This window comes from Nocardia sp. NPDC055050, assembly GCF_053608345.1.
Window position 1 is genome coordinate 1 of the sequence record NZ_JBSGVG010000032.1, and the last position, 57,671, is coordinate 57,671.

At 66.5% G+C, this 57,671-nt stretch carries 28 protein-coding genes and 1 pseudogene (1 of these 29 running past the window's edge); 10 read left to right on the forward strand and 19 right to left on the reverse strand.

Annotation, left to right across the window (positions count from 1 at the left end):
* The first annotated feature begins 830 nt into the window (after window positions 1-830).
* Complete coding sequence (locus ACWGCN_RS26755) at window positions 831-25,202, forward strand: non-ribosomal peptide synthase/polyketide synthase (protein WP_452458848.1); 24,372 nt, start codon at window positions 831-833, stop codon at window positions 25,200-25,202.
* The gene (locus ACWGCN_RS26760) at window positions 25,202-25,975 is read left to right on the forward strand and encodes an FkbM family methyltransferase (protein ID WP_378991914.1); all 774 of its coding nucleotides are present in this window, start codon (window positions 25,202-25,204) and stop codon (window positions 25,973-25,975) included. Before ACWGCN_RS26755 ends, ACWGCN_RS26760 begins: the two co-directional genes overlap by 1 nt.
* Before the next feature lie 31 nt (window positions 25,976-26,006).
* Here ACWGCN_RS26760 and ACWGCN_RS26765 read toward each other — a convergent pair whose 3' ends face one another.
* On the reverse strand, window positions 26,007-26,597 hold the full coding sequence (locus tag ACWGCN_RS26765; RefSeq protein ID WP_378991915.1) for a TetR/AcrR family transcriptional regulator: 591 nt from the start codon (window positions 26,595-26,597) through the stop codon (window positions 26,007-26,009).
* 61 nt (window positions 26,598-26,658) lie between these two features.
* Here ACWGCN_RS26765 and ACWGCN_RS26770 point away from each other — a divergent pair, with 61 nt between their 5' ends.
* Together ACWGCN_RS26770 and ACWGCN_RS26775 are read left to right on the forward strand one after the other, a co-directional pair.
* Window positions 26,659-28,146: an ABC-F family ATP-binding cassette domain-containing protein gene (locus tag ACWGCN_RS26770; RefSeq protein WP_452451373.1), complete on the forward strand. Its 1,488-nt coding sequence runs from the start codon at window positions 26,659-26,661 to the stop codon at window positions 28,144-28,146.
* A complete protein-coding gene (locus ACWGCN_RS26775) occupies window positions 28,130-28,984 on the forward strand; it encodes a Vgb family protein (RefSeq protein WP_452458849.1) in 855 nt (284 codons plus the stop codon). Before ACWGCN_RS26770 ends, ACWGCN_RS26775 begins: the two co-directional genes overlap by 17 nt.
* A 19-nt stretch (window positions 28,985-29,003) precedes the next feature.
* Here the strand turns inward: ACWGCN_RS26775 and ACWGCN_RS26780 are convergent, their stop codons facing one another.
* The 9 genes from ACWGCN_RS26780 to ACWGCN_RS26820 form a co-directional block, all read right to left on the reverse strand.
* On the reverse strand, window positions 29,004-30,671 hold the full coding sequence (locus tag ACWGCN_RS26780) for a VWA domain-containing protein (protein WP_452458850.1): 1,668 nt from the start codon (window positions 30,669-30,671) through the stop codon (window positions 29,004-29,006).
* 176 nt (window positions 30,672-30,847) lie between these two features.
* Window positions 30,848-31,102, reverse strand: coding sequence for a WhiB family transcriptional regulator (locus ACWGCN_RS26785; RefSeq protein ID WP_378991918.1), 255 nt, complete (start codon window positions 31,100-31,102; stop codon window positions 30,848-30,850).
* A complete protein-coding gene (locus tag ACWGCN_RS26790) occupies window positions 31,099-31,641 on the reverse strand; it encodes an HNH endonuclease (RefSeq protein WP_452458851.1) in 543 nt (180 codons plus the stop codon). Before ACWGCN_RS26790 ends, ACWGCN_RS26785 begins: the two co-directional genes overlap by 4 nt.
* A 59-nt stretch (window positions 31,642-31,700) precedes the next feature.
* Complete coding sequence (locus ACWGCN_RS26795; RefSeq protein ID WP_452458852.1) at window positions 31,701-31,931, reverse strand: hypothetical protein; 231 nt, start codon at window positions 31,929-31,931, stop codon at window positions 31,701-31,703.
* Window positions 31,932-31,971: 40 nt separating this feature from the next.
* Window positions 31,972-33,525, reverse strand: coding sequence for a GMC family oxidoreductase (locus ACWGCN_RS26800; protein WP_452458853.1), 1,554 nt, complete (start codon window positions 33,523-33,525; stop codon window positions 31,972-31,974).
* Window positions 33,522-35,036 (reverse strand): aldehyde dehydrogenase family protein, encoded by a 1,515-nt coding sequence (locus tag ACWGCN_RS26805; RefSeq protein ID WP_379312260.1) that lies wholly within the window; start codon window positions 35,034-35,036, stop codon window positions 33,522-33,524. The genes ACWGCN_RS26800 and ACWGCN_RS26805 overlap by 4 nt, the downstream gene beginning before the upstream one ends.
* Window positions 35,037-35,046: 10 nt before the next feature.
* Window positions 35,047-37,200, reverse strand: coding sequence for a choline BCCT transporter BetT (gene betT, locus ACWGCN_RS26810; RefSeq protein WP_452458854.1), 2,154 nt, complete (start codon window positions 37,198-37,200; stop codon window positions 35,047-35,049).
* Window positions 37,201-37,242: 42 nt separating this feature from the next.
* Complete coding sequence (locus tag ACWGCN_RS26815) at window positions 37,243-38,532, reverse strand: acyl-CoA dehydrogenase family protein (protein ID WP_379312258.1); 1,290 nt, start codon at window positions 38,530-38,532, stop codon at window positions 37,243-37,245.
* A gap of 2 nt (window positions 38,533-38,534) precedes the next feature.
* A complete protein-coding gene (locus ACWGCN_RS26820) occupies window positions 38,535-39,176 on the reverse strand; it encodes a TetR family transcriptional regulator (RefSeq protein ID WP_452458855.1) in 642 nt (213 codons plus the stop codon).
* 234 nt (window positions 39,177-39,410) lie between these two features.
* Between ACWGCN_RS26820 and ACWGCN_RS26825 the strand changes: the two genes are divergently transcribed.
* Window positions 39,411-41,588, forward strand: coding sequence for a malate synthase G (locus ACWGCN_RS26825; RefSeq protein ID WP_387447420.1), 2,178 nt, complete (start codon window positions 39,411-39,413; stop codon window positions 41,586-41,588).
* 643 nt (window positions 41,589-42,231) lie between these two features.
* Window positions 42,232-43,419 (forward strand): alpha/beta fold hydrolase, encoded by a 1,188-nt coding sequence (locus ACWGCN_RS26830; protein ID WP_452458856.1) that lies wholly within the window; start codon window positions 42,232-42,234, stop codon window positions 43,417-43,419.
* Window positions 43,420-43,555: 136 nt separating this feature from the next.
* On the opposite strand, the gene ACWGCN_RS26835 is transcribed toward ACWGCN_RS26830, so the two are convergent.
* Together ACWGCN_RS26835 and ACWGCN_RS26840 are read right to left on the reverse strand one after the other, a co-directional pair.
* Window positions 43,556-43,933 (reverse strand): PaaX family transcriptional regulator C-terminal domain-containing protein, encoded by a 378-nt coding sequence (locus tag ACWGCN_RS26835; RefSeq protein ID WP_452458858.1) that lies wholly within the window; start codon window positions 43,931-43,933, stop codon window positions 43,556-43,558.
* The gene (locus tag ACWGCN_RS26840; RefSeq protein ID WP_452458857.1) at window positions 43,815-44,516 is read right to left on the reverse strand and encodes a hypothetical protein; all 702 of its coding nucleotides are present in this window, start codon (window positions 44,514-44,516) and stop codon (window positions 43,815-43,817) included. The genes ACWGCN_RS26835 and ACWGCN_RS26840 overlap by 119 nt, the downstream gene beginning before the upstream one ends.
* Window positions 44,517-45,011: 495 nt before the next feature.
* On the opposite strand from ACWGCN_RS26840, the gene ACWGCN_RS26845 reads away from it, so the two are divergent.
* Window positions 45,012-46,310: a TerD family protein gene (locus ACWGCN_RS26845; RefSeq protein WP_452529123.1), complete on the forward strand. Its 1,299-nt coding sequence runs from the start codon at window positions 45,012-45,014 to the stop codon at window positions 46,308-46,310.
* A gap of 200 nt (window positions 46,311-46,510) precedes the next feature.
* Here ACWGCN_RS26845 and ACWGCN_RS26850 read toward each other — a convergent pair whose 3' ends face one another.
* From ACWGCN_RS26850 to ACWGCN_RS26865, 4 genes and pseudogenes are all read right to left on the reverse strand, one after another.
* Entirely contained in the window at window positions 46,511-47,908 is a 1,398-nt protein-coding gene (locus ACWGCN_RS26850; protein ID WP_452459052.1) for a hypothetical protein, read from the reverse strand.
* Window positions 47,905-48,486, reverse strand: a complete 582-nt coding sequence (locus ACWGCN_RS26855) for a hypothetical protein (protein ID WP_452459051.1) — start codon at window positions 48,484-48,486, stop codon at window positions 47,905-47,907. Before ACWGCN_RS26855 ends, ACWGCN_RS26850 begins: the two co-directional genes overlap by 4 nt.
* A 758-nt stretch (window positions 48,487-49,244) precedes the next feature.
* Window positions 49,245-49,379, reverse strand: a pseudogene (locus tag ACWGCN_RS26860) (IS3 family transposase); the annotation flags it as partial.
* 447 nt (window positions 49,380-49,826) lie between these two features.
* A complete protein-coding gene (locus ACWGCN_RS26865) occupies window positions 49,827-50,222 on the reverse strand; it encodes a zinc-binding dehydrogenase (protein WP_452459050.1) in 396 nt (131 codons plus the stop codon).
* Between the two features lie 49 nt (window positions 50,223-50,271).
* Here ACWGCN_RS26865 and ACWGCN_RS26870 point away from each other — a divergent pair, with 49 nt between their 5' ends.
* Both ACWGCN_RS26870 and ACWGCN_RS26875 read left to right on the forward strand, forming a co-directional pair.
* Complete coding sequence (locus tag ACWGCN_RS26870) at window positions 50,272-50,514, forward strand: hypothetical protein (RefSeq protein WP_452529124.1); 243 nt, start codon at window positions 50,272-50,274, stop codon at window positions 50,512-50,514.
* Window positions 50,515-50,663: 149 nt separating this feature from the next.
* Window positions 50,664-51,128, forward strand: coding sequence for a hypothetical protein (locus tag ACWGCN_RS26875; protein ID WP_452459048.1), 465 nt, complete (start codon window positions 50,664-50,666; stop codon window positions 51,126-51,128).
* A gap of 95 nt (window positions 51,129-51,223) precedes the next feature.
* Here the strand turns inward: ACWGCN_RS26875 and ACWGCN_RS26880 are convergent, their stop codons facing one another.
* The 3 genes from ACWGCN_RS26880 to ACWGCN_RS26890 all read right to left on the reverse strand — a co-directional run bounded on the left by ACWGCN_RS26880 (window position 51,224) and on the right by ACWGCN_RS26890 (window position 57,066).
* Window positions 51,224-53,512 (reverse strand): S8 family serine peptidase, encoded by a 2,289-nt coding sequence (locus ACWGCN_RS26880; RefSeq protein WP_452459047.1) that lies wholly within the window; start codon window positions 53,510-53,512, stop codon window positions 51,224-51,226.
* A 481-nt stretch (window positions 53,513-53,993) separates the two neighbouring features.
* A complete protein-coding gene (locus tag ACWGCN_RS26885) occupies window positions 53,994-56,045 on the reverse strand; it encodes a DNA/RNA non-specific endonuclease (protein ID WP_452459046.1) in 2,052 nt (683 codons plus the stop codon).
* Between the two features lie 463 nt (window positions 56,046-56,508).
* Entirely contained in the window at window positions 56,509-57,066 is a 558-nt protein-coding gene (locus tag ACWGCN_RS26890) for a hypothetical protein (RefSeq protein WP_452459045.1), read from the reverse strand.
* Window positions 57,067-57,368: 302 nt separating this feature from the next.
* On the opposite strand from ACWGCN_RS26890, the gene ACWGCN_RS26895 reads away from it, so the two are divergent.
* Window positions 57,369-57,671, forward strand: the 5' end (the start) of a protein-coding gene (locus ACWGCN_RS26895; RefSeq protein WP_452459044.1) for a trypsin-like peptidase domain-containing protein. It continues 732 nt past the right edge of the window; only the first 303 of its 1,035 coding nucleotides appear in the window; its start codon is at window positions 57,369-57,371; the stop codon falls past the right edge of the window.

Consider the following 57,671-nt stretch of genomic DNA (forward strand, 5'->3'; position numbering starts at 1 on the left):
GGCCCGTTGTCGTCTGTGCGGGGCCAGGTGACGTTGCAGTCGCGGCATGGTTGCCGAAAGTGAATTCTCATCGGCCGTACTGGCGGCGCGTCACAAACCAATTGCCTTGTTTTCAGCTATTCAGGGAATGTCCAGTATGTCTCGCGCCGTCAAATGGTCTCACTATTGAGTCAAGCCCCAAATGTTGGTGGCAACCGAATTGGTATATCCGCCGCGCGACACGCGCACAATCGGGATGTCCCCAACAAATCCGGGCTCTGGTTTCGCTCTCGGCATTCCGGGGGAGTGTCGAATGTCGACGCGGCAGTAATCGACAGATTCGGTCAGTCGATCAGTTCGGCTGAATTGTTTGCAAAATTTGCCGTACACGCTGGGGATGTGCAGTATCGAGACCGGAGATCGCACAGGTGGCGATCGGTCCGCATCGCGAGCGGCAGCGCTATGTCTGCGAACCTAGCGCCTGGACCTGCAGTGCTCTCGGAATATTGGTTTCGCGTGGAATGTCCGGATTCGTGATCGATCTGAATTGAATTGTTACTAGTGTGTTCCCCGTAAATCGTATGCCGGTTGTTAGCTGTCAGGCTAATCTCGGGGAGATGTTTCGGGTAGTAACCGGATGGGTACCGCACCTCGCGGGATGTCGGATCGGTGTCTAACGGATCCGTATCGGTCCTGAGAACAGCAAGGGGAATACGTATGGCTGCTCGGCAGTGAACGGACCCCGCATTCGGCGGTTGTGGTACACGTTGTTACGTGGGGTAGGAAAGCGCACGGATGTCCATACTCGGGGTCCGTGTTAGGTCGATAGCCATGCGAGGGGTCGGGTAATCATGGAGTCTGTCGAGAGCTGTGCCGGTAATCAGGATCTTATTCCGCTTTCCTCTGCGCAATATGGCATGTGGTACGCGGACGGCGCGCATAGTGGACCGGCGACGAACATCGCGCAGTACGTCGAGATAGCGGGGCGGATCGACGTCGCCCTGTTCAATACGGCGGTGCACGAGGCGGCCGAAGAGACCGAGTCGCTCATGGTGCGGGTGGTCGAGGTGGAAGGGCGTCCCTACCAGGTCGTCGACCGCGACATCACGTTCAACGAACTCGTGCTCGACTTCGGCACGCACAGCGATCCGATGGCCGCGGCGCTGGAATGGATGCGCCGCGACTACACCCGGCAGGTCGACATCACCCGAGATCAACTCGCGGTCACACGGCTGATCAGAATCAGCGATGACCTGCACCTGTGGTACGCGCGCGCCCACCATCTCGTGATCGACGGCTACGGCGCGTTCAGCGTGCTGTGCCGGGTCGCCGAGCACTACAACGCGCTGTCGGAAGGTAGGCCGCCCGCTCGACTGGTGGCCGCGCACCTGCGCGAAATCGCCGCCGACGAACAGGCTTATCGGGAGGGCACGAGGTTCGAGGCCGATCGACAGTACTGGCTGGACAAGGTCGCCGATCTGCCCGCGCCCGCCGGTCTGTCCGGTCGGTCGGCGCGCGCGGGAACCGTGGACGAAGTTGCGGCGCGCGAACTTCCGGCGCAGCTGTGCGCGCTGCTCGATCGTCGTTCGGCCGAACTCGATGCGTCGGCCGCGCAGGTCGTCGTCGCGGCGTTCGCGGCCTTCTTCACGCGGATGACCGGTGCCGACGAGGTGGTGCTCTCGGTCCCGATGAGCGCCAGGGTCACCGTGAAGCTCCGCAACGCCGCGGCGATGCTGGCCAATATGGTGCCGATCCGCTTCGCGATCGATGACGCGACCACCGTGGAGCAACTGGTCAAGGCGTCGATCAGCGAGCTGGTCTCCGCGCTGCGTCATCAGCGCTACCGCTTCGAGGATCTGCGTCGCGAATCCGCCTCGATCGACAACTCCGCCAACACCTTCGGCCCCGTGGTCAACATCTTGTTCTTCGACTCCGAGATCCGTCTCGGCGACGCCGTCGGGCGCTATCACGCGCTCACCTCGGGCGCCCTCGAGGATCTGCAGATCAACCTCTACCGGACCGGGCCGGACACGCCGCTGCTGATCGAGCTGCACGGCAACGACAACCTCTACAGTCAGCGCGATATCGACGCGCACGCCGACCGATTCATCGATTTCCTGCACCGATTCATCGAGGCCGACTCCGGCGAGCGGGTGGTGGAACTGCCGCTGGTGTCCGCCGCGCAAGAGCTCTCGATCATCGGCGAGTCGGCTGGTGCCGAAGGTGTCGCCCCGGTCGAGACGCTGGTGGATTCGCTGTCGCGACAGGCCCGCTCGGCCCCGCTCGCGGACGCGGTCACCGCCGGGGACAAGACGATCACGTATCGGGACCTCGACGAGCGTTCCACCCGGCTCGCCCGGCGTTTGATCGGCCGTGGCGCGGGTCCGGGCACGCTGGTCGCCATCGCACTGCCGCGTGGCACCCAGCTGATCGTCGCGATGCTCGCCGTGCTGAAATCCGGTGCCGCGTATCTGCCACTGGATATCACCCATCCGCGGGAGCGGCTGGAATACGTTGTCGGCCAGGCAGATCCGACAGTTGTCATCGTCGAAGAGGTCGGACTGCCGGTAGGTCGGGGCCAGACTCTGGTTCTCGGGCAAGACGACGACCTCGACGGTGCCGCGGACCCGATCACCGATGACGAGCGCACCGCACCACTGCGGCCTGACGACGCTGCCTACGTCATTTTCACCTCCGGTTCCACGGGGCGGCCGAAGGGTGTGGTGATCAGCCACCGCTCGGTCGTCACCTACTTGACGAATGCGTGTGCCGCCCTGGATATTCGGGCCGACGACGTGTGGACATGGCTGCACTCGGTGGCCTTCGACTACTCGATCTGGGAGGTTTTCGGCCCGCTGGTCACCGGCGGCCGAGTCGTGGTCGCCGATACGCCGGCCACGCGCGCGCCCGATGAACTGGTGCGCCTGGTCGCCCGTGAACGCGTCACCGTGTTCAGCCGAACTCCTTCGGCGTTCTACCAATTCGCCGCAGCTCAGCGGCGCTACCTTGCGGCGGGTGCACCCGAGGGTGAGCTGGGGCTGCGGCTGGTCGTGCTGTCGGGCGAAGGTCTGGATCCGGCGGCGTTGGCGCCCTGGTACGTGGACAATCCCGAGGGGCCGGTCGTCGTCAACAGCTACGGCATCACCGAGACCACTGTGTTCGTCACCCACGCCGACATGAGCGGCGATCTGGCGGTACCCGGCGCGCCCAGCGTGATCGGCGCGGCGCTCCCCGGCCTTCGCGCCTACGTGCTGGATCGGCGGCTGCGACCGGCGCCGGTGGGCGCGTGGGGTGAAATCTATGTAGCGGGAACACAATTGGCTCGCGGCTATCTCGGGCAGGCGGCATTGAGTTCGGGTCGATTCGTCGCCGACCCGTGGGGTGCGCCGGGGGAGCGGATGTACCGCAGCGGGGACGTGGCCCGCCGCGATCACCACGGCGCTCTCGAATACCGCGGGCGCGCGGATCAGCAGGTACAGCTGCGCGGGTTCCGCATCGAACTCGATGAAGTCCGTGCCGCGCTGCTGGCCCACCCGGCGGTGGCCGCGGCCGCGGTGGTGGTGCATCGAGCAGGCACCGACACGGCGCGTCTGGTGGGGTACGTCGTACCGGCGGGCGCCGACTGCGATGTCGAGGCCGTTGTCGCGCAGGCGGGTTCGTTGCTGCCGGACTACATGATCCCCAACGTCGTGCTGGTCGTCGATGAACTGCCGCTGACGGTGAACGGCAAACTCGATCTGCGTGCATTGCCCGAACCGGCAGCCGGGAGCGCCGCGAGCTATCTCGCGCCGCGCACCGATGCCGAAGAGACCGTCGCGCACGTCTTCGCCGAGGTGCTCGAGATGGACCGGGTCGGCGCGTTCGACAATTTCTTCGAGGTGGGCGGCAACTCCCTCACTGCGGCGGCCGCCGTCGCCCGGGTCGCCGATGCCACCGAATGCGCACTGTCGGTGCGTGATCTGTTCGGCAACCCGACGGTGGCAGGCTTCGCCGCGTGCGTGGGCCGGGCACGGCGCCGGGTGCGGCCCACACTCACACCGATCGCGCGCGACGGCCTGTTGCCGCTGGCTCCCGCGCAACATCGGATGTGGTTGATCAACCGCGTCGACCCGGAGTCCGCCGCCTACAACATTCCGCTGGTCCTGCGGTTGACCGGGCGACTCGATCCCGCCGCACTGCGCACAGCGCTGGGCGATGTCCTCGATCGCCATGAGGCACTGCGAACGCGCTACCCCGCCCGTGACGGTCACGGTATGCAGGAGGTTCTGTCGGCCGAGGCGGCTCTGGCCGACTTCGACTGTGTCCCGGAACAACTCGGGCAAGACCGGCTTGCCGACCGGATCCGCGAGCTGACGGTCGCCGGCTTCGATGTCTGCGCCCGCCCGCCGTTGCGCGCGGACTTGCTCACGATCGGCCCCGACACGCATGTGCTGGTGCTCGTCCTGCACCACATCTGCTGTGACGGTACGTCGTTGACGCCGCTGGCAGCCGACTTCGCCGCCGCCTACGCGGCACGGTCGCAGGCAACGGCACCTGATCAGGTGCAACCTCGGGTGCAGTACGCCGATTACGCCGACTGGCACCGTCGCCTGCTCGGCGACGAAGCGGATCCGGATTCGCTCGCCGCTGACCAGTTACGGTACTGGACAACCCAATTGGCCGATGCGCCCGCAGTGCTCGAGTTGCCGACCGACCGGCCCCGGCCCGCTCGCCGTTCGATGCGCGGCGAGGCCGTTACCACGCAGCTCTCCGCCCGGACCTACACCGAGATCGAGCGACTCGCCCGCGCCGCGGACGTCACCCCGTTCATGGTGGTCCACGCCGCACTCGCCGTTCTGCTGGCCCGGCTGTCGGGAACCGGCGACATCGTGATCGGCGCCCCGTTGGCCGGACGGGGCGAGCCGGATCTTGCTCCGCTGGTGGGAATGTTCGTCAACACCGTGGCGCTGCGTACGCCGATCCGCGGCGAGGAGTCGTTCACGGCCCTGCTCGAACGCGTCAAGGACATCGACATCGATGCCTTCGCGCACGGCGAGCAGCCCTTCGACCGGGTCGTGGAAGAGCTCGATCCGCGGCGCTCGGCGGCCTACGCGCCCGTGTGTCAGGTGTATCTGGCCTTCGACAACACCGAACTGCCTCGACTGGTCCTGCCCGATCTCACGGTGGACGTTGTCGATCCCGGCGCCGAACCCGCGAAGGTCGACCTCGTCGTCACCGTGGGCGCGAACGCCGCGGGCACCGGCGACGTCGCGGTGCGGCTCAACTACGCGAGCGACCTGTTCGACCCCGCCACCGTCGAGCAGATGGCCGCACGGCTGGGCCGGATCCTGGACGCGGTGGTGGCGAACCCTGCTGTGCCGGTGGGCGATGTGGAACTGCTGTCCGACGCCGAACGCGCTGTGCTGCATCCGGTTCGGGGCGCCGACGCGGTACCCGGCGTGGCGCTGTCGGATCTGCTGGCCCGAGGTGTCGCGATCTCGCCGGAGGGTCCGGCTGTCGTGTCCGGGGCACAGTGCCTGAACTTCGCGGAGCTGGACGCGTTGTCGAACCGGTTCGCCCGGCGTCTGCTCGACGACGGAGCCCGACCCGGTGCGGTGGTGGCGATGGTCCTGCCGCGCTCGGTCGATTTCGTGGTCGCGGTATGGGCCGTCGCCAAAACCGGTGCCGCCCTGGTGCTGATCGACCCGCGCAACCCACGGGATCGGGTCGCCTCGATGCTCGCCGACAGCGCGCCCCGGGTGGTCTTGACCAGCGCCGAAGTCGAGGGCGCTGCGCCCGAGGGGCCGTGGACGTTGCTGGTGGTCGCGGACCCGGTCTCGCGCAGCATCACCGCCGGGTACTCGTCCGCACCGGTGACCGACGCCGACCGTGGCAGGCCCGTGCACCCCGGCGACGTGGCGTATGTGATCTACACCTCCGGAACGACCGGCGTTCCGAAGGGTGTCGAGGTCACCAACCAGGGGCTGGCGAACTTCGCCGCCGAACAACAGGACCGCTATGACGTCGAGCCCACCGTACGGGTCCTGCAGGCCGCCGGCCCGGGATTCGACGCGGTGATGCTGGAGATTCTGCTCGCCCACCCCGGTGGCGCCGCGCTGATCGTGTCCCCACCCGATGTCTACGCGGGTACCGAACTGGCGGAACTCATTCGGGCACAAGGGGTTACCCATGCCTTCCTGACGCCGACCGTGCTGGCCTCGATGTCGCCGGAGCACCTGGAGTGCCTGCGGGTGCTGGTCTCCGGTGGCGAAGCCCTCACGGCCGAGCTCGGCGCGACCTGGGCGCCGGGGCGTCGGCTGTTCAACGGCTACGGACCCACCGAGACCACGATCATGGTCGCGATCAGCGACCCGATCCCCGTCCAGGGGCCGATCACCATCGGCGGGCCCATTCGCGGGATCTCCGCGCAGGTCCTCGACTCCCGGCTGCGGCCGGTGCCGGTCGGTACGGCGGGCGAACTGTATATCGGCGGTGTGCAATTGGCGCGCGGCTACCTCGGCAGGCCCACGGTGACAGCAGCCAGTTTCGTCGCCGATCCCCGTGGAGCGGGCACCCGGATGTACCGCACCGGCGACCTCGCCCGGTGGACCCCGGAGCAGACCATCGAATATCTGGGCCGCGCCGACCACCAGGTGAAGATCCGTGGGCAACGCACCGAACTGGGGGAGATCGAAGCCGTACTCGCCCAGGATCCCGCGGTGACCCACGCCGTCGTCGTGATCCACGGCAGCGCGGGCGCCGACCGGCTCGTCGGCTACCTGGTCGGCGCGGGCGTGGACGCGGAGCGGGTGCGCGCCGCCGCGCGCGACCGGCTGCCGGCGCACATGGTGCCCGATGTGTGCATGGTGCTCGACCGATTCCCGCTGACCGCCAGCGGCAAACTCGATCGCGCCGTGTTGCCCGAGCCGGTGTTCCCGCAGACCGCCCAGGCCATCGCGCCACGCACGCCCACCGAACAACTCGTCGCCGGCGTCTACCGCGATGTGCTCGGCGCGGCGCACGTGAGTGCGCTCGACAATTTCTTCGATCTGGGCGGCAACTCACTCACCGCGACCAAGGTCGCGGCGCGCCTGTCCGATGTGTTCGGCACCGACATCGCGGTGCGGGCGCTGTTCGAGACGCCGACCGTCGACGCGCTCGCCCGCGAGCTGGATGCGGCTGGTGGACAGGCTGATCGGGGATCAGTCCATCGTCGGCTGGTGCCACAGCAGCGTCCGGATCGGATTCCGCTTTCGCCCGCGCAGACCAGAATGTGGTTCCTGAACCAGTTCGATACCTCGGCGGCGGTCTACAACGTGCCTGTCGTCGTGCGGATCTCCGGCCCGCTCGACGTCGACGCTCTTCGGTCGGCACTGGCCGACGTGATCACCAGGCACGAGACGCTGCGCACCCGCTACCCGGACAGCGACAGCGGTCCATGGCAGCAGATCCTGCCCATGGAATCGGCACCGCAGCTCCAGTGCCGCGAGGTCGCCGAGGCCGAGATCGCCGAACAGATCGCGCGTGAGACCGCCCTCGGCTTCGATGTGAGCACCGAGGTCCCGTTCCGGATCACGTTGCTGCGCACCACCACCGAGGAATGGACCGTGGTGCTCACCGCGCATCACATCGCCATCGACGGATCCTCGCTCGCGCCGTTGGCCACCGACCTGGCCGTGGCCTACCGGGCGCGAACGGCGGGCGAAGCGCCTGCCTTTGCGCCCCTGCCGGTCCAGTACGCCGACTACACGCTGTGGCAGCGGCGAAACCTCGGCGTGCAGGAAGACCCGACCAGTGTGACCGCGGGCCAGATCCGGTACTGGCTTGCGGCACTGGCCGACCTACCGCAGATGCTGGACCTGCCGACCGATCGGCCGCGTCCCGCACAGCAGTCCTACCGCGGGGCGACCATGTCGGCCGCGATTCCCGCCGACCTGCACCGCGACATCATCGCTCTCGCACGGCGCCACGACTCGACGCTGTTCATGGTCACCCATGCGGCGTTCGCGATCTTGCTGGCAAGGCTGTCGGGCACCGGCGACATCGCGGTCGGTACGCCGGTCGCCGGGCGCGGAGAGCCCGCCCTCGACCCGCTGATCGGCATGTTCGTCAACACGCTGGTGCTGCGGGTACAGGTCGATCCCGCGGCCCCGTTCACGGAGGTGCTCGAGCGCGCCCGCGAATGCGATCTCGGTGCGTTCGACAATGCCGCGATTCCGTTCGAACAGCTGGTGGAGGTCCTCAATCCGCCGCGCAGCACCGCACACGAGCCACTGACCCAGGTCGGCTTCTCCTTCCAGAACATCGATATCCCGACGTTGCGCCTGGGCGGGCTCACGGTGGCGGCCGACCTCGTCGAACCGGGTGTCGCCAAGTACGACCTGCATCTCACCCTGGTCGACACGGTCGATGCGCACGGCGCTCCCGGTGACATGCAGGTCGAATTCGGGTATGCGACCGACCTTTTCGACGAAGCCACAATCATGCCGATCTTCGAGCGGTTCGTCGCCATCTTGCGCGGTGTCGTCGCCGATCCCGATGTGCCCGTGGGTGATCTGCCGCTGCTCAGCCCGCGTGAACTCGGCGAACTGGCGCTACGCGAGTCCGGCCCCGACGTGCCCTCCGACGGCGCGACGATCGCGGATCTGTTCGCGAAGCAGGTCGCGGCGACGCCCGAACGCCCTGCGGTGATCGATGGGGAGAGCGGGGACGCGCTCACCTACGCCGCGTTCGGCGCCGAGGTGAACGCGCTGGCACGAGGGCTGATCGGTCGCGGTATCGGGCCGGGAAGCGTGGTGGCCGTGGCCATGCGCCGCTCGGTCGAGCTGCTCACCACGCTCTACGCCGTCCACGCGGCAGGTGCCGCCTACCTTCCGCTGGATCCCGATCACCCCGTCGACCGGCTGCGCACGGTCCTCGCGACCGCGCGACCCGACGCGGTGCTGACCGGCGACGACATCGACCTGACGGCACCGGCACCGGTCTGGCGTCTGTCGGATCTCACCTCGCCCACGACCGGCACCATGCCGGTCACCGACGCCGATCGGATCAGGCCGCTGCGCCCGCAGGATCTGGCGTACGTCATCTTCACCTCCGGGTCGACCGGTGTCCCCAAGGGTGTGGCACTCACCCACGAGGCGGTGGTCAACCAACTCCGTTGGCTCACCGACCATTACGGGATCGGCACCGACGACGTGCTGCTGCTGCGCACGCCCGCAACCTTCGACCTGTCGGTGTGGGAGTTGTTCACCGCACCCACCGCCGGTGCCGCGCTGGTCGTCGCCGGGCGCGACGATCACACCGACCCCGCCGCCGTCGCACGGCTGATCGCTCGTCACGGCGTGACGGTGGTCGACTTCGTTCCCTCGCTCCTGTCGGCGTTTCTCGATATCGCGACCCCGGACGATCTCGCCGCCGTCCGCCAGGTGCTGTGCATCGGTGAGGCGTTGGACTCCGCGACCGTTCGCCGGTTCCGCGACCTCAGCGCAGCACGCGTCGACAACCTGTACGGCCCGACGGAAGCGGCCGTGAGCGTCACCGCCTACGAGATCGGCGAGCTCGACGGACCTGTCGTGTCGATCGGTACGCCCGAGGCGAATGCCGTCACGCACGTGCTCGACGCACGGTTGCGGCCCGTCCCCGCCGGCGTGACGGGCGAGCTGTATCTCGGCGGAATCCAGCTCGCCCGTGGGTACCATGCCCGCGCGGACCTGACGGCGAGCGCGTTCGTGGCCGATCCGTTCGGCTCGACGCCGGGGGCACGCCTCTACCGCACCGGCGACCTGGTCCGCTGGGACACGGCGGGTCGACTTCGGTACGTCGGCCGCCGTGATTCCCAGGTGAAGATTCGCGGCCTGCGCGTCGAACTCGGCGATATCGAAGCCGCGCTCCTCGCCCACGATCACATCGATGCCGCGGTCGTGCGGGTGTCTACGGTCGCCGAGGGGCAGATCCTGGTGGCCTACGCCGTGAGCGACGAGGCGATCGACCCCGACTCGCTGCGGACCTACCTGCTGTCGCGCCTGCCCGCGTACATGGTGCCCGCCCAGGTGATTCGGATCGACACGATCCCGCTCACACCCAACGGCAAGATCGACTACCGCGCCCTCCCGGCCCCCGACACCCGCGCCGCCGCAACCCGTTACCGCGCTCCCAGCGGGATCGCGGAGGAGACCATCGCCGGCGTGATCGGCGAACTGGTGCAAACTCCCTGGGTCGGCGCCGACGAGAACTTCTTCACCCTCGGTGGCAATTCGCTGCTGGCGACCCGCGTGCTCAGCCGCGTCGGCGAAGTCCTCGGCGTGACGATTCCGGTGCGCGCCATCTTCGAAGCGCCGACCGTGGCGGAACTGGCGCGGTGGATCGAACAGCAGCGCGCCGTCGGCGATGTCGCGGGACCGGTGGCGAAACCGCGGCCCGAGCGTATCCCGCTCTCGCCCGCGCAGAGCCGGATGTGGCTGCTCAACCAACTGGACCCGGAGTCGGCGAGTTACGTGGTGCCACTGTCGATCCGCCTCGACGGTGAACTCGACATCGAGGCCATGACGGCCGCGCTCCGCGATGTCATCGAACGGCACGAGATCTTGCGCACCACCTATCCGGCCCACGACGGCACCCCCGCGCAGGTCGTACTGACCGCCGAGGACGTCGTCGCGTCCTGCGATCTCGCCGTGCACCCGGTGTCCGCCGATGAACTGCTCCCACGGCTGACAGAGTTCTTCGGCACCGGCTTCGATGTCTCGGCGGGCGCCCCGCTGCGCATGGCGTTGTTCCGGCTCACCGAAACCGCGCACGCACTGGCGCTTGCGGTGCATCACATCAATTGCGACGGCTACTCGGTGGCGCCGCTGGCCGCCGACATCATCGAGGCCTACCGCGCACGCCGGGCCGGTGCCGCGCCCGAATGGGCGCCGCTACCCGTGCAATTCGCTGACTACGCGCTGTGGCAGCGCGAGCTGCTCGCGGCACCCGACTCCGCGCCGGGCCGCGACCTGCTGTACTGGCGTACCCAACTCGCGGGGATCCCGGATGTGCTCGCGCTGCCCACCGACCGCCCGCGCCCGCTCGAGCGGTCCCACCGCGGCGCGACCGTCCACACCGCGGTGCCTTCCCGGGTGGCCGAAGCCGTGGCGGCCTTGGCGCGACGCAGCGGGGCGACCCCGTTCATGGTGGTGCACACCGCCCTTGCCGTCCTGCTCGCGCAGTTGTCGAGCAGCGACGACATCGCCATCGGCGTCCCGTACGCGGGCCGCGGCGACCGAGCCCTCGATCGCCTCGTCGGTATGTTCGTCAACACGCTGGTCCTGCGCACCCGTGTCCGCCCCGACCAGCGGTTCGCCGACCTGATCGACATGACCAGGCGCACCGACATCGAGGCGTTCGATCATGCCGCCGTCCCGTTCGAACGGCTGGTGGAAGTGCTGAATCCGGCGCGCTCGACGGCACATTCGCCGCTGTTCCAGGTGATGCTCGCCTACCAGAACATGGCGCCCGCCCAGCTCGAGGTACCGGGGCTCGAGGTCGGCGGCATCGATGTCGGCGCCGACGCGGCGATCTGCGATCTGCTGCTCATGATCACCGAGGACCGGGGTCCGCACAACGAGATCGCGGGCATGAATCTGCGCCTGACCTACGCCACCGACCTGTTCGACGACGCCACCGCGCGCCGGTTCACCGAACAGTTCGGGCGCGTCCTGGACGCGGTCACCGCCGACGAGCGGGTCATCGCCGGCGAGATCGACCTCGCCGACGACACGATCCGCGATCGGCTGCTGCGCCCCCACGACGCACCACTGGTGAGCGCGGGCCGCACGCTGGTCGACGCCTTCGACGAGCAGGTCGCACGGACCCCGGACGCTGTCGCCGTCCGAGTCCCCGGCGGCCGCGCCCTCACCTACCGCGAGTTCGACGACACCGTCAACCGCCTCGCCCGCCACCTCATCGATCTCGGCGCGAGCCCTGAAACGACCGTGGCCGTGGCGATTCACCGCTCGATCGACCTGATCACCGCCGTCTACGCTGTCGTGAAGTCCGGTGCCGCCGTCGTTCCGCTCGATCCGGACCGCTCCACCGCCCGGCTGGCAGACGTCCTGTCGGTCGCCCGGCCACTGCTGCTCGTCACCACGTCCGGTGACGAGAGCTCCCTGCCCGACGGCATCGAGCGTGTCCGTCTCGACGAGCTGGACCTGAGCGCGCGCCCCGGCGGCCCGGTCGGCGACGACGAACGTCGCGCACCGCTGCGCGCCGGCAACACGGCGTACGTGCTGTTCACCTCCGGCACGACCGGCGCACCGAAGGGCGTCGCGCTCACCCATGCCGCCATCGCCCACCAGTTGGCCTGGGCGCAACGCGAATTCCCGCACGACGCGTCGGATGTGGTGCTGCACAAGACCCCGATCACGTTCGACATCGCGGTGTGGGAGTTGTTCTGGCCGTTGCAGATCGGTGCGCAGATCGTCGTCGCCGAACCCGGCGGCCACCACGATCCCGCCTACCTGGCCGAGATCATCGCAGAGGAGCAGGTCAGCACCGTGCACTTCGTCCCGTCGATGCTCGAGGTGCTGCTCGAGCACACCGGCACGACGCGGCTGCCGTCGGTCCGCTATGTGTTCGCGGCAGGTGAGGCACTGGCCCAGCGCACCGCCGTACGCGCCAGGCAGTCCTTCGACCGGGCCGAGGTCGTCAACTGGTACGGCCCCGCCGAGGCAGAAGTTGTGACGGCCTACCGCTGCCCGGCGGATTCTCCGGCACGGCAAGCGGTCCCGATCGGTTGCCCGGTCACCGGAATGTCTGCGTACGTGCTGAACGCACGGCTTCGGCCCGTACCGGTCGGCGTTGTCGGCGACCTGTACGTCTCGGGCGTCCAACTCGCTCGCGGCTACCACCGCAGGCCGGACCTCACCTGCGGTCGGTTCGTCGCCGATCCGTTCGGCGAGCCAGGGGACCGCCTCTACCGCACCGGCGATCTCGTTCGCTGGTCACGGTCCGGGGATCTGGAGTACGTGGGCCGCAGTGACTTCCAGGCGATATTCCACGGCCAACGGGTCGAGCCCGCGCAGATCGAGGCCGCGCTGCGCTCGATCGAGGAGATCTCCGGAGCAGTCGCGATCGTTTCCGCTGACCGGATCACGGCGTATGTGTCGCCGATACCGGGTGCGACCCTCTCCGAGCCGAAGGTCCGCAAACGTCTCACCCGACTGCTTCCGTCCTACCTGGTGCCGGCAAGAATTCAGGTGCTCGACACCATGCCGCTCAGCTCCGACGGCAAGGTGAACAGGTCGGCCCTGTCGCACATGACCTTCGACGATGCGGACGGGTTCATCGCCACCGACGCGGACAACGCCGCGACGCGCGCGACGATGCTGGCAGAGTTCGTCGCCCGCACAGACCGTGAAGCGGTACTGGCGAAGATCGTCGCCGAGATCGTCGGTGCCGACCAGGTCAGTGTCGTTGCCGACCTGTTCGAGCTCGGCGTGAACTCGCTGTCGGCAGCTCAGGTAGCGGCCCGCGCTGAGGCCGCGCTGCACGTGCGCGTCGGTGTACGCGATGTCTTCGACGCGCCGACCGTCGCTGAGCTCGCCGAACGAATCGCGATGCGCGACGAACACGCGTCGGTGCCGCTGGTCCGTCGCCGGCACCGGACCGAAATTCCCTTGGCAGCCGCCCAGCGGCGTATCTGGATCCTCAATCAGCTCCATCCCGAGTCCGGTGCGTACAACATCGGTTTCGCGGCCAGGCTGAGCGGACCGCTCGATGTGGCGGCGCTGCGCGCCGCGATGGTGGATGTGGTCACCCGACACGAGACCCTTCGCACGACCTATCCCGCAGTGGGCGGACAACCACATCAGTTCGTCCACGACAGCATGGTCGGCGCCGCCGATATCGAACTGGCCGATATCGACGATCCGACGGTGCTGGCAGAGCGGCTGCGCGATGCGGTCGAGTCGGGTTTCGACGTTGCCACGAACACGCCGGTCCGCGTACGTCTGTACCGCACGGGCGCCGACGACCACGTGTTGGTCCTGGTGGTGCACCACATCGCCGCTGACGGTGCATCGATGGGGCCGCTGGCCCGAGATGTGTTCGCCGCCTACCGGTCTCGTCGTACCGGCTCGGCGCCGCTGTGGCTGCCGTTGCCTGTCGACTACGCCGACTACGCGGTCTGGCAGCGCGAGTTCCTCGGCGCCGAGGACGACCCCACTTCGCTGGCAGGGCGTCAGATCGCCTACTGGCAGCGGATTCTCGCCGACGCACCTGAACTGCTCGCCCTGCCGACCGACAGCCCACGTCCCGCGGTCCTGTCGATGGATGGTGGCAGCGTCGCCTTCACGATCGAGCCGGGTCTGCGCGATGCCGTCGTCGCACTCGCGCACGGCGAAGGTGCCACGGTGTTCATGGTTCTGCACGCCGCCCTGACGATTCTGCTCTCGCGCACCGCACACAGCGACGACATCTCGATCGGCACCCCCGTCGGCGGTCGTGGCCGCCCCGAACTCGACGATGTGGTCGGCATGTTCGTCAACACGGTGGTCCTGCGCACCCGCGTCGCCGAGCATCTGTCGTTCCGTGAATTCTTGGCCGACCTGCGTGGCGCGGATCTGGAAGCGCTGGCTCACGCGGACGTACCGTTCGAGCGCCTGGTCGAAATACTGGACCGGGCGGGGTCGACCGCGTATTCACCGCTCTATCAGGTGATGCTGGGCTTCCGGCATGCCGACCCCACTCGGTTCGAACTCGACGATATCGGCATCGAGGTGCTCGATCCCGGTGTTGCACAGGCCAAGACCGACCTCATGGTGATGCTGAGCGAACGTGCCGACGGCGCGGGTATCGACGGTGAGATCGTCTACGCCACCGACCTGTTCACCGGGGCCACGGCGGCGCGGTTCGCCGACCGCCTGCTGCGGATTCTCGAAACGATCACCACGCGGCCGGACACCGTGGTCGCGGCCATCGACTTGCTGTGCCCCGAGGAGACCGCACACCTGCTCCCTGTCGGGCGCGAGACCGCCGTGGTGCCGAAAACGCTGCCCGCGCTGCTCGCCGACGCTGCCGCGGACCCGAGGGCGACCGCGCTGATCGGTACCGACGAAACCCTGACCTATGGCGAACTCGACCGGCGATCCGATCGGCTCGCGGTGCTGCTGGCGCGAGCGGGTGCGGCACCGGGAACCTATGTCGCCCTGGCCGTTCCGCGGTCAGTGGCCTATCACGTGGTGCTGTGGGCGATCGCGAAAACCGGTGCCGCGTTCATGCCGATGGATCTGCGTTACCCCGCGGACCGGCTGGCGCACATGGCCCAGGACTCCGGCGTCACGCTCGGCGTGACTCTGCACGAGGCGCGCTCGTCACTGCCGGACACGGTCGACTGGCTGTGCCTCGACGACGACCGAGTGATCGCCGACTTGGCTACCGCGCCAACGGATCACACCTTCCAGGCAGCACGCCTCGACGATGTCGCCTACCTGGTGTATACCTCCGGCTCGACGGGCAAGCCGAAGGGCGTGGTCGTCACATACGCGGGGTTGTCGGCGTTCGCGCACGAGAAGCACCAGCACTATCAGGTGGATCGAGAATCGCGGGTCCTGCAGGTCGCCGCGCCCGCGTTCGACGCGGTGATGATGGAATCGCTGATGGCCTACGCGGCAGGTGCCGCCCTGGTCGTCTCGCCCGCCGAGGTGTTCGCCGGTGCGGAACTGACCGAACTGATTCGCACGCACCGGGTTTCGCACGCGTTCCTCACACCCAGCGTCCTGGCGACCTTGCGGCCGGAGGGTCTCGACGCGTTGCAGATGCTCACCATCGGCGGCGAAGCGCTCTCCGTCGAACTCGTCGCCGCCTGGGCGCCGGGCCGCCGCTTCCACAATGTGTACGGGCCGACCGAGACAACGATCGCGGTGTGCGTCAGCGCCCAGTTGCAGCCCGGTGATCCGATCACCATCGGCACCCCGATCCGCGGGGTGCGCGCCGTCGTGCTCGACAGCCGGTTGCGGCCGGTACCGGTCGGCGTCGTCGGTGAGCTGTACCTGGCGGGCAATGCGCTGGCGCGCGGCTACCTGAATCGGCCGGGGGCGAGCGCGGGCGCGTTCGTGGCCGATCCGTTCGGTGCACCGGGCACCCGGATGTACCGCACCGGTGACCTGGTGCGCTGGAGCGCCGAGCACACCATCGAATACGTGGGCCGCGCCGACTTCCAGGTCAAGATCCGTGGTCAGCGGGTGGAACTCGGCGAGATCGACGCGGCGCTGGTCGCCTGCCCGAACGTCGCCTCGGCGGTCACGGTGAGCAGGCGTGGCCAGGCCGGGCAACCGACGTTGGTCGGCTACCTGGTGGCCACCGAGGGGCGAACGATCGACACGGCCGCGATCCGCGACCAGATCTCGAGCGCACTGCCCGGCCACATGGTGCCCGCTGTGCTCATGGTGCTCGACGAGATGCCGGTCTCCTCGACGGGCAAGGTGAATCGAAGCGCGCTGCCCGAACCCGGTGCCGAGGTGCCGGATTCGGCGGTGGCCGCCGCGGCGAGCGAGCTGGAGGCGACCATCGCGGGGATCTTCACCGAGGTGCTCGGTGTGGCCTCGGTGGGTGCGGACGAGTCGTTCTTCGCGCGCGGTGGTGACTCGATCATGTCGATCCAACTGGCGTCGCGATTGAAGACCGCAGGCGTGGTTGTGACGGCACGGGACATCTTCGAGCACCGGACCGTTCGTGGGCTGGCCGCCGTGGCCGGGGGCGCCGGACGGGTGGGTCTCGAGGAACTGCCCGGCGGTGGCATCGGCGAGGTGACGCGGACACCGATCGTGTCCTGGTACCTCGACCGTCCCGCCGACGACCGGTTCGCGCAGTCGCTGCTGGTCGAGCTGCCCGGCGACGCGCGCCCGGCCGACGTGATCGCCACCGTCCGAGCCGTTCTGGATCGGCACGACATGCTGCGTGCACGCCTGAGTGCGGCGCACCTCGAAGCGTTGACGCCCGGCGAGATCGATGCCGAGCAGTTGGTGTCGGTGCGTACGTTCGGTGCCGATAATGCCCCTGGCACTGCGGGTTTCACGTCGCTGGTGGAGGGTGCCCTCGAAGAGGCTTCGGCCGCGCTGAACCCGGTGGATGCCGTCATGATGCAGATCGTCTGCCTGCTGCCCGAGCCCGGCGTGGCGTCGCGCGGGCGCGCGCTGATCGTGATCCACCACCTGGTGGTCGACGGTGTCTCCTGGCGCATCCTGCTCCCCGACTTCGTCTCCGCGTGGCAGCAGGTGGGTGCGGGGCGAGCGGTCGAACTGCCCGAGGTCGGCACATCGATGCGCCGGTGGGCCGAGGTCGTCTCCGCTGCCGCCGGCGGCCGTGCCGACGAGCTGGCGCTGTGGCAGCGGATGGGGTCGCGACCTGAACCGCTGCTCGGACGCGCACCTCTCGACCCGGCGCTCGACGTGCACGCCACCGTCGAGCGGCTGACGCTGGCGCTGCCTGTCGAGCTGACCACCGCCCTGACGGACGCGGTGCCCCGCGCCGCGCATGCCACCACCGACGATGCTCTGCTGGCGGGCCTCGTTCTCGCACTGGGACGTTGGCGTGCCCGGCGCGGTGTCGACCACTCCGGTGCGCGCATCCTGCTCGAGAGCCATGGGCGCGAAGAACAACTAGCCCCGGGCGCCGACCTGTCGCGCACCGTCGGCTGGTTCACCAGCGCCTACCCGGTGGACCTCGACATCGACGGCACCGATCCACGTGCCGCGGTGAAGGCGGTCAAGGAACAGCTGCGAGCCGTGCCCGACAAGGGAATCGGCTACGGCATGCTGCGATACCTGAACCCGGCGACCGCCGATCGGTTGGCCTCGCTGCCGGCGCCACAGATCAGTTTCAACAACCTCGGCCGGGCGGGCGTCGACATCTCGGCACTGTCCGGGCTCGCCTGGATTCCCGCCGACGAGGAATTCGACCACCAGGGCTCGTTCGATCCGGACATGCCCGCGTCCGCCGCGCTGACCCTCGACATCAGCATCGTCGATACCCCCGTCGGGCCGACCCTCGCCGTGCAGATCGGTTATGCCGCGAGGATTCTCGATCGTGATGACGTCGACGAACTCCTCGACGAGTGGACGGCGGCCCTCGGGCAAATCGCGGAAGCGGCGGCACGCGAACAAGATTGGGGACTGTCCCCGTCCGACACCCCGTTGGTCGCCCTGACCCAACAGGACCTCGACGTGTTCACCGAACGCTACGGACCGATCGAGGCCGTCTGGTCGATGGCGCCGTTGCAGGCGGGGCTGCTGTTCCACGCCGAGCTCGCCGCGGGCCACCTCGATGTGTACACGGCGCAGTCGGAGATGACGCTCACCGGGCCGGTCGACGAGGCGCGGCTGCGGCGAGCCGCGGCGGACCTGCTGCATCGGCATCCGAACCTGCGGGCGGCGTTCACCCGAACAGCTGATGGTGTTGTCGCGCAGGCTATTCCGGCGGAGACTGCCGTGCACTGGCGCCGCATCGAGGCCCCCGAGACAGCACTGCCACAGATCCTGACAGTCGAACGCGAAACGGCTTTCGACCCGGCCGATCCGCCGCTGGTGCGATTCGTCCTCGTCGCCGTCGCACCCACCGAATTCCGGCTGATCCTGACCGCGCACCACCTGCTGCTCGACGGCTGGTCACTGCCGCTGCTGCTGCGCGACCTGGTCGGGCTGTACGCGGCAGGCGCGGACGCCGCCCTGCTGCCGCCCGCGCCGTCCTACGGCGACTACCTGGCCTGGCTGGACCGGCGCGACACCACCGCCGGTGTCGAGATCTGGCGCGACACGATGGCGGGCTTCACCGAACCCACCTTGATCGCCGACACGGTCGGCGCGGCCACTGTCGAGGTGCCGACCGATCTGAGCATCGATCTCGACGACGACATCACCGCCGCTCTCACCGAGCTCGCCCGCACCTCGGGCGCCACGATGTCGACGATTGTGCAATTCGCGTGGGCGACGGTGCTGGCCAACCAACTGGGCCGCGAGCGGATCGTGTTCGGCGAGACCGTCTCCGGCAGACCGGCCGAGGTGCCGGGCGTCGAGTCGATGATCGGGCTGTTCATCAACACGCTGCCCGTTCCGGTTCTCGTGCGCGGTGACCGGACCATCGTGGCGGCGCTGGAACAGTTGCAGGCGAACAAGACCCGGCTGCTCGACCACCACCACGTCGAACTGTCCGGCATCATGGCCGCGCTCGGCGGCGGACAGCTGTTCGACACCCTGGTGGCATTCGAGTCCTACCCGGTCGACAGCAGCGGACTCGGTGACGCGGACATCGACGGAGTGCGGGTTGCGGGGGTGGCCGGCACCGATGCCGCGCACTACCCGATCACCGTGCAGGCCCACCAGACCGACACCTTGCACATCCGCCTTCGGTATCAGGCGGCTCGCGTCGACCGTGTGACCGCCGCCGGGCTCGCCGACCGTGTCGAGCGGGTCCTGCGTGCGGTCGCTTCCGACCCGAACGGACGCGTCGGCGATATCGACCTGCTGTCGGCCGCCGAGCATGCGGCACTCGTCCCGGCCAGAGGCGCGGAACGGGTGGCTCCTGAACCATTGACCGACCTGTTGCGCCACGGCGTGACCCGACACCCCGACGGTGTGGCGGTTGCGTCCGGGACCGAGACGGTGAGCTTCACCGAGCTGGATGGCCGAGCACATCGGCTGGCGCAGTGGCTGGTCGAGCACGGTGTCGACACGGGGGACACCGTCGGGGTGGTCATGCCGCGGTCGATCCCGTTGATCACCACGATCTGGGCGCTCGCCGAGATCGGTGCCGCGTGTGCGCTACTCGACCCACGCAACCCGCGAGAGCGGCTCGCGGTCATGCTGTCCGACTGTGCTGCCCACGTCGTGCTGACCGTCGCGGAGGTGAGTGAGGGGGTGCCGGAAGGGGAGTGGGCACGCCTGGTCGTCGACGATCCGGCAGCCGAGCGCGAGATCGCGAGCCGACCTTCGCGCGCGGTGGAACGGATCGTCCGCGACACCGACCTGGCCTATGTCATCTACACCTCCGGAACCACCGGCACCCCCAAGGGCGTCGCGGTGACCCAGGCGGGAATGGCGAACTTCGCCGCCGAGCAACGGGACCGGTACCAGGTCGGCATGGATTCACGGGTGCTGCAGTGTGCCGCACCAGGATTCGACGCCGTCATGCTCGAAGTCCTGATGGCGCACCCGCACGGCGCGACGCTGGTCATCGCGCCGCCCGACAGCTACGCGGGCACGGAGCTGGCCGGGCTCATCCGCGACAACGCGGTCACCCACGCCTTCCTCACCCCGACCGTGCTGGCAACCATGTCACCCGACGGGCTGGACAGCCTCAGGGTTCTGGTCGCCGGCGGCGAGGCCGTGCCCGCCGAACTCGCCGCGCTCTGGGCGCCACGACGCCAGTTGTTCAACGGCTACGGACCCACCGAGACCACGATCATGGTCGCCATCAGCGATCCCCTCGCGCCGCCCGAACCGATCACCCTGGGTGGTCCGATTCGCGGAACATCCGCGGTGGTGCTGGACTCGCACCTGCGGCCCGTGCCGATCGGGGTGACCGGCGAACTGTATGTCAGCGGCATCCAGCTCGCCCGCGGATACCTCGGCCGTCCCGGCGCGACCGCCGCCACCTTCCTCGCCAACCCCTACGATCCGGGCACGCGGATGTACCGCACCGGCGACCGGGTCCGATGGACCGCCGACCACACACTCGACTACGTCGGCCGTACCGACCATCAGGTCAAGATCCGTGGCCAGCGGATCGAACTCGGCGAGATCGAGGCCGTCCTCGCCGAACATCGATCGGTCACCCATGCGGTAGCGGTGCTGCGCACCGACGACAACGGCGCGGACCGGCTCGTCGGCTACCTCATCGGCGACACGATCGACCCCGAGCACGTGCGGGCATCGGCACGCCGCCGGCTACCGGCCCACATGGTTCCCGACATCTGCGTTGTGCTGGAACAGCTTCCGCTGACCACCACCGGAAAACTCGACCGCGGCGCACTGCCGATGCCGAGCTTCGTCGCTGCCGGATATCTGGCGCCGAGCAATCCGACCGAGTGCCTCGTCGCCGACATCTGCGCCGAAGTGCTGGACCTGCCCCGAGTCGGCATGCGCGACGACTTCTTCGACCTCGGTGGCAATTCGCTGACCGCGACGAGGCTGACCGCTCGCCTGAGCTCCGCGCTGGGCGTCCGGGTGGCGGTGCGCGACCTGTTCGAGTACCCGCGGATGGCCGACCTCGCCGCCCGGCTCACCGGCCGCGACCACGTCGAACGCCCGACGCTGACCCGGCGACCCGGCACCGGCCTGATCCCGCTCTCGCCCGCTCAGCAACGGATGTGGTTCCTCAACCAGCTCGACGCCTCTGTCGGCGCCTACAACGTGCCGCTGGTGATCCGGCTGACCGGCGAGCTGGAAATCCCCGCGTTGCGTACAGCCTGCGCGATGGTGATCGGCCGCCACGAATCGTTGCGCACGAAATTCCCGGTAATCGACGGTATACCGTGGCAGATGATCGTCGACGCCGACGAGGTCGTGCCCGACCTGATCCCGATCGCGATCGAGGAATCGGTGCTGCCGAAGGCCGCAGCGGCGGTGCTGTCGAAGAGTTTCCAGTTCTCCGAGGCACCGCCGGTGCGGGCCGAACTGTTCGATCTCGGCTCGGATGATCACGTGCTGGTGATCGCCGTGCACCACATCTGTGCGGACGGGCTCTCGATGATTCCGTTGGCCCGCGACGTCGCGGCCGCCTATCACGCGGTGATCACCGCGAGCGTGCCCGCGTGGCCGCAGCTCAGGGTCCAGTATCCGGATTATGCGCTGTGGCAACACGATCTGCTCGGCGACGAGCACGATCCGGAGTCGCTATTGTCCCGTCAGTTGGAACACTGGCGCGCTACCCTCGCCGGGCTGCCCGAACTCCTCGAACTGCCGACCGACATGCCGCGTCCGCCGGTCGCGTCGATGCGCGGCCGGACCATCGACTTCGACATCGAGGCATCGCTGCAGGAGCGGATCGCCGCGGTGGCGCGGGTCGCGGGCGCGACGCCGTTCATGGTGGCTCACGCTGCGCTGGCCGTGCTGCTGGCACGGCTGGCGAATACCCGCGACATCGCGGTCGGTACCCCGGTCTCCGGGCGCGGGGAACGTGAACTCGACGACCTGATCGGCATGTTCGTCAACACTGTCGTCCTGCGGACAGAGGTTTCTGCCGATCAGCCGTTCGACGCGCTTCTGGCCGACGTCCGAGCAGCCGACCTGGCTGCCCTCGCACATGCGGAGGTCTCGTTCGAGCAGGTCGTCGAGGCGCTCAATCCGCCGCGTTCGACCGCGCATCTGCCGCTGTACCAGGTGACGATCGACTACCAGAATCTCGATGAGGTGGTGCTCGAACTGCCGGGGATCTCGGTGGAACCGGTCGAGGACTATGTCGATCAGGCGCAGTCGGATCTCAATGTGAAGCTGGTCGAGCGGTTCGCCGCCGACGGTCACCCGCTGGGTACGCTCGGCCGATTGACCTATGCGACAGACCTTTTCGTGGAAGAGTCGATGGAGCGGTTCGCGCAGTGGTATCTGTGCATCCTGGAGGCGGTGACCGCGAATCCGCAGGCGATCATCGGTGACATCGAGTTCATGCAACCGAGCCAGCGCTACGAGGTTCTCGATGCGGCAGGCGTGGCCGGCGCGCACGTTCCCGAGGAAACGATCGGTGGCTTGTTCGCACGGCGCGTGGCGGTGGCCCCGGATTCGGTCGCGGTGACCGATGGGACGACGGTCCTGACCTACGCGGAACTGGATCGGCGCGCGAAGTCTGTTGCCGCCCAGTTGATCGCCTCCGGTGCGGGCCCCGAAACACTGGTCGCCGTCGCGATGCCGCGCTCGGCCGAGTTGGCGGTCGGGCTGCTGGCTGTGGTCATGTCGGGTGCGGGCTATCTGCCCGTGGATGTGACGTACCCGGCCGAGCGGCTCCGGTTCGTGCTCGACGACGCACGACCGGTAGCGCTGCTGACCACATCGGCGATGGCATCGCAGACACCCGAATTCGCCGGGCCGACAGTCCTTGTGGATGACGAGAACGTCGTCGACAGTGCGCAGAACGTCGCCGCGCTGCCCGACAACATCGCCTACATGATCTACACCTCGGGCTCCACCGGTCGGCCGAAGGGTGTCGCAGTCACCCACCGCGATGTGGTCACCCTGCTCACCCACACCGCGGAGAAGTTCGACGTCGGGCCCGACGATGTCTGGACACTGTTCCATTCCTACGCTTTCGATTTCGCGGTCTGGGAGATGTGGGGCGCCCTGCTCTCGGGCGGTCGCCTGGTGGTCGTCGACTACGACACCACGCGCACGCCCGATGCTTTCGTCGAGCTCGTGGCGCGCGAGCACGTCACCGTGCTCAGCCAGACCCCGTCGGCGTTCTACGGATTCGTCGACGCGGAGCGCCGCTACCACGGCGCGGGTGGCGCCGACCTCGCCTTGCGCTACATCGTGTTCGGTGGCGAAGCGCTCGACCCGTCCCGGCTGACCGGCTGGTTCCTCGCCCACCCGGCGGGTACGCCGACCCTGGTCAACATGTACGGCATCACCGAGACGACCGTGCATGTCAGCTACGCCGAGGTCGATCAGGCGGGCGGCGGGATCGGGCGCGCCCTGCCCGGCCTGAGGGTGTACGTGCTCGACGAGCGCTTGCGGCCGGTGCCGGTCGGCGTCACCGGTGACCTCTATGTCGGCGGCGGCCAGCTCTCGCGCGGCTACCACGGGGCGGGCGCGCTCACTTCGGGACGGTTCGTGGCCGATCCGTTCGGCACGCCGGGTAGCCGCCTGTACCGGACCGGTGATGTCGGGCGGTGGCATCGCGGCGGGCACGGACTGGAACTGGACTACCGCGGGCGCGCCGACGCGCAGATCCAATTGCGTGGTTTCCGTATCGAATTGGGTGAGGTGGAATCGGCGCTGCTCCGTCATCCCGGTGTCGCCCAGGCGGCAGCCGCGGTGCATCGCCACGCCAGGGACGTCGACCAGTTGATCGGTTACGTCGTCCCCGCCGACGGGCAGGAACTGGACCCGGCGCGGGTTCGAGACACCGCCGCCGACCTGCTCACCGGGTACATGGTGCCCTCGGCCGTCGTGGTGCTCTCGACGCTGCCGGTGACAGTGAACGGCAAGCTCGATCGAAATGCCCTGCCCGCACCCGACTTCGGCCGTAACGAGGACGAATACGACGCGCCGCGCTCACCGTCGGAGATCGCGATCGCCGAGGTCTTCGCACGGACCCTGAACGTGGCCAGGGTCGGTGCAGGTGCCGGCTTCTTCGATCTGGGCGGCAACTCACTGCTCGCGACCATGGCGGTGGCCGAACTGCAGAGCCGCGGCGTGCAACTCGAACTGCCGTGGATGTTCGACGACGCGACACCGCGGGCACTGGCGCGCAGGGTCGATGCGGCCGAGGGCGGTTCGGGCATGCAGGTGCTGCTGCCCTTGCGGCCCGCGGGCGATGCGACCCCACTGTTCGCGATCCACCCGGCGGGCGGGCTGGCCTGGTTCTACGGCGGACTCGTCGGGCATCTGCGCGGCGATCGGCCGGTGTTCGGCCTGCAGGACCCGCACGTCGTCGCCGCCGAGCCCCCGGCCACGTCGATCGATGAGCTCGCGCACCGCTATGTCGACGAGATCCGCCGGACCCAGCCGAACGGTCCATACCACCTGCTCGGCTGGTCGCTGGGCGGCCAGATCGCCCACGTGGTGGCGACACAGTTGCAGGAACAGGGCGAACAGGTCGCGCTGCTGGCCATGATGGACAGCGCGGTCGGTGCGCCACCGATCACTCCCGACACCGATGTCGCGCCGGGGGAGCTGATGGCCGACCTGCTCGGTGGCTGGCGGGAACTGTTCGACCTCGGCGACACCGTCACCGCGAGCACCACCGAGCAGGCCTGGCAGGTGATCCGCGATCAGATCACCGGTACCGGCCTGTTCGGCGCCGACCAGGTCGACCGGGTGATGGAGAGTTTCTCCACCGCGGGCGAACTCGTCGGCGACTATCACCCGCGGATCTTCGACGGCGACCTGATCTTCTTCACCGCGGGCAAAGACCGCGACGACACCGAGGCCGTCGCGCAGACGTGGCAACCGCACATCACCGGCCGTATCCACAACACTGTGCTCGACGCTCGCCATCTCGAGCTGACCCACCCGTCCGCGCTGGCCGTGATCGGCCCGATCCTCGAAGGATTCATGATCTGATGACGACACAGCAGCAACTGCGCCTCGACGACGGCCGTACCGTCACCTGCACCAGCCCCGCCGAAGCGCGCATGCTCTGGAACGAAATGATCGCCGACGGGTACTACCGCCAGGCTGCCGCGACCCTGCGTCCCGGTGACCTCGCGGTCGACATCGGCGCCAATATCGGACTCAGCGCGATGATGTTCGCCGAAACGCTCCCCGGTGTCCGCGTGATCGCCGCCGAACCCGCTCCCGCTATCTTCGACTGCCTGCACCGCAATATGGCAGCCCATGTGCCAGGCGGTGTCGCCCTCGAGGTCGCGGTGGGCGCCGCACCCGGTGTGCTGCCGTTCACCTGGTACCCCCGCGCCACCGCGAACTCGAGTCTGTATGCCGACCGTGAAGCCGATGACGATGCGACGAAGACCTTCCTGCGCAACAGTGGCCTGCCCGACGACGCGATCAGTCTCATCACCCGCGGCCTGCACGACGGGGAGCAGATCGATGTCGAGGTCACCACGGTGTCGGCGATCCTTGCGCAGGAAGATCCGGTTGCCGAGATCGGCGTGCTGAAGATCGACGTCGAGCGCGCCGAATTCGATGTCCTGCTCGGCATCACCGAATCCGACTGGCCGCGCATCCGCGCCGTCGTCGCCGAGGTGCACGACCGCGACGGCCGCCTCGCCGAATTCTGCGAGGTCCTCAACCTCCACGGACTCACTTCGCGTATCAGGCAGGACCCGTCGCTGGCAGGCACCGAACTGCACGAGGTGTATGCCGTGCGAGCCTGATGGCACGGGTCGTACTGTCGCGCAAGCTGATTCAGGTGCCGATCGGTGTTCTTGCCAGCGCGGCGGCCACGTCGGCGGCTCGGCGCGCCTGGTCGGCAGTGACGGGTTCGTGGGTGATGAACAGCCGGTGGAACAGTGGTGCGACCGCGAGCCGGATGATCTCGGCGGCGTCGACCTCCGGGTCGACTTCACCGCGCGCGACCGCCCGCGCCACGATCGCCGCCGCCTCGTCGTGTCTCGCCGCGTAGAAGCCGCGCAGCGCGTCGGCGGCCTCGGGATGTTGCATGCCTGCTGCGATGAAAGCTGTTGCCAGCGATCCTGATTCGGGATCGGTGAAGCCCTGTCGGAGCAATTCGGTCAGCGCACGGAGATCTCCGGTGAGGGTGCCCGTATCGGGGATCGGCCATGGCTGTTGCGAGGCGCGCTCGAGCGCGTCGGCGACGAGCCCCTCCGGGCCGCGCCAGCGCCGATAGACGGTGGTCTTGTGCACTCCGGCGCGCTGAGCGACAGCTTCCATGCTCAGGTCCTGGTAGCCCCGCTCGGCGAGTTCGTCCGCCGTCGCGTCGAGAACGGCTTCCCGGACTCGGGCGCTGCGTCCGCCGGGGCGTCGTTGTGGTTCCAAAAACAACTCCTGTTGCGTTAGCTGTCGCGGTTTTGTACTGTTAAAGCTACACGAGTAGCGATTGGAGCACTGTTTGACCACTCAACTGTCCCTGCGCGGAGTCTCGAAGTCCTATGCGGACCGGCCCGTGCTCGACACCATCTCGGCCTCGATCCGGCCCGGTGAACGCGTCGGCATCGTCGGCGAGAACGGCGCAGGCAAATCGACCCTGCTCGACCTGCTCGCCGGGCTCGCTCGACCCGACGCGGGCACGATCACCGTCACCGCCGAGGGCGGGATCGGCCACCTCGCGCAAACACTGCCCGGCGACACAGTCGGTGCGGCCATCGAACTGGCGCTGGCCGAACTGCGCGAACTCGAGGCAGGCATGCAAGCCGCCGCCGAAGCGCAGGACATGGACCGCTACGGCGCGCTGCTCGCCCGTTTCGAGGCGCGCGACGGCTACGCCGCCGATGCCAGGGTGGACGCGTCGATGCACGGACTCGGAGTGGCGGGTATCGGCCGTGACCGACCGCTCGACAGCCTGTCCGGCGGCGAACGGGCCCGCCTCGGGCTGGCCTGCCTGCTCGCTGCCTCGCCGGAGGTGCTCCTGCTCGACGAACCGACCAACCACCTCGACGACGCCGCGCTCACCTGGCTGGAACACCGCCTGCGCACCCATCAGGGCACAGTCGTGCTGGTCTCGCACGACCGGACCTTCCTCGATCGGGTGGTCACCGCGGTGCTCGAGGTCGCCGACGGCGCGTTGACCCGCTTCGGCGGCGGCTACACCGGATTCCTGACGGCGAAGGCGGCCGCGCGCATTCGCTGGGAACAGGCCTATGCGCAGTGGCGTAGCGAGATCGGGCGGCTCGAGGAGTTCGCCACGAGCACTGCCCAGCAGGTCGCGCCGGGTCGCGCGATGACCGACAACAACAAGATGGCCTACGACCGCAATGCCGGGCGGGTGCAGAGCTCGGTCGCGTCGCGGGTGCGCAATACGGCCGAGCGCCTGCGCCGGCTGCGCGAGGATCCGGTGCCGCGACCACCCGAACCGTTGCGGTTCCGCGGCCGATTCGCGGCAGGCAGCGGCGTGGAGTTCCACCTCGGCGCGCTGACGCTCGGCCCGCGCGAGCGGCTGCTGATCCACGGACCCAACGGTTCGGGCAAGTCGACACTGCTCGACGCGATCCACGCGGCAGCACCGGGACGCATCGGCTACCTGCGCCAGGACGAGCGCTTCGATCCGGCCCGAAGTGTCACCGACACCTACGGATTCGGGCGCGATTCATTGCTGGCGACAGGGCTGTTCGCCCCCGAACTGCTCGATCGTGAGGTCGGTACCCTCTCGGAAGGTCAGCGGCGCAGGCTCGCGCTGGCCGGTGTGCTCGCCGGTGAACACGACCTGTTGCTGTTGGACGAGCCGACCAACCACCTGTCGCTGACCTTGGTCGAGGAAGTCGAACGCGCGCTGAGCGAGTATCGGGGTGCGGTGGTCGTGGTGTCGCACGACCGGGCGCTGCGCCGCCGTTTCCGCGGAATACAGAAGGGAATTGAGGACTTTGGCTGAGATCGTGCAAGTGATCGACGTGCCCGGCGCTCCGTACGGGATCACTGTCGGGCCCGACGGGGCGCTGTGGTTCACGCTGGTGACGCAGGGTGTGATCGGACGTTGCGCGGAGGGGATCGTGCGGTCCTATCCGCTCGCGCAGTCCGACGGGCAACCGACGGTGATCGTCGCCGGTTCCGATAATGACCTGTGGTTCACCGAGTTTGAGGGTGGTCGGCTCGGGCGGATCACCGTCGACGGTGGGGTGACGAGCCTGTCCGTGGAAGGTCCCTACGGTGCGTGCGCCGGGCCGGACGGAGCGCTCTGGTTCACCGAATTACAGGCGGGTCGGGTCGGGCGGCTGGCCGCGGACGGCAACCTCACGCGCGTCGAGGTCGACGGTATGCCCTCGATGATCACGCCCGGGCCCGATGGGGCGCTGTGGCTCACGGTGAACCAGGGCAACGCGATCGCCCGTGTCGACACCGACCTCGCGCTGCGCGTCTACCCGATCCCCACGCCCGCGGCCGCGCCGGTCGGCATCACCGCGGGCCCCGACGACGCACTTTGGTTCACCGAAATCGGCGCGGGTGCGATCGGGCGCATCGACCTCGACGGCACCGTCGCCGAATTCGCGCTCCCGGCGACCGACGCCCGCCCGCACGCGATCGTGGCAGGCCCCGACGGTGCGCTGTGGTTCACCGAGTGGGCGAGCTGCCGTCTCGGCCGGATCACCACCGACGGCACGATCACTCATCTCGACCTACCGGGCGCCGAACCGCACGGACTCACCGTCGACGCTGCCGGTGACCTCTGGGTAGCGATGGAATCCGGTGCACTGGTGCGGGTTTCCCTGTAGCGGCCGCCGTGCCGGTGACCTACGGCGTGGTCAGCGCCTTGACGACCGCGGTGCCGAAGCCGAGGTCGTTGCTCGTCGGCATGCGGGTGTAGGTCCCGCCGGTCTGGTCGGCGAGGGTCTGCAGGGTTTGGGTGCCCTGGCCGCCGACCACGACGATGTCGATGCGAATGGGCTTGCCCGACTTGGTCGCGGCGGTGATCTCGTCGACCAGCGCGGTGCCGGTCAGCGTCGAATCGTCGTCGGGACCGTCGGTGATCAGCAGAATCGAATTCGTGCGACCGGGGGAGTAACCGGCCACCGCGGCGCGGTAGGCGGCGAGCAGGCTCGGGTAGGCCTGATCCGCGGCGAGCTGGCTCGGCTTCACCGCGGTGACCGCCGAGCCGACCGCATTGCGCTGGGAATCGGTGAGCAGCTCGGTGGCCGCCTGCACCTTGTACGGAGTGGTGCCGTCGAGGTTCTTGCCGAACGTCCACAGGCCGAGCCCGAAGTCGGGCGGCATCACCTGCAGGGTGGAGGCGACCGCGGCAATCGCGTTCGACAGCCGGGTGGTCGAGCCCTCGGCGGTACCCATCGACGACGACACGTCGAGCAGGACCGTCGCGTTCACCCCGAGCACCGGGTTGGCCAGCGTCGACTGCACCTTCTCCAGTGCCGCGCGCGGCGGATTCGCCGGTGCCGAACCGATGGCGGGTCCGAAGCCCTCGGTGGCGAGCGCACCCGCCTGCTCCGGGGCCCGCAGGAAGTCGATGAATCGTGACGCGATCAGATTCTGGGTCTTGTCGACCCACGGACCCGACATCAGCGCGGCGGGATAATCGGCCAGCGGCGCGCTGCCGACCGGCCGGAACGCGGTGAGACCCTCGGTGCCGAGCTGCTGCTGGGTCGCGGCGACCGCGTGCACATCGTCGTCGAGGGGATTCGCGCTGATCTCCGACATGGCGGTCATCAAGTCGGCCGGTGCCTGCGCGCCGGCGGCGAGCCCGGAGATCGCGGCGACGACCTGACCCGACTTGGCGGCCTGCTCGGTCAACGGTTCGGTGCCCGAGATCGCCGCGCCGATGGACGCGGCGGCGGCGGTCGTGGCGTCACCGGCGGGCAGTGCCATGCTCAGCCCACCCCAGCCGGACAGGCCGACCTCGTCGAGTGAGCCCTGCTGCAGTCGTGGCAGGTCGGCCCAGGAGATCTGGTGCTGTTCGAGCGCTTGACGCAGGGCATCGGGCACGGCGAGCACGATCGGGCTGGTGGCGATCGAGGCGGGTGTGCCCTCGATCAGACCCGGCACCCGAACCAGCTCGATCGACCGGCTCGAATCGGCGATCCACAGCCCCGGCTGCGGACCGAGACCCGGATCCCATTTCGTGGTGTCGGCGAGACCGGCGACCAGCGCGCTCGACGGGCGGGCCGACACCTTCACCTGCGCGCAGTGGTCGCGCACCCGAGGCTTGGTCGCGTTGAACCGGTCGGCCGCGGCACGCACCGGGCCCGAGATCGCCGGATCGACGGTGACGTCGAGCTGTGAGGCCCCCTCGACGCACTCGGCGGCGGCCGCGACATCGGTGGTCGCCGCACGATCACTGAGCTGGACCCAGGCGAAGACGGCGATGATCACCAGCACGATTGCCGATGCCGCGATAACCGGACCCTTGCTGATACTTCGAGAACTGGTCCCGTTGCGATGCGTACCCACGCGGCAAGTTTAAGGACACCGCGCGCAACCGCAGCACAGCGCATACCGGTGCGCATCGCCGCAGGTCACAGCAGGTGACAAGAGTGGTCAGCCTCGGTCGAGGCAACGCATGCAACCGTGCAGTGCGTGCCGGACGCGCAGAGCCGGGTGCCACAGCGGACACCCGGCGCTGCCGGTCACGCGCGAATCACGCGGCCGCGATCGTATTCACGACCACCCCACACCCCTGACTGACCCGTCTGTGCCGCGTACTCCGCGCACCCCGCGAGCAACGGGCACCCGGCGCAGATCTTGCGGGCGTAGTCGAAGTCCTGCGACGGGTAGGGAAACCACGCCTCGTGGTTGGGGTCACCACGGCAGGCGGCGCGGTGCCATTGCCCCGAATCGGACAGGGTCAGCAGTTCGGTCAGTGCGAGGTCGGTGGTGGTCACGGCGCGTACTCCTTCCAGATCCGGCGCTGCTTGCGAGCGAGCGGGTCGGGAGCCTTGGGCTCCCACAGCAGCCGCATCCCCGCCTCTTCCGGGGTGCGGTCGGCCTTGCCTGAATTGCACGGTGCGCAACAGGCGACGAGATTGCTCCAGGTGTTCGGTCCGCCCCGGCTGCGGGGGCGGATGTGGTCGACGGTGTGCGCCCAGTCGGCGCAGTAGCCGCAGCGGTGCTTGTCGCGACGCAACACGCCGGCCAGGGTGGCGCGGCTGTCGTCACCGATCGGCGTGACGTGCGCCAGGTAGACGTAGCGCACCAGCCGGATCGTCTCGGGCAACGCGATGACCAGATGCTGCGAGCGGATCGGGAACCGGGGTGCCCGCTCGATCACGGTCTCGGCGGCGCCGCTGATCAGCAAGGTCACGGCCCGATCGGCGGTGATCTCGTCGAGGGCCTCGTAGCTGGCATTGAGCACGAGCACCCTCGTGTGTATCCAGGTGTCGGAAGCGGGCGCCGTCGGGTCGACGGCATGACGAATCATCATGGGAATCACCATGTTTCGAGAGAGGTGTGAACGTCGGGAGCGGAGGCGGGTCGGGCCCGTCAGGCCACGATCAGGAAACGGCCGGAGCCATCGATATCCAGGCGCATCGCGCGATGGACCGAACTCGCGCGGCGATAGGTCTTATCCGATTCTCGCTGTGGCGCTTGCTGTTTCACGGCCGTCTCCTCCTCTCGATGCTGCTCGTCGGTTCCTCGCCCGATGCGAATCACCTGCGTGAAATCATGGTGGCACACCGTGTCCGAAATGTCGGCTGATTTATTTCGGGGCACAGAGTTCTGCTGCGCGGGGACGGGCCGGTCCTCGGCTGACCTACGTCCGATCGGCGGCGACCAGTTCGGCGCAGCGTTCGCCGACGAGCATCACGGTGATATTCGGATTGACCGTGGTGTGCGCGGGGAACACCGAGGCGTCGGCGACGCGCAGACCCTCGACGCCCTTGACTCGCAACTCGGGGTCGAGGGGGCTCATCGGGTCGTCGACCGCGCCCATGCGGACCGTGCCGACGGGGTGGTAGACGGTGTTGTGGGTTCGGCGGACGTAATCGGCGAGTTCGGCGTCGGTCTGCGCCTCCGGCCCCGGATACAGCTCACGCGCCACCCAATCCGACAGCGGTGCGGTCGCGGCGATCTCGCGCGCCTTGCGCAGACCGGCGATCATCACGCGCATATCGTGACCGTCGGGGTCGGTGAAGTAGTGCGGGTCGACCTTCGGCTTGTCCCGGAAATCGCGCGAGCGCAAGCGCACCGTGCCGCGTGAGCGGGCATGGGTGACATTCGGCGTCAGGCAGAAGGTGTTCTCGGCGGTCGGATACCCCTGCCGCAGTGTGTGCATGTCGAAAGGCACACTGCCGTAGTGCATCATCAGGTCCGGCCGGTCGAGGCCGTCCTCGGTCGGGGTGAAGATACCCGCTTCCCACCACTGGGTGGAGCTGTCCACCATCGGTCGTGTCGTCTCGAAACCGATCACACCCTCCGGGTGGTCCTGCAGGTTCGCGCCGACACCGGGCGAGTCGACGACCACCTCGATGCCGTTCTCGCGCAGGTGAACTGTGGGCCCGATGCCGGAGAGCATGAGCAGCTTCGGCGAGTCGATGGCGCCGGCGGAGACGATCACCTCACGGTTCGCCGTGATCCGGGTGGTGCGGCCGAACGCGTTGTCGGTGATGTCGACCCCGACGGCCCGCCCGTTCTCGATCACGATCTTCTTGGCCCACGCGCCGGTCCGGATGGTGAGGTTCGGCCGGTCGAGGTGAGGGTGCAGATAGCTCACCGACGACGACGAGCGCGTTCCGTCGGTTCGCCGGTTGATCTGAAAGAAGTTGGCGCCGTTGACGACTGTGCGTCCCGCGTTGAACTCGGCGCGCGGGATACCGACCGCCTCGCAGGCGTCGAGCAAGGCGACACCGCACGGATCGTGCGGCGGCACCGTCATGATGTGCACCGGGCCGCCGCGGCCGTGGTGCTCGCCGGGGGCGTCGTTGGTCTCGATCCGCGGGTACAGCCGATACACCGAGTCCGCACCCCACCCGGTGGCGCCGTGCTCGCGTTCCCAGGAATCCAGATCTTCACGCGGAGCCCAGAACGCGATGCAGCTGTTGTGCGAGGAGCAGCCACCGAGCACCTTGGCGCGGGCGTGGCGCATGAACGAATTGCCGTTCTCCTGCGGCTCGATCGGGTAGTCCCAGTCGTAGCCCGATTCCAGCAGTTCCATCCAGCGATCGAGTCGCAGGACGGCCGGGTCGTCGACATCGGACGGTCCCGCCTCGAGCAGACAGACGGTCACCGACGGGTCTTCCGACAACCGTGCCGCGACGGCCGCTCCCGCGGAACCGCCGCCGACGATCACGTAATCGTATGTGGTCACCGCTGTTCCTCCCGATCGGCGAACCAGCCGGTGACGCCCGGCCGGAGATTCTCGTAGACGTGCTTGGCCTCGCGATACTCGTGCAGGCCGGACGGACCGAGCTCGCGCCCGACACCCGAGCGGCCGAAACCGCCCCACTCGGCCTGCGGAAGGTACGGCCCGAAGTCGTTGACCCACACCGTGCCGTGCCGCAGCCGGGCGGCGACGCGGCGGGCGCGCGCGGCATCACCGGACCAGACCGCGCCCGCGAGCCCGTATTCGGTGTCGTTGGCGATGGCGACGGCCTCGTCTTCGGTGGTGAAGGTCTCCACGGTCACGGTGGGCCCGAACGCCTCGTCGTGCACGCACGCCATCGCGCGGGTGGCGTCGTCGATGACGGTCGGCAGGTAGAACCACCCGTTGTCGAGGTTTCCGGAGCCTCGGTCGCCGGTGGCGAACGCGCCACCGGTGCGGATGACGGCACCCTCGGCGCGGGCCTGCTCGACGTAGGCGTTCACCTTGTCGCGGTGGGCGGCCGAGATCAGCGGCCCGGTTTCGGTCCCCTCGGCGAAGGGCAAGCCGAGCCGGATCTGCTCTGCGCGGCGCACCAACTCGTCGACGAAACGGTCGTGTGCCGATTCCTCGACGACCAGGCGCGCGCCCGCCGAACACACTTGACCGGAGTGCAGGAAGGCCGCGTTCAGTGCGTTGTCGACGCTCGCGGCCAGCCGTTCGTCGGTGTCGCAGGCGTCGGCGAAGACGACATTCGGGTTCTTGCCGCCCAGCTCGAGTGCCACCTTCTTGACCGTCGCGGCCGCCTCGCGCGCGATGATCTTGCCGGTGGCGAGCCCGCCGGTGAACGAGACCAGGTCGACATCGGGATGTTCGGACAGCGGCGCACCCGCGGTGGCGCCCGCGCCGAGCACGAGATTGGCCACCCCGGCGGGCACGCCGAGGTCATCGAGCACCGACATCAGCAGAATCGCGGTGTGGGGAGTCAGTTCAGCCGGTTTGAGCACGAACGTATTGCCTGCCGCCAACGCCGGGGCGACCTTCCAGGCCGCCTGCAACAGCGGGTAGTTCCACGGCGTGATCAACCCGCAGACCCCGACCGGTTCGTAGACGATGCGGGAGTCGATGTCGGGGGAGCCCGCGTCGACGATCCGGCCCGCGTCGTCGGCGGCGAGCTTGCCGAAATACCGGAAGCAGTTCGCGATGTCGGACATGTCGATGTCGGACTCGTAGGGGCGCTTGCCGGTGTCGAGGGTCTCGGCGCGCACGAACTCGTCTCGTCGCGCGTCGATCGCGTCGGCGACCCGCAGCAGCAGGTCGCCCCGCTCGGCGGCGCCGGTGCGGCGCCACGGGCCTTCGTCGAAGGCCCGCCGGGCCGCGATGATCGCGGCGACCGTGTCGTCGCGGCCGGCCTCGGCGACGACCCCGACGAGGGAATCGTCTGCCGGGCAGCGGATTTCGCGCGTCTGCCCGGACGCTGACGGTCGCCAGGAACCGTCGATATAGAGAGTGTCGCTCATGCTGATCCCTTCACAGTTCGCGCTCGGTGCTGTCGACGTCGCCGGATTCGGGCTCGTGGTGATCGCTCGCCGCGCGGCGCAGGTGCAGATAGCCGAGGTGGCGTTCGTACTGGTCGAGAATGTCACCGATGATCTGCTCGCGGCTGTAGCCGTTGAGCGAGTAGCCCTGCGACCCCTCGGCCAGGTAGACCTCGCAGCGGAAGTAGCGATCCCCGGACCGTTGCGCGAGCACGGCATAGGTCGGGGCCGGTGCCGAGACCGGCCAGATGCCGTACTCGAACCGGGGCTCACTGGCCTGATCGACCAGCAGGCGCGGGGACGGCAGGCCCTCGTTGGACTGGGAATCGTCGATGGTCGCCGTCATACCCATGTGCTCGAACTCCGCGGCGACATCGTGCATCGCCGGATCGACGGTGCCGCTGATGAATTTGCGGGTGGCCGCGGGCCCCGGGTAGTTGATGGTCGAGAGCAACCGGCGACGCCAACTGCTGAGTTCGGCCGGTCCACGGCCCGCGGCGAAAGCCTTGGGCAACGAGGTGCGGTAGCTGTCGAGTTTGAACGACTCGTTGCGGACAGCGCGCAGCAGCGCGATGCCGATCAGCGCCAACACGAACGAGAACGGCAACCCCATGATGATGGTGGCGTTCTGCAGGGTCGTGATGGACCCGCCCGCACCGGCGAACAGCATCGACAGGGTGAGCACGCCGATCGCGGCCGACCAGAAGATGCGGGTGCCGGTGGCACAGTCGGCCATCGGATCGGGCAGCTTCGAGGTGAAATTGCCCATGACCAGCGACCCGGAATCGGCGGTGGTCACATAGAAGAGCAGCCCGGTGATGGTCGCGACGCCGAGCAACAGTGTCGCGCCGGGATATTTCTCGAGCAGCGAGTAGAAGCCGAGTTCGGCTCGGTCCGCGGTCTTCTCGGCGAAGGCTCGGTCGTCCCTGGCGACCTCGAGCGCGCTGTTGCCGAAGATCGAGATCCACATCAGGGTGAAGCTGAACGGCACGACGAGCACGCCGAAGATGAACTCGCGCAGCGTGCGTCCGCGCGAGATGCGCGCGAGGAACAGGCCGACGAACGGTGCCCAGGCCACCCACCAGGCCCAGAAGAACAACGTCCAGCTGTCCAGCCAGGTCGACGGCGCGTTCGCCGTCTCGGGGTTGCGCTCCCACGCGAAAGTGTCGAGGGTCCGGTCGGGGAAGGTCGACAGGTAGTCGCCCGCGTTCTGGGCCAGGCCGTTGAGCAGGAAATCGGTGTTGCCCGCCACCAGGATGTAGATCAGCAGCGCGATCGCCATGATGACATTGAGCTCCGACAATCGCCGGATGCCCTTGTCGACGCCGGTGGTAGCGGAGATCGTGGTGATGGCCACCGACAGTGCGATCAGCCCGATCTGGGCGGCCTTGCCCTGGGGGATCCCGAACATCTGGTGCAGTCCGTAATTGAGCTGGACGATGCCGATGCCCAGCGAGGTGGCGATGCCGAAGATGGTGCCGAGCACCGCGGCCACGTCGATCGCGTCGCCCCACCGGCCGTGTACGCGCTTGCCGAAGATCGGATAGAGCGCGGCACGGATCGTCAGCGGCAGGTTATGGCGGAACGCGAAGTAGGCGAGTGCGCCGCCCATCAGCGCGTACATCGCCCAACCGGTGATGCCGTAGTGGAAGATCGTCCAGGCCACCGCGTTGCGGGCCGTTTCGTTGGTGCCCGGCTCACCCAGCGGGGGACGCAGGTAGTTGTAGACGGGCTCGGCGACCGAGAAGAACATCAGGTCGATGCCGATACCCGCCGCGAACAGCATCGACGTCCAGGAGAACAGGCTGTACTCCGGCCGTGACTCCGCCGGTCCCAGCCGGTAGCGGCCGTACCGGCTGGCGCCGAGGAAAACGACGAGGCCGAGGATGGCCGTGGCGAGCACGAAGTACCACCAGCCGAACCAGGTGGTGGTGAACGTCTTGACCTCGCCGACGATGGTCTCGGCGCTCGACGGTGAGGCCAGTGCCCAGATCCCGAAGGCCAGCACGGTGCCCGCCGCGATGAGGAACACCGGTTTGTTGACCGAACGACGATTCGCGACCGGATGTGCCGGGACCGCTTCGTCCTCGGTCCCGGCAGGTGATCGTTGCGTGCCGTTGTCCCCGGGATTGCTGACACCACCCATGCGAGGCAGGCTAGTTCGTGCCTACCCCGCGATCGGGGACCTTCAGTGGTTGCCGACCTCGTGTTCGAGCCTGCGCGCCACCAGATCGCGGGCTTGTTCGCGCAGCGCCGGTCGGTAGCCACTCGGATACACCGGATCTCCCGGCGCGTAGTTCTTGAGCACTTCCTTGGCGAGAGTGATCTTGTGCACCTCGGTCGGGCCGTCGGCGATGGCCATGACCTCGGCGTAGGTGGTCATGTCGAGGAAGGGCAGGTCGGTGCTCACGCCCATCGCGCCGTGTAGATGCAGTGCGCGGCGGGCGATGTCGTTCATGACGGTCGGCATGGCGATCTTGATGGCGGCGATGTCCTTGCGGACGGCGCGATAGTCCTGGGCCTGGTCGATGCGCCACGCGGTGCGCAGGACCAGCAGGCGGAACTGCTCCATCTGGATCCAGCTGTCGGCGATGCGCTCCTGGGTCATCTGGAAGCCGCCGACGACACCTCTGCGGGCCGGGCGCGACACCGCGCGCTCACACATCATGTCGAAGGCCTTGCGTACCAACGCGACCGTGCGCATCGCGTGGTGCACGCGTCCGCCGCCGAGCCGGGTCTGCGCGACGATGAACCCCGCGCCTTCCGCGCCGAGCAGATGATCGGCGGGCACCCGGACATCGGTGAATCGCAGATGCCCTTCGTGTTCGCTGAACCCGGGCACGGTGAAGTTGCGCACCAGCTCGAGACCGGGCGCATCGGCGGGCACGATGAACATCGACAACCGCTGGTGCGGTTCGGCTTCGGGGTCGGTCACGACCATCACGATGTGGAAGGTGGCGAATTCGGCGGCGGAGTTGAACCACTTCTCGCCGTTGATGACCCACTCGTCACCGTCGCGCACCGCGGTGGTGCGGAACGCGGTCGGGTCGGAGCCGCCGGTGGGCTCGGTCATCGCGTAGCAGGAGCCGATCTCGCCGTCGAGCAACGGCTGCAGGTACTTCGCCTTCTGCTCCTCGGTGCCGAAGTGCGCCAGGATCTCGGCATTGCCCGAATCCGGTGCCTGACAGCCGAAGACGAGCGGCGCCCACATCGAGGTACCGAGCACTTCGTTGAGCAGTGCCAGCTTGAGCTGGCCGAAACCGGGACCACCGAGCTCGGGACCGAGATGGCAGGCCCACAGGCCCTGATCCTTGACCTGCTGCTGCAGCGGCCGCATCAGCGCCCGGATCTCGGGGTCGGCGCGGTCGTAGGGGTTGGGGTAGAGCAGATCCAGGGGCTCGACCTCGGTGCGAACGAACTCCGCTACCCAGTCGAGTTTGCGCTGGTACTCCGGATCGGTCTCGAAATCCCAAGCCATGGTCAGCCTTTCGTGTTGTCGCCCGTGGCGCGCAGCCCGGACAGGACGGTGTCGGTGAGGATGTCGGCGATCTCGGCGGGGGAATGGGAGCCGCGCTCGCGGTACCAGTAGCCCAGGGAGTTGAGCATGCCGAGCATGCCGTTGGTGACGATGTGGTCGGCGGTGCGTAGTTGCCCGGCTGCGTGGCCCGCGTCGATCACGTCTTGCCAGTGGCCCTGCAGCCGATCGCGCAGTTGCTGGAGCACGACCGCGTGTTCGTGGGTGAGTGCGTCGGCGTCACGCAGGTGCACGGCCACCGCGCGCCGATGGGTGACGATCAGCTCGACGTGACTGCGAATCAGCAGGCGCAGGGTCTCGACAGGGTCGGCATCGGCCTCGATGATGCGTTCCGCGTCGGCGAGCAGCAGCCGGGTGTAGTCGCGCAGGATCGCCCACAGCAGGTCTTCCTTGGAACCGATGTGGTAGTACAGCGCACCCCGCTGGACGTCGGCTTTCGCGCCGATCTCGGCCACACCCGTGGCGTGGAATCCGCGTTCGGCGAACAGCTCGAGCGCGGCGTCGTGGATCCGCTCGCGGGTGTCGGCGCGCTCGGTGGCACGAGGGCGTCCGCGACGGCGCACGGGCGATACCGGTTCGGTGGTCACGGCGCCTCCGTTCGGTCCGGCACGCGACTTAATGTTCCGATCAGTACATTAATTGCCCGCGCACCTACAATCAAGGGGTGACCCGCCGCGCCCATGCCTCCGACCTCGGTGGCTCGGCGTGGCGGAATGGACGGAGGCCGCAGGGCGTTCGAACCCACACGAGGTGTCACCTCTACCCACGGGTAACATGACATCGACTTTTCCCACCCGGTTTTCACCAAAGTGAGGCAGTAGATGACAGAGCGGATTCAGGTCGGCGGGCTCCAGGTGGCGAGCGTTCTTCACGATTTCATCGAGAACGAGGCGCTCCCCGGTACCGGCGTAGATTCCGCCGCGTTCTGGGCCGGCGCCGAGCAGATCATCAACGACCTCGCCCCGCGTAACCGCGCTCTGCTCGCTGAGCGCGACGAGTTCCAGGGCAAGCTCGACGCTTGGCACGGCGAGAACCCGGGCACCGGCTACGACAAGGCCGCCTACAAGCAGTTCCTGACCGAGATCGGCTACCTCAAGCCGGAGCCGGCCGCGTTCCAGATCGCCACCGAAAACGTCGACACCGAGATCGCCACCACCGCGGGCCCGCAGCTCGTGGTGCCGGTGATGAACGCGCGCTTCGCGATCAACGCCGCCAACGCGCGGTGGGGCTCGCTCTACGACGCGCTCTACGGCACCGACGCCATCCCCGAGGCCAACGGCGCGGAGAAGGGCAGCGGCTACAACCGCGTGCGCGGCGACAAGGTCATCGAGTGGGGCCGCAACTTCCTCGACGACGCGGTCACCCTGATCACCGGTTCGCACCTCGGCTCGGCGTACTACAAGATCGTCGACGGCGAGCTCGAGATCGGTCTGGAAGACGGCACCGACATCGGCCTGGCCGACCCGTCGCAGCTCGTCGGCTACCTCGGCGACCCCGAGGCCCCGACCTCGATCCTGCTCAAGCACAACGGGCTGCACATCGAGATCCAGGTCGACGCCACCTCGCCGATCGGCTCCACCGACACCGCCGGTGTCAAGGACATCGTCCTCGAGTCCGCGCTCACCACGATCATGGACTTCGAGGACTCGGTCGCCGCGGTCGACGCCGACGACAAGGTCGTCTGTTACCGCAACTGGCTCGGCCTGATGAAGGGCGACCTGGCCGAGGAAGTCTCCAAGGGCGGCAAGACCTTCACCCGCACCATGAACCCCGACCGCGTGTTCACCGCGCTCGACGGTTCCGAGCTGGTCCTGCACGGTCGTTCGCTGCTGTTCGTGCGCAACGTGGGTCACCTGATGACCTCCGACGCGATCATCGACGCCGAGGGCAACGAGGTCGGCGAGGGCATCCTGGACGGCCTGATCACCTCGCTGATCGCCGTGCACTCGCTCAACGGTGACAACACTCGTCTCAACTCGCGCACCGGCTCGGTCTACATCGTGAAGCCGAAGATGCACGGCCCCGACGAGGCCGCGTTCACCAACGAGCTGTTCGGCCGGATCGAGGACGTCCTCGGCCTGACCCGCAACACCCTCAAGGTCGGCATCATGGACGAGGAGCGCCGCACCACGGTCAACCTCGCCGCGTCGATCGAGGCCGCCAAGGACCGCGTGGTGTTCATCAACACCGGCTTCCTCGACCGCACCGGCGACGAGATCCACACCTCCATGGAGGCCGGGCCGATGGTCCGCAAGGCCGAGATGAAGGCCCAGACCTGGATCACCTCCTACGAGGACTGGAACGTCGACACCGGCCTGGCCAAGGGCCTGCCCGGCAAGGCACAGATCGGCAAGGGCATGTGGGCCATGCCCGATCTGATGGCGGGCATGCTCGAGCAGAAGATCGGCCACCCCAAGGCCGGCGCCAACACTGCCTGGGTGCCCTCGCCGACCGCTGCCACCCTGCACGCCACCCACTACCACCTGGTGGACGTGTTCAAGCAGCAGTCGCAGATCGCCAAGGGCGGCCCGCGCGCCACCGTCGACCAGATCCTCGAGATCCCCCTCGCGCAGTCCACCGACTGGACCGACGAGGAGAAGCGTCAGGAGCTGGACAACAACTCCCAGGGCATCCTGGGCTACGTGGTCCGCTGGATCGATCACGGTGTCGGCTGCTCCAAGGTGCCCGACATCAACGACATCGGCCTGATGGAAGACCGTGCCACCCTGCGCATCTCGAGCCAGCTGGTCGCCAACTGGCTGCGCCACGGCATCGTCACCGAGGCCGACGTGATCGCCAGCCTCGAGCGGATGGCCCCGGTCGTCGACCGCCAGAACGCGAACGACAAGACCTACCGCCCGCTGGCCCCGAATTTCGATGACAACATCGCGTTCCAGGCCGCCAAGGAACTGGTCCTGGAAGGCACCACGCAGCCCAACGGCTACACCGAGCCGATCCTGCACCGGCGTCGTCGTGAGTTCAAGGCCGCGCAGAAGTAGTGGTGTCGACTGCATAAAAAGTAGCTCGTAGCAGCCCTTTTCGTTTGAGGCCCCGTGTCGGAGACATCCGAGGCGGGGCCTCTGCCGTCACCGGAGATCACCTGGGATACCGGCTCGTCACGCTCAAAACGGTCACCAAAACGGTCACAGACGGAACGCGCTGACATGGTCCACTGAAGTTGTCTACCAGCGGATTTGCGTGTCTCCTCTGCGCCTGACCTTGCGGTGATGCCACGCGGTCTTGTCCTCGCCTGTGTCCTCTGCTGGGACTGCGTAGACCCTCGCCTTGAAGTCGTCCGGCCGTCGGCGTGTCGAAGTACGACACGCAGGACAGTTTCAGCGCTTGGCAATCATGCAGCTAACGGTTAACTATCGCTCAAGGCCTCGCCCACGAGGTCGTTGGTCGAGCTGGTCCGGAGGGAAGCGCAACTGATTATCCGGTGGTTGATCTTGCCGATTTCGGTCCTGGATCGCCCCGCCCCTCATATATTGGCACCCAGTCAATAGTGCGCGGGAAGGCGGCTGGACAGTGATGACCCGGGGCAGGATCGGAATTGCTGCGATGGTGGCCGGAGTTCTTGTCGGCGGGATTGTTTCGCCCTCCCCGGTGCATGCGGAGCCGCCGCTGGGCTCTGCCGGGGACATGTCCTTCTACGAAGCCCCGGCGAGCGTCCCGGCCTCGCCGGGTTCGGTCATCAAGAGCGAACCGATGGCGCTGCCGCTCACCGTGGCTGGAAGCAGCGGGCCGATCCCGGCCGACACGACCCGGCTCATGTATGCCAGCACCGACCGCAACGGCGCCGCAATACCGGTGACAGGGGCCTTTCTGCGCCCGACACTGCCCTGGCAGGGACCTGGGCAGCGCCCGGTCATCGTGGTCGCTCCAGGAACTCAGGGTCAAGGTGACCAGTGCGCACCGTCGAACACCCTGGCCTATCTGGCGCAGTACAACGGTGGACTGGACCTCGGCGTGCAATACGAGCAATACGCGGCGATTTACCCTTTGCTCGCACTCGGCGCCGCAGTTGTGCTCCCTGACCTCCAAGGCTTCGGCACGCCCGGCGCGCACACCTATTTCTCTCGGGCGGCGTCCGGCCACGCCGTTCTCGACGCCGCGCGCGCCGCGCGCAACTTCGCCGGCACAGGGCTGGAAACCGATGCGCCCGTTGGACTCTGGGGATACTCGCAGGGCGGCGGTTCCGTCGCGGCAGCGGCTGAACTAGCTGCAGACTACGCACCTGAACTTTTGCTGGCCGGGACCTATGCGGGCGCGCCGGTCGTGAGCGCGGAGGCTGAGCTGCACCACTTCGAAGGTGGGTCACTCACCGGGGCGATGGGCTACTACCTCAACGGTGCCATCGACGAGGATCCCGGCCTCGCCGCGGCCGTCGGGCGCCTGCTCAACGATGCCGGCAAGCAGATGCTCACCGATACCTCGGGCCAATGCGTGGCCGAAACCGTGCTCACCTATGGCTTTCGCGATACTCGGACATGGACCACGACCGGACAGACCATCGCCGATGCACTACTGGCCGATCCCGACTGGTCTGCTCACCTGCGCGCCGACCGAACCGGCGGGCTGCGCCCCAACGCCCCGGTCCTGGTGCAGGCCACCGCTCACGACGAACTGGTCCCGACCTACTCCGCTCGGCAGGTCGCCGCCGACTGGTGCGCACAGGGCGCCGAGGTGACCTACCGCGAACTTCCCCTGCCCGGCGATCCGATCGGCCTGGGCGTATCCCACGTCGCCACCAGCCCGCTCTCTCTGCCCGGCGCCCTGCAATGGATGGGCGACCGCCTCGCGGGCCGACCCGGTGTCAGTACCTGCTGACGCCGTGCGCTTCGCAACATCCGGTGTAGGCGCACGAAAATCTGTGCATGAATTCTTCGCTGTTCCAGTGATTCGTGAGGCTTTGTGGTTGGGGTCGGTCACCGCTTGTCCCGATCAATGTCGAATTAGTTGATACTCACTGGACGTAGGCACTGGCGAAAGCGGTGAATTCCGCGCGAAAATCGCGATAGGCGCTGGGGAGGTCGGTACCCGGCCATGGTTGCGGCAAAAATTCCGCGGGCAGGATCGGGTCGTGCAGGATGTGGCGCACCACGCTGGCTGCCACCTCGAGGCGATCCCGCATCGCGGTGGCGCTGTCGAGGGCCGCCAGTAGCCTCGTCGCGATGTCCGCCCAGTCGGAGGGGCAGAACAGTCGTGCGGCGAGTTCGTCGGGGTCATCGGGTCGACCGGTTATGTAGGTCAGTCGGTGGGCTGCCGCGATGCGCGGGCTCAGCAGGTTGTCGGGGCGTCCCCAGACCCCTTCGCGAATCTCCCCGAATTTGTTGGCCTGCAGTGATTCTCGGAGGAGTACGCGGTTGGCCGCCGCGTCGGCGCCGGTGGTGACGATGGCCAGTCGCCAGTCGCCAGTCGCCGTAGAAGGGCCGCAGCATCGGGTCGATGGTGATGTCCTGCAGTTTCTGCCTGCTCAGCAGTCGCGGGGTGAGCCGGTAAGTCGCGTCGTCGCGTTCGAGATCGCCGGCCGACACCATCCGGGTCAGTGCCGCTCGCACCGTGCGCGGCCAGCTCCATCGGCACCCCGCATGCTGGTCTCCATTGACAGTGGCGACCGTGACAGCGTGATGTGTCCAGTCGTGCGAGTAGGCCTGCGCTCGGTAGCTGAAGGTCGTGCCGCGTTTACCAAGTAACTGGATCGTATGGCGCAATGCACCGCTGTCCACATCGACCACTGCGTAGGTCAGCCGCCCATCGTCGGACTTGCTGCGAACCACCAGACCATCTTTCAGCGCAGACGCGGTCGGTGCTGCGGGACCATCGGAAGCGCTGGTGTGTTCTGGTGCCGACGACGACCCGGTCGACATCGGTTCGCCCGAGCAGCCAACAGGGCCGATGACCAGCGGCAGCAACATCGCAGCCACGACGGTAGCTCTTCATCAAGCGCTTCAATTCGACAACGACAGAGTCGAGTTGACGATCGCAGTCCACCGCGCGCACGTCTGTCCGCTGTTCACACCACACCACACCACACCACACCGCACCGGGGGAGGGACACGGAGGACGATCAGCTGGCCGTGGCCAGACCCATTGGGCCGATCTGCGAGCGCGGCCGACCGAACAACAGACCATGTAGTCGACGCGTCGACGCCGCGGTCGTCCTGGGCACGCAACGCGTCGAGCGCGATTGCTCCCTATGAGAGATGACGATTGAGCGAGTGTGGGTGCTATATCGGCCACAGAAGTGGCCGTCAGCCCAGGTGGAACCGGCTGTGAACGCCGAACCCCACAGCCCAACCTCTGTTCAGGATGACCCAGCCGAACCGGTCGCCAACCCAGCGAATCGAGTTCGGCGCCCATCTTGGAGGCGTCGAGCATGCGCGCGAGCGACCAAGATCAGCAGCAGCACGATCGGGTACGTGACCAGCAGCGCGGCGGCCAGCGCGGATGGGCGCTGGCCGACCGCGCCGAGATCGCCAATATCGAGGGGTCGTTCCGCGACGTCCGAGACCTTGGTGCTGACGGTCCAGGATGGAAGTGGCGCACTGATCTCGTTCGAGGTCGATCGGCCCGATGTTGTCACCGCGATGGCGCTCGGCGAGTTCTATCGGCGAAACGGCACGTGGAAATTCCGGGCGGTCGACCAGGGCTGGGAGAGTGGACTGCGTAAACTTGCCGAAGAAGAAAATCAGGGAGACCCGATGCAACCAGGCTATCGAATCGCCCACCTAATATTTCGCAACTTAGGCGAAATCCAAAAGATGAGAGTGCCTCTACCGCAACGCACCGGCGAAGGATATCCTATCTCGGTGCTTGATTTTACAGAGATCCCCACCGGTGAGGGATTCGAACTACTTGTCCGAGACATGTTGGTTGCGATGCGCTATCGAGTAAGCTGGTCAGGCCGCGGCGCTGATGGTGGGAAAGACTTGCTCGTCGAGGAGCCAGGTGATCCGAGATTCGGAATGAAACCGAGGCTTTGGGTCGTCTCTTGCAAGCATAATGCGTTGGCAAACAACGGAAACGGACGTTCGGTCAGCGCTGAAGATATCGGCTCCATAGGCGGCATCTCCGATACTACAGACGAACACGGCGCCTCAGCATTTCTGGTTGCATGCTCGACACAACCCTCAAGTGGTCTGGTGACGAGGCTCGCGACTATAGAGGCCAGGAAGGGTGTGCCAACCTACTACTGGGATCGTGAGACTCTGAGCATTTGGCTCAACACTCCACAATGCTGGAGTGTAGCCCAGCGTTACATGCCGCGCAGCGCGGGGGAAACACGCGTTTACGCAACGGAAGCACCCAACAGGTGGATAGTAATTGCAAACGGACATTTCATCAGATATGCCAATAGGCACGGCAGCTTTGTGGAATTTCAAATCAATTGGATCGAGGCGCGAGTATTAATACTTAAGTCAGTGCCGCTACCCGAGGGCTTCATGCTGCGTATCAGGGCGGTCTTCTACAACGATAAGATCGGCACGTTGGACTGGTACATCGATTGCTTGTACGAAGATAGAGATTTTTACGCGATCGAAGAGCCAACGACGGAGTCTTATATTGCCGACTCGATTAGAGAATATCTCTTCAATACTGATTTCGGTGATTACCAGATCAACAGCTACGAAGTAGAGATGCGAAGGGTGAATCGAAGCCTCGACTCATATGATCCAGATCATTATCGATACTATGAGTCATTGCCTACCTACATATAATCATCGCCGAGTTATCCGGGGTTTGACACAACCGCAATTGAATAATTTCGCGAATCCGTTTAAATCTGCGAGCTATATTCCGCGCGTCTAGCTGTACATCTAGATATTGACACGGTTGATCTGTCCTCAACTAAAGCCCGATATGGCCATATCGGGCTCCAGCTTTAATATTTTTGTCTGGGTTATACTACATGGTGCGTCTATCGAGTGTTGGAGATTCCGAGTATCAGTTCCAACATTTCCGACTCAACCGGTGCGCGGTAGTTGAGTACTTGCGTTGCCACAGTCACTAGATCCTGAATAGAAGCGCTATCCTTCGCTCGAATAACGCTTCCACCGAAGTCTACAACCAGATCCGTCTGACCATCCTCGGATGTGTTCGATGGAACCCTTAGGGTAGCCTCAGTGACATAGTATTGATCTTCCAGGGAGTTGGCGACGTCTTCGACATCACCTCGAACATCCGGACTCTCAACAGCGTCTATCGAAATAGACCGCCGAATTCCATGAAGTACGACACGCGCAAGGCGATAGGTTGAGAGAGGGGCCTGGAGGTCGCTCCATGCTGCAGCGGAGTACCCGTCCCGCGCACGTATCAGTTTGCCATTCCTTGCAATCAAAACTCGTTGATGGCCGATGTCAACACTCAGCCTGCCTGAGTCGAATGACCAGCGAAATAAACGTTCATCAGTCGCTCGGGGCTCGCTGGCCGGTTGGGAAACGCCTAGGTATGCCCATTTGGCTTCCCAGCTCTCAGAATTCGCCCAGATCAAGGGAGAAATATCAATGCCGGCGATATCTTCGCGTATTAGCTCAAGTTCATCGAAGTTCATCAACGTTCCGATAAAGCGCCAAAAGGCCGAATTATCTATTGCGTCCGGCTGAGTCAACAACCACGGCAAAAGATGCTTGATCTCAGCCAGCGATAATTTGCCCGCCGTTACAGCAGGTAGATTTGGCGTATCGATGGGACCGTTTAGCGCGAAATCAATCAAATGAGCACTGCGCGTAATGCGCAGTGCGGCATCCTCCACAAAACTATCCGCAATTATGTTCGCGATCGCGTCGATTCCGGTGGACGTATTTGCCCTGCCCTCCACCAACAACTCTGCACGATCGTGGTCAATGTGCCCCTTACCTCCACGGACAAAATTCGCACGAACAAGACCGTTAAGAGGTGTTTCAGCGGTCGGGCTGTCACCTCCAGAGATGATCTCCACCGCAGTCGTGTCAGTTACAAGTGTACGTGGTGAGGCACCTCGCGCAACGGCCGGTAGTGAATCCCTAACATCACCCTGGGATTCATCGTCATCTAGAGCCAGCAACACTGGTTCAAATTTTCCGAGATAGCGCTCGTCCTCACCAGCGATGATTGAGCTGTAGGAATCCCTCAGATAGATTTTCCGCTCTCCACGCTCACCAGGCCACGTCACGACAAAATCCGGTATAGCACTATGATTGTGGTATTGAGTGTCCTCGATACTCGCCGTGTTGTCGAGGTGCTGAATCTGATTCCGCACAACGGTTTTGACGCGGTCGATATATGCGAGACCGTCCGTTGTGTCCATAGCCACACGAAGTGATGCAGTGAACGTCACAGCGTAGTCCTCTTTCTTGACAAGGCTGCCATTGCCTTACTCAAATCATCCGCGTCGAGACTGAGAATCTCTTGTTTTGGATTAAAGGTCAGTACCCAGATCCGCTCCGACACCGAGTGAAGGAGACTTCGATCCACCTCTTGACCGTTGAGGAGGTGCGAGTTCTCACTTAACGACACTTCTATTTCTTCGACTGAAGCCAGGTTCTTCCATCTATTCATTGGCCCAAAAGGGTGCCATGAAACCCACATGAACTCTCGTTTGTCATCGGGTCTGGACTTGGATTTTCTTTTTGCGGTCGAGCTATACGCCACCGCTAAGAACTCGTGAAATTTTTCCCGGAGGTGAGCATCGGTATCAACATTCTTAACTTCAACTGATATCGGTGTCCGTTCATCAGTGAGGAAGTAACCGGCGAGGTCGAACATCTTTATAGAATCATCAAGGCACTCTATTTCACATAAAGCTTCGTGATGGTAGGAGTTCCACGGCAGCTCGACGAATGTTGTTGCCTCAAGCCAACGTTGAGCTGTTCGGGCGCCAACCCGCCCCTTCTCCTGCGACGCTTCCCTCGGCATATGAACAAAGTACACATGCTCGTGCCCAGGTTCATGTCGAACTGTCAAAGCAGTGGTCCGAAGCACTGTGAGCACCCAACGACACTGGTCGATCTCGCAACTGCCGGACCTAGGTGACCACACAGGCTGATCGCCCATATAGCGATCCGACCAGCCTCAGCAACGAACGGCGGCGCGGGCGTGCGCACGTACGCGACCACGCACACCGCATGACCGTCACCGACGATAGTCCCTTCGAACGGTCGAGGCTCGTGCCGGTTGTCGAGGTGGTCAGCGAGCGCCTCAGTTGAGCGCGCACGGTGTCCAGCAGTGCCTGCTGGTCGGGCGCGCGCCGCGCGCGTGGGGTCCATCGTCATTTCGGACGACTAGCGTCCGGTGCCCCAGCACTGCGCTGTGTTATGGCGTACCGTCTCGTCAGCACAGGCTAGGGAAGCCTGTGAAGTCGAGCAGTCAGTGGCCGAGTGCGGCGGCAACCACACGGTCACCGGCCCTCGTGTACTCAGGCTCGTCATCCGCGGGGCGGCTGTGATATCCGGGCAGGCCGGTGAACTACCCTCCGGCGACCACGCCCGCACTGACCAGGTCATTCACTGTGCTGATGGTGCAGCCGATTTCGGTGAGCAGTTCGCGAGTGTTAGCGCCGAGCGCCGGCACTGGTCCCATCATGGACTCGGTGTCGTCGAAGGTCGCGGGGGGAGGCAGCGCGGCGATCGGTCCGGCCGGTGTCTCCACCTGGCGCCACCGGTCACGCGCGCGCGTTCCATCAACGCGAACTCGACCGCGGCGACGGTCTTGAACGGGCCGTGTCGGCGAACGACTTCAGTCTTGAACAGCCCGATAATCGACTCGGCGAGGGCGTTGTTGTAAGCACCGCCGGCGCTGCCAATCGAGGCCGAGGCCCTTCAGGGCAAGGGATTCAGTGAACACGACCGAGGTGTATTGGGCGAATTCAACTGGTCGACGCAACATTTCGTTGTTGGATCGATTGTAGATGTTGTTCCATTACCTCGACCGGAGAGAACACCGGCTGGCCGGATTGTGGTGCTACCGCGCAAACCAGTTTCTAAACAGCGCGTGCTCGCGGAATCAGAAACCGATGAGCCCGAGGCCAGGTCCACGGTGTCGATGATCTGCGTGATCTGCTGGCGTGCGTTCTCTCCGTCCACGACCCGGCGCGTCTGGATGCGGTCGCTACCCAGCTCAACGGGCGACTACGCAAAACGCTCGGCCGAAAACCCCAGCCGAGCTTTTGCATAAACTACTCGACCTGCGCGGCGTCGTCGCGGGCTCGGCACCTATCGACATGGCGACCTTGTTCAAAGCCGCCACCATCGGCGCCCTCAGCGGCGCGAGCGGATACCTGCTGCACACCCTCGCCGCACAGGGACCGGGTGAAGAGCTTGAGGGACGGGCAGCCGAGAGTCGTCCTCGACGTCCTTCGTGGAGGCCGTGCTGTACGAGACGAGGGTGCCATTCGGCGCGAGCAGCCGGAACGAGTCGACGAGCCTGGGTCCGCCGACGTGGTCGAAGACCGCGTCCACGCCGTTCGGGGCGAGGGCGCGAACCTGTTCGGGCACGTCACCTCGGTAGTCGACCGGGATGGCGCCGAGTTGTTCGACCGCAGGATGGTTGCGGGCGGACGCGGTACCGACCACCCGAACCCCCGCGGCACGGGCGAGCTGGACGAGTGCCGATCCCGCGCCGCCGTTGGCGCCGAACGGGGACGGTCTGGCCACTGCGGATGCGTGCGATGAGGTCGAGCATCTGCCACACGCCGTGATCCCGTTGACGACGAAGGTCTCGGCCTCGCCGATCCCAGGAGTCGCAGCCGCACCGGTGGCAGCGGCCGGCATCGATGATTCGTTCGGGGATCGGGCGGACGACGACCGGGACCGCGACGCTCCGGAGCGCCGCAGCGAACAGATGCAGCTGCAGATGAAACGCGGGCAGGAGCGGCGCGAGGAGACCGCGGTGCCGCTGCCGACGATATGGCTGGCCCTACCGCCCGTCGGTTCACTCAGCGCCTGACTTGACCTGCGCAAAGACTTTTCCCGCGGGTGGTCGCGGACTACCCTCGAACCACAGGGGCGGCATCTCCACGCAGGCTGCCGACGTAGGTGGGGACGCCATCCAGGGCGTCATGCAGTCGCATCATCCAACTCCACGGGGAAGGCGCCATGACCACGATCCATCTCTACCAGACCACCACCGCGACGCCCGAGCAGTTCCTCGCCGGCCTCACCGATTTCGGCCCGGGCCGCAAGGAACTCTTCGGCAACAGCGCCGACAACTATCTCGAGGTGCACCACGAAGGCCCTCATGATGCCGACGTCACGGAGGGCTCGCGCGGCATCTGGGAACGCCTGCACTATGACTGGACCGACCCTCACCGCGTCCTGATGACGACCACCGACTCCAACCTGTGGGGCGGCGCCTCTGGCCACACCTACACCCTCACACCGCAGTCCACTGGGACGACCGACGTGGACGTCGTCGTGGTCCGCGACGGGAAGAACCTCAAGGGACGGCTGCTCGCGATCGCGCTCGGAGCCTTCGGCACGCGCATCCTGGGTAAGGAGCTCAGGAAGTCGGTCGAGGCGATCGAAGCCCGCGGCGACGGCGCACACGGCACGGCCACTTAGTAGGGCCCGTCGGCCAGTTCTCGCGGAACGGCGGCGACATCGACCAGCACAGCCTGCACACTGGGAACGCGTCCGAGCGCTCGCCGACCTAGGAATTAGCCAGCTGCCGCGCCGAGGATCGCCAGCGCGTAGGGCTGGGGTCCCTGCGGGACGTTCGAGCCGATGACGTCGATCGTCCACGTACCGACTGCGGGTGAACCGGCTTCGACGACCTCGACGTTGTTTATCGAGTCCATCGTGAATCCGGGGCCCTGCCCGCCGTTTCCGACTCTGGGTGTTCCGTCCGGGCCCCGGACAACGAGATTGAGGTTGTTGACCAACGTCTCGCCGGGAAAGTCGCTGTAGGCGAGCACGATCCGCAACGGAACAGCTGCCGAGGTTACCTCGATTTCGAGGGTGTGGAGTTGTCCCGTCGAGATCTTCCTGCCTTGGCGCACAAGCAGCGTGGACGGTGCTGTCGGGGCAACGACCCCGGTCACGTCGACGCATCCGAAGCCCTGGTGGTTGTCGGCCACGGTGGTTGCGGGCGCTGTGCCCGGCAGGCGACGAGCACCGGCGATCACGACGGCCTTGAGGAGGGCGCCCGACGGCGTTGTGATGGCGTGGTCGCGGCGAAGGTGCTGGCGCAGGAGCGCGAGCGCGCCCGCGGTCAGTGGCGTGGCCATGCTTGTGCCGCCCATGTAAAAGTACTTTGAAGAGCCGGGGAATGGCTTCCAGCCTGTTGCGGTGGGGCTGAGCATCGTCGACTTCGTCGACAGGATCCATGTGCCCGGGGCGACGACGTCGGGTTTGATGCGTCCGTCCGCGGTCGGACCACGGCTGGAGAACGCGACGACCTGATTCGGGTCGTCGGCCATCGGAGCGCTGTTGTACGGCGGTGCCGGGTAGTCGTCTGGCCACCAGGTGCCGTAGCGCTCGCTGTCGAAGGAGCGTCGCAGGTTCTCACTCGCTCCGACGGTCAGGCAGTTCTTGGCGGTGCCGGGTGAGGTGACCGAGCCTAGGTTGATCTCGCCGTCGCCGTCGGAGTCGCTCCCGTCGTTACCCGCGGCGAACAGGATGGCAAACGACGGGTGCTCCCACATGAACTTGTCCACGGCGCGGCATTGGTCGTCGTAGACCCCGGGGTCGCCTCCGCCCCATGAATTGGTGTGGATGCGTGCGCCTTTGTTGAACGCGGGTGTGAACAGGTCGGCGAGGTCCACCGGAATTCCTGCGAGCAGGTAGCGACCGTACTTCGCGACGAAGGCGGGGTTCTTCCAGTCCAAGGCTTGCTCGACTGCCTGGAACACCAGCTTCGCTTTGGTGGCCAGACCGCGGATCGCCGGTTGCCCCGGCACCGCCGTACTCGCGGCGCCGTCGCCGAGCACTGATCCTGTGACGTGGGTGCCGTGGCCGGAGTCGAGGTCGGCCGCTCCGTCATCGCCGTCGGCGTTGTTGATGTAGGGAGCGAATTCCGAGGTGATCGGAAAGCTCATGATTGCTGTGACGCGGCCGGCGAAATCGGGGTGCACGGGTGAGGTGGTGCCGGTGTCGAACCCGGTGTCGCACACGGCGATCGTCTCGCCATCACCGTCGAGGGTGGAAACCCCGCCCAGCGTTGCCGCGGTTCCGCGCATGATTGTCGCGGCGACGTCGTTGCTGATCCGATTGATCGGCCGGTTGCGCACCATGCGCACACCGTGGACAGCTGACAGGGCGGCCAATTGCTTGCGCCGAGCGGCATCGGTGCCTTCGGGTGCCTCGACGATGAGCGTGGCCGGGCCGTCGCCGATGATCTTGAGTCCGAGGGTGCGGATCTTCGCCTTGGCGGTGCGTGCGGTGGTCGGTGTGAAGAACTCGACCGTGAGGACGTTGGGGAGCAACTTCGTTCGGGGCAGTGCGGGTTCGGTGGTCACGTCCAGGCGTGCGCGGTCGGGCAGGTGACCGGCCCAGCGCACGTGCGGCAACGCGGCGATCGCCGCGATCTGCTCGGCCGTCGCGCGCACGACGAGCGTGAAACCAGCACGGGCATCGACGATCGATCCACCTGCTTGCTCGACGTCTGCGCGCCATTGCGGTTTGATCGGCCCGACGAACTGGACGAGGTAGTGGTGCGGTCCGGCGTCCAGGCGCCGGGTGCGCTGGTAGGCGGGATGGGCCGAAGGCCGTGCTGCGCCGGTGATCCGAGGCAGGTTGGTGTCGATCGCGTCTGTCGCGGTCGGGCCGAGTGGAATCTCGTATTGCGCGGTGATGTCCTCGACGAGGTAGCGCTGGCTCAACTCTCGAGCTTCGGCCTCATTGACCTGCACCAACGCGAACGCGTCGTAGTTAGCTGTCACGGTGTGGTCCCGTGCGAGCGCGGCTTGCTCAGATTTGCTCGCGATCACTTTGAGCGTGCGGTCCATGTCCGACTCCCTCCACGAATGTTGTGTCCGAACCTAAATGACGCTCCCGCGACGCCGCTTCCCCGCTGGAACAGCTCGGCTGGGACCTCTGGCGCGGCCGGTTCGCACTCCCGCAGCCTGAGGCCCTGCCAACTCAACGCCCGTTTGCTCATCTCGTCCACTTGGGGGTGTGGCCGAATCCTCTGTCCGGCAAGGTCACCTCGATGATGGTTCTAGTGCCGTGCTGTGCGCACGAGTATCCGCCTACTCGGATCCTGTGCAACCGCGCCGACGCTGTCCGTGCCCGTAGTTCTGATGACCGAGGATTCGGTTGCCTCGTCTCCTCAACCCAACACCCTTCCGCAGAATGAGGGGCCTCGAACACGACAATCCCATGGCCTCGTCGGTGTGGTGGAGATCGGGTGTGCCCGCTGTCAGCCGTCCTCGTCCTTCGACAGCAGCGATGACAGGCGGCCAGTTGACGGTGCGGATGGACCCGGCATCAGACGAATTGGATTTGATGAACGTTGTCGAGTTCGGTGTCCGGACTTTCCGGTTCGCGGTACGGGTCCAACGCGGTGAGGTCACCGAACGACAGCCCTGCCTTCTGCTCGATCCACTCGATTCGACGCTGGGTGGTCTTGTGCTGACCGAAGACGAACTCCTGTTCGGAGAGGAACTCGCCTTGCGACAGGCTGTAGCCGGTCGCGGTGAGTGCCCCGGTGGTGTCGTGGATGAAGACGATCACCTTCCAGAACGCGACAGGGATTCGCACGTCGAACTTGATCGGGTCGTCGTCGTGGAGGAAAGGGCCGGTGATCACCGAGATCCTCATCTGGTCTCGCCGTGCGTTCTGCAGGGCGTAGTTCTCGAGGTCGAGCCAGACTCCGGCGTTGAAGGTTTGCATCTGCGGGACAGCGTTGGTCACGTGCATGGAGTCGTTGTTGGCGCGTGCGGCGACGGTTTCCGCACCCCAGACCGGGTCTTCGCGTCGAGTCATGTGGCCGCGGGAGAACTTGGGTGCCAGCCCGTAGCACTCCTTGCTGATCTGCGCGTGGTCCGGGATGCGCGGGTCGCGCCGCCACTGCGTCCGATCGGCCCGGGCTCGTTGCTTGCCGTCGATGTTGACCGCACTGTAGAGGCACATGCGCCGTGTTCTGCTCATCACGACCGAAAAGTGTTCGTAGTTCAGCACAGTGCCGTCGTGACCGTTGTCATCGAAGATGAGGACATCGTCGCGATCGTTGACCTCCGGCAGCGTGACTGGCGCATCCGAGCCCAGGAATGTTTCCGAGAATCCGCTGCGGCCGAGGTAATCCGCGGCGACTCCCTCGATGACGAGGTCCTCGGTCGAGAGCCCGGGAGCAGGGGGAGCGGCCGTCGTGGGCGCCGGAGCAGATACCGCAGAGGTGTTGTCCGCGTAGGGATCTCCGATCTCGACGGTGATCCGCAGAGGTACGACAGCACTGAACCGCGTCGGCCCGCCTGCGGGCGGTGTGGCACTGTCGAATGTGCCGGCACCGACAGTGTCCACGGTGACCGCGGGAGTCGCCGGTGTTACGGGCCTGCCCACTGCGGTCAGGCGCTGTTGGATCACCGGAGAAGCGACAGCGAAGTTGGCTTCGAGGAAGCGTCCGGCGAAGTGCAGCCCGACGGCTTCGCCGGTGGTCAATGACACCACGACTGACCCGGAGTTGCCGCCGAGGGTGGTGCAGTCGTGCAGGATCACCGGTCCTTGCTTGCGGGTCAGTCGCCCCGGCGCCAGGCGCTTCTTGTCGTAGAGGTTGCCGTAGATCTGCTCCATGAGCGCTTGATCGGGTATCCGGCTGTCGCGTGCAGGGTATCCGATCACCGCGCAGAAGTCGTCCACCACCGGGTCTTGGGACATCGGTATCGGCGCGGGTGTGCCCGGACCGGTTTGATCCACCCGCAACAGTGCGATGTCGGGGCCGGCGTCGTCTTCGATGTGCAGGATCTCGGTCATCGCGAAGGTCAGGTCTTCGGGACGGTTCGCTTCTTCGAGAAAGTCGATGGAGGCGGTCATCGGTCCGAGAATGCCTTGACGGAACACGAATTGGCCACCGGCGGCGCGCCCGAATTCTTGGGCGACGTGGCGGTTGGTGACGATCACGTTCGGTGCCAGTAGCCATCCGGTACCCAGCCAGGAGGCGTCGTGGCCGGTGACCTCGATCCTGCCGACGGCGCGTGCGGCGCGGATCAGGGTCTCAGAAGCCGCGCTCAGACGGGTCCGCCAGACCTCGCTGTCGGGATCGGTGAAGCTCAGCTGTGCGGCGTCGCGATGGATGGTCAGCACGGGGCGGCCTGTTCGGACGACAATCGTCTCGGTGTGGAAGCCCACCCCGCCGAACTCCTCCGCAGGGCTCGACGACGGCGCGCCGTCGAGTGTTTCGCGGGTGTCGGGAACCGCCGCCAGTTCGGTCTCAGAGGTGACGGCGCGGGTCTCGGCTAGTTCGGCATGCAGCTCATCGTCGCTGTCTTCGATAGTGGCGTTGTGGAGCGCGAGCCGAGCCTGGACACCCTCAGAAATATCCATAGCGAGACAGTATTACGAGGGTGGGTGGTCTTGCTAGGTTCGGCGAAATTTACCTGGGAAAGGCAAAGCGCTGCAGTGGGTTCCGTTGGCCGCATCCCCGATGGTCAGTGGCCTGAGGCGACGTTCTCGTCGGTGCAGAACGGAGACTGAAAAGCAAGCCTGAGGTGCACACGCCATCGTAGCTCCTGACTCTGCCACGTACCGGGGTCGCGAAGATCGCTGATGGACATCGATTTCGCCGCCCAGTGAGAGCCAGGGCCTCTCCTGTCGAGTTGACCGTGGCTCTGTTGCCCCATATGCAGCCCGTCGACTCGTGATGGAGCGAAATTGCGCGATATTGCCCGGGTTACGCGCAGTGCTGCCGAGTCGTTCACGGTATCCGGTAGCGCATACGCGTTCCTCAGACAGCGAGGTCTGGTGTAGCCGGATCTCAGCGTGAGTGCCGGTCAGCTGAGCGGGCAGTTCACAACGCTGCCTTCCTCACCGGGTCAGGCGACGGCTCGGGGGCGCCGTCCTGGTCCCAGTCGCGGTAGCAGGGGTACCACGGACGCAGCCTGTGATGCAACCAGACCGAGTACATGAAGGCTGCCCAGAGCGCATCGACGGGCAACGACACCACCCGCGGCAGACCGACGAAGTGGACAACGAACACCGGCACGCTGATCATCGCCACGACCAGCAGCACACGAGGGGTAGTGCTCACCCAGTGCCGCAGCCACAGCAACCACTGTTGGCGTTCAGCGCGTCGGCCGGCATCGGCAGGGACCTCCCGCATGCAGTGCACGCACAGTCGCTGGAAGTCGTTGTGTATCAGTCCGATAAGCAGAACGGCGTTCCCGATCAGGATCGTGAGCTCGATGAGGGTGCCTGTGTAGTCGAAATAGGTGGTGACATGCGCTGCCGCGACTGCCGCGAGCGCGTACAGCATCAGGTGCGCGAGTGTGGTGAGGAGTCGGCTGAACCGGGACTCGTCGTTGTTGAAGGCGTTGTCCATGATCGCCACGTCAGATGCGTCTTTCATAGTTCGGGCAGCGAGCAGCGGGGCAGCGGGGGAGCTGTCGAGATTGCACCGGAGCAACCAGCTGAGCTGTTGTCGGGATCGTAGGCCGGGGTACCGACGTCATCTGGCGGTGTTCGCTGACCACGGTCACGGCGGATAATCGATAGAGTGTTCAGCGCTGCCGCGGCTTGATGTGCCAGCGAATTCCGGGTCCTCGGCGAACTCCGATGTCGTACGGCTTCAAGGACGGTGCCACCCAGAGCCTCCTACACTGCGAATACCCAACGCGCACAAACCCGCTCGCCGACTGAAAGCCACGTCCTGTGACTGATCTGCTCGACACCCTGCCCTTCGATTGGACTCGCCCGGAAGCCCAGGAGCTACTCGACATCCTCGCCCGTAGCTACTACCGAGACCCAGAGGTCGAGCGGCTGGTGCTACAGGTTGGCATGTCGCCCGCTGACCTCAATTGGTCCCAGCCGATGGTCGGTGTCTGGCACGACCTTCTCAACCTGGCACGCAACCAGAACCGTCTGCGGGATCTGGTCGACGCGGCGGCCAAGGACCGCCCGGCTATCGCCGGACGTATCGGCGAGCTCGTGCGTCCCGCTCCCATCGTCGAAGCC

Bases quoted from the DNA above. Each gene is read 5' to 3' on its own strand.
- ACWGCN_RS26755 (WP_452458848.1), top strand. From the start codon at position 831: ATGGAGTCTGTCGAGAGCTGTGCCGGTAATCAGGATCTTATTCCGCTT.
- ACWGCN_RS26760 (WP_378991914.1), top strand. From the start codon at position 25,202: ATGACGACACAGCAGCAACTGCGCCTCGACGACGGCCGTACCGTCACC.
- ACWGCN_RS26790 (WP_452458851.1), bottom strand. From the start codon at position 31,641: ATGATGATTCGTCATGCCGTCGACCCGACGGCGCCCGCTTCCGACACC.
- ACWGCN_RS26805 (WP_379312260.1), bottom strand. From the start codon at position 35,036: ATGAGCGACACTCTCTATATCGACGGTTCCTGGCGACCGTCAGCGTCC.
- betT (WP_452458854.1), bottom strand. From the start codon at position 37,200: ATGGGTGGTGTCAGCAATCCCGGGGACAACGGCACGCAACGATCACCT.
- ACWGCN_RS26815 (WP_379312258.1), bottom strand. From the start codon at position 38,532: ATGGCTTGGGATTTCGAGACCGATCCGGAGTACCAGCGCAAACTCGAC.
- ACWGCN_RS26825 (WP_387447420.1), top strand. From the start codon at position 39,411: ATGACAGAGCGGATTCAGGTCGGCGGGCTCCAGGTGGCGAGCGTTCTT.
- ACWGCN_RS26830 (WP_452458856.1), top strand. From the start codon at position 42,232: ATGTCCTTCTACGAAGCCCCGGCGAGCGTCCCGGCCTCGCCGGGTTCG.
- ACWGCN_RS26855 (WP_452459051.1), bottom strand. From the start codon at position 48,486: ATGCCGAGGGAAGCGTCGCAGGAGAAGGGGCGGGTTGGCGCCCGAACA.
- ACWGCN_RS26875 (WP_452459048.1), top strand. From the start codon at position 50,664: ATGACCACGATCCATCTCTACCAGACCACCACCGCGACGCCCGAGCAG.
- ACWGCN_RS26880 (WP_452459047.1), bottom strand. From the start codon at position 53,512: ATGGACCGCACGCTCAAAGTGATCGCGAGCAAATCTGAGCAAGCCGCG.
- ACWGCN_RS26885 (WP_452459046.1), bottom strand. From the start codon at position 56,045: ATGGATATTTCTGAGGGTGTCCAGGCTCGGCTCGCGCTCCACAACGCC.
- ACWGCN_RS26890 (WP_452459045.1), bottom strand. From the start codon at position 57,066: ATGAAAGACGCATCTGACGTGGCGATCATGGACAACGCCTTCAACAAC.